The sequence below is a fragment of the Streptomyces sp. cmx-18-6 genome (assembly GCF_046548915.1).
GTDB lineage: Bacteria > Actinomycetota > Actinomycetes > Streptomycetales > Streptomycetaceae > Streptomyces.
The window spans coordinates 451,362-507,342 of the sequence record NZ_JAEBEP010000001.1 but is presented as its reverse complement, the minus strand read 5'-3'; the positions used below and the strand labels follow the sequence as shown (position 1 = coordinate 507,342).

The 55,981-nt window shown below is 72.0% G+C and carries 50 protein-coding genes and 3 tRNA genes (2 of these 53 only partly in view); 29 read left to right on the top strand and 24 right to left on the bottom strand.

The annotated features are described in order from the left end of the window. Positions 1-116 carry the beginning of a helix-turn-helix transcriptional regulator gene (locus ACLJPL_RS02320; protein WP_411078940.1) on the bottom strand. Its footprint begins 859 nt before the window's first position, so only the first 116 of its 975 coding nucleotides appear in the window; its start codon is at positions 114-116; the stop codon falls past the left edge of the window. A 548-nt stretch (positions 117-664) separates the two neighbouring features. Between ACLJPL_RS02320 and ACLJPL_RS02315 the strand changes: the two genes are divergently transcribed. Then, the gene (locus ACLJPL_RS02315; protein WP_411078939.1) at positions 665-937 is read left to right on the top strand and encodes a hypothetical protein; all 273 of its coding nucleotides are present in this window, start codon (positions 665-667) and stop codon (positions 935-937) included. Positions 938-1,170: 233 nt separating this feature from the next. Here ACLJPL_RS02315 and ACLJPL_RS02310 read toward each other — a convergent pair whose 3' ends face one another. Continuing rightward, positions 1,171-1,416: a hypothetical protein gene (locus tag ACLJPL_RS02310; RefSeq protein ID WP_411078938.1), complete on the bottom strand. Its 246-nt coding sequence runs from the start codon at positions 1,414-1,416 to the stop codon at positions 1,171-1,173. 666 nt (positions 1,417-2,082) lie between these two features. Here ACLJPL_RS02310 and ACLJPL_RS02305 point away from each other — a divergent pair. Next, entirely contained in the window at positions 2,083-2,439 is a 357-nt protein-coding gene (locus tag ACLJPL_RS02305) for a phage holin family protein (RefSeq protein ID WP_411078937.1), read from the top strand. 49 nt (positions 2,440-2,488) lie between these two features. Continuing rightward, positions 2,489-3,637 carry a tRNA dihydrouridine synthase DusB gene (gene dusB, locus ACLJPL_RS02300; protein ID WP_411078936.1) on the top strand — a complete coding sequence of 383 codons (1,149 nt, stop codon included), beginning with the start codon at positions 2,489-2,491 and terminating at the stop codon, positions 3,635-3,637. A 143-nt stretch (positions 3,638-3,780) separates the two neighbouring features. Here dusB and ACLJPL_RS02295 read toward each other — a convergent pair whose 3' ends face one another. Beyond that, positions 3,781-4,536 carry a GntR family transcriptional regulator gene (locus ACLJPL_RS02295; RefSeq protein WP_411078935.1) on the bottom strand — a complete coding sequence of 252 codons (756 nt, stop codon included), beginning with the start codon at positions 4,534-4,536 and terminating at the stop codon, positions 3,781-3,783. Positions 4,537-4,804: 268 nt separating this feature from the next. On the opposite strand from ACLJPL_RS02295, the gene ACLJPL_RS02290 reads away from it, so the two are divergent. From ACLJPL_RS02290 to ACLJPL_RS02255, 8 genes are all read left to right on the top strand, one after another. Next, positions 4,805-5,983 carry an ABC transporter substrate-binding protein gene (locus ACLJPL_RS02290; protein ID WP_411078934.1) on the top strand — a complete coding sequence of 393 codons (1,179 nt, stop codon included), beginning with the start codon at positions 4,805-4,807 and terminating at the stop codon, positions 5,981-5,983. Beyond that, entirely contained in the window at positions 5,983-6,954 is a 972-nt protein-coding gene (locus tag ACLJPL_RS02285; protein ID WP_411078933.1) for an ABC transporter permease, read from the top strand. The genes ACLJPL_RS02290 and ACLJPL_RS02285 overlap by 1 nt, the downstream gene beginning before the upstream one ends. Further along, positions 6,942-7,910, top strand: a complete 969-nt coding sequence (locus tag ACLJPL_RS02280; RefSeq protein WP_411078932.1) for an ABC transporter permease — start codon at positions 6,942-6,944, stop codon at positions 7,908-7,910. Before ACLJPL_RS02285 ends, ACLJPL_RS02280 begins: the two co-directional genes overlap by 13 nt. Before the next feature lie 6 nt (positions 7,911-7,916). After that, positions 7,917-9,092, top strand: a complete 1,176-nt coding sequence (locus ACLJPL_RS02275; RefSeq protein ID WP_411078931.1) for an ABC transporter ATP-binding protein — start codon at positions 7,917-7,919, stop codon at positions 9,090-9,092. A 50-nt stretch (positions 9,093-9,142) separates the two neighbouring features. Then, the gene (locus ACLJPL_RS02270) at positions 9,143-9,784 is read left to right on the top strand and encodes an HAD family hydrolase (protein WP_411079444.1); all 642 of its coding nucleotides are present in this window, start codon (positions 9,143-9,145) and stop codon (positions 9,782-9,784) included. Positions 9,785-10,165: 381 nt separating this feature from the next. Continuing rightward, positions 10,166-12,877, top strand: a complete 2,712-nt coding sequence (gene ppdK, locus ACLJPL_RS02265; RefSeq protein WP_411078930.1) for a pyruvate, phosphate dikinase — start codon at positions 10,166-10,168, stop codon at positions 12,875-12,877. A gap of 588 nt (positions 12,878-13,465) precedes the next feature. Beyond that, on the top strand, positions 13,466-14,545 hold the full coding sequence (locus ACLJPL_RS02260) for an ArsR/SmtB family transcription factor (RefSeq protein ID WP_411078929.1): 1,080 nt from the start codon (positions 13,466-13,468) through the stop codon (positions 14,543-14,545). A gap of 137 nt (positions 14,546-14,682) precedes the next feature. Beyond that, positions 14,683-15,093 (top strand): VOC family protein, encoded by a 411-nt coding sequence (locus tag ACLJPL_RS02255; RefSeq protein WP_411078928.1) that lies wholly within the window; start codon positions 14,683-14,685, stop codon positions 15,091-15,093. 142 nt (positions 15,094-15,235) lie between these two features. Here the strand turns inward: ACLJPL_RS02255 and ACLJPL_RS02250 are convergent, their stop codons facing one another. The 4 genes from ACLJPL_RS02250 to ACLJPL_RS02235 form a co-directional block, all read right to left on the bottom strand. Next, positions 15,236-16,402, bottom strand: a complete 1,167-nt coding sequence (locus ACLJPL_RS02250; protein ID WP_411078927.1) for an alkaline phosphatase PhoX — start codon at positions 16,400-16,402, stop codon at positions 15,236-15,238. A 259-nt stretch (positions 16,403-16,661) separates the two neighbouring features. After that, positions 16,662-17,021 carry a nitrite reductase small subunit NirD gene (gene nirD / locus ACLJPL_RS02245; protein ID WP_411078926.1) on the bottom strand — a complete coding sequence of 120 codons (360 nt, stop codon included), beginning with the start codon at positions 17,019-17,021 and terminating at the stop codon, positions 16,662-16,664. Further along, on the bottom strand, positions 17,021-19,591 hold the full coding sequence (gene nirB / locus ACLJPL_RS02240; RefSeq protein WP_411078925.1) for a nitrite reductase large subunit NirB: 2,571 nt from the start codon (positions 19,589-19,591) through the stop codon (positions 17,021-17,023). Before nirB ends, nirD begins: the two co-directional genes overlap by 1 nt. 1 nt (position 19,592) lies before the next feature. Then, positions 19,593-20,840: an NAD(P)/FAD-dependent oxidoreductase gene (locus ACLJPL_RS02235; protein ID WP_411078924.1), complete on the bottom strand. Its 1,248-nt coding sequence runs from the start codon at positions 20,838-20,840 to the stop codon at positions 19,593-19,595. A 152-nt stretch (positions 20,841-20,992) separates the two neighbouring features. Between ACLJPL_RS02235 and ACLJPL_RS02230 the strand changes: the two genes are divergently transcribed. Next, positions 20,993-21,784, top strand: a complete 792-nt coding sequence (locus ACLJPL_RS02230; RefSeq protein WP_411078923.1) for a TSUP family transporter — start codon at positions 20,993-20,995, stop codon at positions 21,782-21,784. 45 nt (positions 21,785-21,829) lie between these two features. On the opposite strand, the gene ACLJPL_RS02225 is transcribed toward ACLJPL_RS02230, so the two are convergent. The 4 genes from ACLJPL_RS02225 to ACLJPL_RS02210 all read right to left on the bottom strand — a co-directional run bounded on the left by ACLJPL_RS02225 (position 21,830) and on the right by ACLJPL_RS02210 (position 25,194). Continuing rightward, the gene (locus tag ACLJPL_RS02225) at positions 21,830-22,462 is read right to left on the bottom strand and encodes a class F sortase (protein ID WP_411078922.1); all 633 of its coding nucleotides are present in this window, start codon (positions 22,460-22,462) and stop codon (positions 21,830-21,832) included. Positions 22,463-22,784: 322 nt separating this feature from the next. Then, complete coding sequence (locus ACLJPL_RS02220) at positions 22,785-23,327, bottom strand: hypothetical protein (RefSeq protein ID WP_411078921.1); 543 nt, start codon at positions 23,325-23,327, stop codon at positions 22,785-22,787. Between the two features lie 405 nt (positions 23,328-23,732). After that, positions 23,733-24,194: a DUF5990 family protein gene (locus tag ACLJPL_RS02215; RefSeq protein WP_411078920.1), complete on the bottom strand. Its 462-nt coding sequence runs from the start codon at positions 24,192-24,194 to the stop codon at positions 23,733-23,735. 163 nt (positions 24,195-24,357) lie between these two features. Further along, the gene (locus ACLJPL_RS02210; protein WP_411078919.1) at positions 24,358-25,194 is read right to left on the bottom strand and encodes an aminotransferase class IV; all 837 of its coding nucleotides are present in this window, start codon (positions 25,192-25,194) and stop codon (positions 24,358-24,360) included. 380 nt (positions 25,195-25,574) lie between these two features. Between ACLJPL_RS02210 and ACLJPL_RS02205 the strand changes: the two genes are divergently transcribed. The 5 genes from ACLJPL_RS02205 to ACLJPL_RS02185 all read left to right on the top strand — a co-directional run bounded on the left by ACLJPL_RS02205 (position 25,575) and on the right by ACLJPL_RS02185 (position 30,751). Then, positions 25,575-26,414 (top strand): ABC transporter ATP-binding protein, encoded by an 840-nt coding sequence (locus tag ACLJPL_RS02205; RefSeq protein ID WP_411078918.1) that lies wholly within the window; start codon positions 25,575-25,577, stop codon positions 26,412-26,414. Further along, positions 26,411-28,918, top strand: coding sequence for an FtsX-like permease family protein (locus ACLJPL_RS02200; protein ID WP_411078917.1), 2,508 nt, complete (start codon positions 26,411-26,413; stop codon positions 28,916-28,918). The genes ACLJPL_RS02205 and ACLJPL_RS02200 overlap by 4 nt, the downstream gene beginning before the upstream one ends. Positions 28,919-29,148: 230 nt before the next feature. Beyond that, the gene (locus ACLJPL_RS02195) at positions 29,149-29,769 is read left to right on the top strand and encodes an NADPH-dependent FMN reductase (RefSeq protein WP_411078916.1); all 621 of its coding nucleotides are present in this window, start codon (positions 29,149-29,151) and stop codon (positions 29,767-29,769) included. A gap of 80 nt (positions 29,770-29,849) precedes the next feature. Next, the gene (cutA, locus tag ACLJPL_RS02190) at positions 29,850-30,191 is read left to right on the top strand and encodes a divalent-cation tolerance protein CutA (RefSeq protein WP_411078915.1); all 342 of its coding nucleotides are present in this window, start codon (positions 29,850-29,852) and stop codon (positions 30,189-30,191) included. Between the two features lie 8 nt (positions 30,192-30,199). Further along, complete coding sequence (locus ACLJPL_RS02185) at positions 30,200-30,751, top strand: gamma-glutamylcyclotransferase family protein (protein ID WP_411078914.1); 552 nt, start codon at positions 30,200-30,202, stop codon at positions 30,749-30,751. Here ACLJPL_RS02185 and ACLJPL_RS02180 read toward each other — a convergent pair. After that, on the bottom strand, positions 30,714-32,795 hold the full coding sequence (locus ACLJPL_RS02180) for a molybdopterin oxidoreductase family protein (protein WP_411078913.1): 2,082 nt from the start codon (positions 32,793-32,795) through the stop codon (positions 30,714-30,716). The genes ACLJPL_RS02185 and ACLJPL_RS02180 overlap by 38 nt on opposite strands. Positions 32,796-33,038: 243 nt before the next feature. After that, a complete protein-coding gene (locus ACLJPL_RS02175) occupies positions 33,039-33,818 on the bottom strand; it encodes a vancomycin high temperature exclusion protein (RefSeq protein WP_411079443.1) in 780 nt (259 codons plus the stop codon). 219 nt (positions 33,819-34,037) lie between these two features. On the opposite strand from ACLJPL_RS02175, the gene ACLJPL_RS02170 reads away from it, so the two are divergent. The 4 genes from ACLJPL_RS02170 to ACLJPL_RS02155 all read left to right on the top strand — a co-directional run bounded on the left by ACLJPL_RS02170 (position 34,038) and on the right by ACLJPL_RS02155 (position 38,336). Continuing rightward, positions 34,038-34,865: a sirohydrochlorin chelatase gene (locus ACLJPL_RS02170; RefSeq protein ID WP_411078912.1), complete on the top strand. Its 828-nt coding sequence runs from the start codon at positions 34,038-34,040 to the stop codon at positions 34,863-34,865. Between the two features lie 54 nt (positions 34,866-34,919). Beyond that, positions 34,920-36,299, top strand: a complete 1,380-nt coding sequence (locus tag ACLJPL_RS02165; RefSeq protein WP_411078911.1) for a deoxyguanosinetriphosphate triphosphohydrolase — start codon at positions 34,920-34,922, stop codon at positions 36,297-36,299. Positions 36,300-36,435: 136 nt separating this feature from the next. After that, entirely contained in the window at positions 36,436-37,695 is a 1,260-nt protein-coding gene (locus ACLJPL_RS02160) for an NAD(P)/FAD-dependent oxidoreductase (RefSeq protein WP_411078910.1), read from the top strand. Positions 37,696-37,874: 179 nt separating this feature from the next. Then, complete coding sequence (locus ACLJPL_RS02155) at positions 37,875-38,336, top strand: hypothetical protein (RefSeq protein ID WP_411078909.1); 462 nt, start codon at positions 37,875-37,877, stop codon at positions 38,334-38,336. A gap of 96 nt (positions 38,337-38,432) precedes the next feature. On the opposite strand, the gene ACLJPL_RS02150 is transcribed toward ACLJPL_RS02155, so the two are convergent. Continuing rightward, a complete protein-coding gene (locus ACLJPL_RS02150; RefSeq protein ID WP_411078908.1) occupies positions 38,433-38,966 on the bottom strand; it encodes a hypothetical protein in 534 nt (177 codons plus the stop codon). Between the two features lie 113 nt (positions 38,967-39,079). Here ACLJPL_RS02150 and dnaG point away from each other — a divergent pair, with 113 nt between their 5' ends. Then, positions 39,080-41,008, top strand: coding sequence for a DNA primase (dnaG, locus tag ACLJPL_RS02145; RefSeq protein ID WP_411078907.1), 1,929 nt, complete (start codon positions 39,080-39,082; stop codon positions 41,006-41,008). Positions 41,009-41,271: 263 nt separating this feature from the next. Beyond that, positions 41,272-42,447: an RNA polymerase sigma factor gene (locus tag ACLJPL_RS02140; protein ID WP_411078906.1), complete on the top strand. Its 1,176-nt coding sequence runs from the start codon at positions 41,272-41,274 to the stop codon at positions 42,445-42,447. 60 nt (positions 42,448-42,507) lie between these two features. Here the strand turns inward: ACLJPL_RS02140 and ACLJPL_RS02135 are convergent, their stop codons facing one another. From ACLJPL_RS02135 to ACLJPL_RS02120, 4 genes are all read right to left on the bottom strand, one after another. Further along, positions 42,508-44,436, bottom strand: a complete 1,929-nt coding sequence (locus ACLJPL_RS02135; protein WP_411078905.1) for an ABC transporter ATP-binding protein — start codon at positions 44,434-44,436, stop codon at positions 42,508-42,510. Continuing rightward, a complete protein-coding gene (locus ACLJPL_RS02130) occupies positions 44,436-46,169 on the bottom strand; it encodes an ABC transporter ATP-binding protein (protein WP_411078904.1) in 1,734 nt (577 codons plus the stop codon). Before ACLJPL_RS02130 ends, ACLJPL_RS02135 begins: the two co-directional genes overlap by 1 nt. Before the next feature lie 230 nt (positions 46,170-46,399). Beyond that, a complete protein-coding gene (locus ACLJPL_RS02125) occupies positions 46,400-47,854 on the bottom strand; it encodes an FGGY family carbohydrate kinase (RefSeq protein ID WP_411078903.1) in 1,455 nt (484 codons plus the stop codon). A gap of 169 nt (positions 47,855-48,023) precedes the next feature. Beyond that, a complete protein-coding gene (locus ACLJPL_RS02120; RefSeq protein ID WP_411079442.1) occupies positions 48,024-48,326 on the bottom strand; it encodes a YtxH domain-containing protein in 303 nt (100 codons plus the stop codon). Positions 48,327-48,508: 182 nt separating this feature from the next. Between ACLJPL_RS02120 and ACLJPL_RS02115 the strand changes: the two genes are divergently transcribed. From ACLJPL_RS02115 to ACLJPL_RS02105, 3 genes are all read left to right on the top strand, one after another. Next, positions 48,509-48,581, top strand: a tRNA-Asn gene (locus ACLJPL_RS02115). Between the two features lie 5 nt (positions 48,582-48,586). Next, positions 48,587-48,659 (top strand) — tRNA-Asn (locus ACLJPL_RS02110). A gap of 234 nt (positions 48,660-48,893) precedes the next feature. After that, positions 48,894-48,970: transfer RNA gene (locus ACLJPL_RS02105), tRNA-Ile, on the top strand. A 284-nt stretch (positions 48,971-49,254) separates the two neighbouring features. Here ACLJPL_RS02105 and ACLJPL_RS02100 read toward each other — a convergent pair. From ACLJPL_RS02100 to ACLJPL_RS02090, 3 genes are read right to left on the bottom strand one after another with little or no spacing between them, the layout of a single operon-like run. Beyond that, the gene (locus ACLJPL_RS02100) at positions 49,255-50,112 is read right to left on the bottom strand and encodes a helix-turn-helix domain-containing protein (RefSeq protein ID WP_411078902.1); all 858 of its coding nucleotides are present in this window, start codon (positions 50,110-50,112) and stop codon (positions 49,255-49,257) included. 18 nt (positions 50,113-50,130) lie between these two features. Continuing rightward, positions 50,131-50,655 (bottom strand): DUF6879 family protein, encoded by a 525-nt coding sequence (locus ACLJPL_RS02095; RefSeq protein ID WP_411078901.1) that lies wholly within the window; start codon positions 50,653-50,655, stop codon positions 50,131-50,133. After that, entirely contained in the window at positions 50,627-50,887 is a 261-nt protein-coding gene (locus ACLJPL_RS02090; protein WP_411078900.1) for a hypothetical protein, read from the bottom strand. The genes ACLJPL_RS02095 and ACLJPL_RS02090 overlap by 29 nt, the downstream gene beginning before the upstream one ends. 573 nt (positions 50,888-51,460) lie before the next feature. On the opposite strand from ACLJPL_RS02090, the gene ACLJPL_RS02085 reads away from it, so the two are divergent. Further along, on the top strand, positions 51,461-51,940 hold the full coding sequence (locus ACLJPL_RS02085) for a glycine-rich domain-containing protein (RefSeq protein WP_411078899.1): 480 nt from the start codon (positions 51,461-51,463) through the stop codon (positions 51,938-51,940). 22 nt (positions 51,941-51,962) lie between these two features. Then, positions 51,963-52,100 carry a hypothetical protein gene (locus ACLJPL_RS02080; RefSeq protein ID WP_411078898.1) on the top strand — a complete coding sequence of 46 codons (138 nt, stop codon included), beginning with the start codon at positions 51,963-51,965 and terminating at the stop codon, positions 52,098-52,100. 601 nt (positions 52,101-52,701) lie between these two features. Here the strand turns inward: ACLJPL_RS02080 and ACLJPL_RS02075 are convergent. The 3 genes from ACLJPL_RS02075 to ACLJPL_RS02065 are packed head-to-tail and all read right to left on the bottom strand — an operon-like array spanning position 52,702 to position 55,006. Further along, entirely contained in the window at positions 52,702-53,361 is a 660-nt protein-coding gene (locus tag ACLJPL_RS02075) for a TetR family transcriptional regulator (RefSeq protein WP_411078897.1), read from the bottom strand. Beyond that, positions 53,355-54,383: an NAD-dependent epimerase/dehydratase family protein gene (locus tag ACLJPL_RS02070; protein ID WP_411078896.1), complete on the bottom strand. Its 1,029-nt coding sequence runs from the start codon at positions 54,381-54,383 to the stop codon at positions 53,355-53,357. The genes ACLJPL_RS02075 and ACLJPL_RS02070 overlap by 7 nt, the downstream gene beginning before the upstream one ends. Further along, positions 54,380-55,006 carry a ScbR family autoregulator-binding transcription factor gene (locus ACLJPL_RS02065; RefSeq protein WP_411078895.1) on the bottom strand — a complete coding sequence of 209 codons (627 nt, stop codon included), beginning with the start codon at positions 55,004-55,006 and terminating at the stop codon, positions 54,380-54,382. The genes ACLJPL_RS02070 and ACLJPL_RS02065 overlap by 4 nt, the downstream gene beginning before the upstream one ends. A gap of 256 nt (positions 55,007-55,262) precedes the next feature. Between ACLJPL_RS02065 and ACLJPL_RS02060 the strand changes: the two genes are divergently transcribed. Beyond that, a protein-coding gene (locus tag ACLJPL_RS02060; protein ID WP_411078894.1) for a ScbA/BarX family gamma-butyrolactone biosynthesis protein crosses the window boundary here: on the top strand, positions 55,263-55,981 show its 5' portion. 229 nt of this gene lie beyond the right edge of the window; 719 of the gene's 948 nt are visible here — the first part of the coding sequence; the start codon lies at positions 55,263-55,265; its stop codon lies beyond the right edge, outside the window.

Here is a 55,981-nt window from a genome sequence, read left to right as displayed (position 1 = left end):
ACGTCGCGCAGCACGGTACGGGTGGACACCTCCAGCTCGCGCGCCAGCGCGGTGGCGGACATCCGGCCGCGCTGGCGCAGCAGCAGAACCAGGGAGACCAGTCGATCGGCACGCATGCGAAGACCCTAGGGCGTGTCCGGCAGACGGGGCGTCGCGGCCGTCCGAGAGGCTCAAGGAACAGGGGCCGGCCTTCGTCGACTTCGCAGGTCAGCCCGGCGGGCACCGCTGATTGAACGCATTCAAAACGTGTGGCAGGCTGGCTTCGGGCTTTCGCCGGGCTCTCGTTGCGGACCTCGCCCGCAGGGTGCGCGATCGGCACTTCCAGCACTTCCAGCACTTCCGGCACTTCCGGCACTTCCAGCACTTTCGAACGGGCGGGTGGGGCATGGGCTTTACGGGGGAGACCTCCGCCCGATTCGACCGTCGCGGGCCGTCCGCGACGGCGCCGGGGGGCGGGACGCGCCGCTCGGCCGGTAGTTCCTTCCGGCGTGCGGCCGTGGTTCTCGGATGTCTGGTCCTCGCGTGCACGTCGTGTGCCGGGGCGGGTGACGAAGAGACCGTGATCCGGCAGGCCGAGTTGGTCGGAGACTGGGGCAATGCCCGCGGAGCCGGCCTCCGGGTGTCGGATGATCATGACTTTTCGGCCAGCGGAATCAGCCATGCCGTGCCCGACCATCCGTGCCGGACGGACCTGTCCGGCACATGGAAGTTCTGGGTGCGGGAGGGCGCGTCGACGACCCTGGTGGCGTCGGAGTCGGCGGTCGAGGGAGCGTCCTTCGTCCTGGCGGCGGACGTCGACGGTCCGGCCGGGGAGTGCGACCTCCAGGCCCGGGTCCAACGCGACGATCGAGGCTTCGGCCTCTGCCTCGCCGTGGACCCCGACCATTCCTGCGCCGCGGGCGAGCTCCTGCGCAAGGAGCCGACCCGCCCTCGGTAGACCGTGCCGACACCACGGGCCGACGCCGTGGCCCCGGTCGGCGGACGGCCGCGGGGGCCCGTGCCGCGGTCGTCCGCGCAGGCCGTCCAGGCGGTGCGAATGCCGGGCGTCGCGGCTGGTCAGGGCTTCGTACAGCGGAAGGGGAGCGCGACCGAGGCCCCGGAGCCGACGTCACGAATGAGCTTTCGGTGACGGCTCCGGGGCCTCGGTGCTCAGCTGCGAGCGGCTGGCGGTTACGGCCGGGTCAGCGCCCAGACCGAGCCGGCGGATCCGCCGAAGTGCACGGCCTTGCAGTAGTACTCCGGCCCCGCCGCGTTAGCGGCCGCGTTACAGGACTTGGCCCCCTTGGCCGTGTACGAATACCACCGCACGACGGTCTCGGCGGAAGCCGTTCCGGCCGTCAGGGCCAGCACCGCGGTGGCGCCGACAGCGGCTGTGCTCACACGCGCCGCGGCGCGCTTCAGCGTGGATGTCTTCATGAAAATCCCCGTCCGTGATCAATTTGAGTGGTGATCGTGTCACGTGCCGAGCTTGCGGAAATAGGCGTGATCTGGCCAAAGCAGAGAACTTGAGCCATGTGCCGAAAGGCTGGGCGCGGCAGGAGGACAATGAGTCTTTTTCATCCTGTTGTAGGGCGCACCGCAGCCGCCGCGAACGCGGTGCGCTACTGGTCATGCCTCTTCGGTATCCAGCCGCTCGGCGGATCGGACCGAATAATCGGGCAGTTTTGAACGGCGGTCTCCTCACCGTTGTCGACGGTGGTGCCGTGCTTGTACCAGGAACTCCGACTTTGCCTCGACATTGCCCTGGGGCAACTGTTTTGCCGTGCCCGGGCAGGAAAAGGCTCAGAGGCCCTGGACGGACGTTTCGGCCGGTGGATGTCCCCGTGCCGTGCCCAGGTCCTTCACGCAACGCTGACAAGTTCTCGACCAGACCTGCGCGAATGAGCCAGAACGAGCCGACGTCTTCGCCCCGTGTACCCCGAAACGTCCCCCTTCCCGGGCATCACTTTCCTTGTGGCAACTGTTCGGAGCGGCTGTGGAGGGGTAGACCGAAAAGCGCCCCTGTCGACCATTGCTTCTCGCGCCCGAACGCATGAACGTTCAAGGTCGGGCAAAGAAGCGCATGACGCTACGGGGGGAAACATGGAACAGGACGAACGGCGGTCGAGACCCGACCTCTGCGGAATCGAGCGCACCACTCACTGGGCCGGCGTCCTGCTGTGTTACGCCCACGCGGTCGCCATGCTCCTCACCGCCGCCGTGGCCTTCATCGAGCCGGCAGCCGCCTGGTGGTCCGTCGCCTGGGTCGCCGCCTGGGTGCTGACCGGCGTCCTGCTGATCGTCTGGGCCCTCCTGCGCGCCGGCCAGAAGCGCCGGCTGCGGCGGACCGGCCGGCCCTGCGGTCCCTGCGAGCCGGGGGATCCCGGTGATCCCCGCGACCCCGGCGACCCCTGCGGTTCGCCCGCCGAGGGAGCCGAGGGCTACGGCCGGGCCGCGTGATCACCACGGTGCACGCGGCCACTCCTCCCGCGTACGCGACAATGGAGCAATGACCACGCTCGCCCCCGCCCTCCCCCAGCTCCGCATCGGCCCGCACACCGTGCGGCCGCCGGTGGTGCTCGCGCCCATGGCCGGCATCACCAACGCCCCGTTCCGGACGCTGTGCCGGGAGTTCTCCGGGGGCAAGGGGCTGTTCGTCAGCGAGATGATCACCACGCGGGCGCTGGTCGAGCGCAACGAGAAGACCATGCAGCTCATCCACTTCGACGCGACCGAGACACCGCGCTCGATCCAGCTGTACGGCGTCGACCCGGTCACCGTGGGCAAGGCCGTCCGCATGATCGTCGACGAGGGCCTGGCCGACCACATCGACCTGAACTTCGGCTGCCCGGTCCCCAAGGTCACCCGCAAGGGCGGCGGCTCCGCGCTCCCGTACAAGCGGCCCCTGCTGCGGGCCATCCTCAGGGAGGCCGTCTCGGGCGCGGGGGACCTCCCCGTCACCATCAAGATGCGCAAGGGCATCGATGACGACCACCTCACCTTCCTCGACGCGGGCCGCATCGCCGTGGAGGAGGGGGTGACGGCTGTCGCCCTGCACGGGCGCACCACCGCCCAGCACTACGGCGGCACCGCCGACTGGGACGCCATCGCCCGGCTGAAGGAGCACGTCCCGGAGATCCCGGTGCTCGGCAACGGCGACATCTGGTGCGCCGACGACGCCCTGCGCATGATGCGGGAGACCGGCTGCGACGGCGTCGTCGTCGGGCGCGGGTGCCTGGGACGGCCCTGGCTCTTCGCGGACCTGGTGAACGCCATGGAGGGCAGCGCGACCCGGCACGCGCCCACCCTGCGCGAGGTCGCGGACGTCATGGTGCGCCACGCGACGCTGCTGGGGGAGTGGATCGGCGACGAGGCCCGGGGCGTGATCGACTTCCGTAAGCACGTGGCCTGGTATCTGAAGGGCTTCGCGGTCGGCTCCGAGATGCGCAAGAAGCTGGCCGTCACCTCCTCGCTGGAGGAACTGGGCGGTCAGCTGCACGAGCTGGACCTCGACCAGCCCTGGCCGGAGGGTGCGGACGGACCGCGCGGGCGGACCTCGGGCAACAACCGGGTCGTCCTGCCGGACGGCTGGCTCAAGGACCCGTACGACTGCTCGGGCGTCGGCGCCGACGCGGAGCTGGACACCTCCGGCGGCTGAGCCCGTACGAGCCGGTACGGAGGCGGCCGAGCCGGTACGCGCCGGTCGAGCCGGTACGGAGGTGGCTGAGCCCGTACGAGCCGTCGAGCCGGTACGGAGGTGGCTGAGCCCGTACGCGCCGGTCGAGCCGGTACGCCCAGGGCTCAGCCGCCCACGTCCGGGCCCGCCCTCCGCTCCAGCGGGGCCGCGGCCGCCGAGTTCATCACGTTGAAGACGACGCTGCCCGCCCGGTAGCGGTCGTCCGTCCACTCGATGGCCCGGCCCGCCGCCGTGTACGTCAGGTGGCGCTGGCGCAGCAGCGGGCTGGCCCGGCGCACCCGCAGCAGCCGGGCGTCCTCGCTGCCCGCCGCGACCGCGTCGATCAGGTGCTCGCCGTAGTGCGCGACGATGTCCGCCCGCTCCGCGATGCTGTCCATGATCGAGACGCAGTCCTCCGGCAGCGCCAGGACGGCCGGGGCCACCCAGCCCGCGTACACGGTCCGCTCCACCATCACCGGCTCGCCGTCGAGCCACCGCAGCCGCAGCACGTACAGCACGTCGCTGCCCGGCTTGGCGTCCAGCCGCTCCGCCTCCTCGTCGGTCGCGGTCCGCGTGGCGCGGGTCAGGATGCGGCTGGAGACCTCGCACCCCATCGCCTGCGCCCACTGCGCGAAGCTGTTGAGCTGCTGGAAGCTCTGGCGGCGCTCCTGGCGCAGGACGACCCGCCGGGCCCCCTGCCGGGAGCCGATCAGCCCCTCGGACGCGAGGAGCGCCACCGCCTGGCGGACCGTGCCGCGCGAGACGGACCAGCGGGTCGCGAGGTCGCTCTCGGACGGCAGCCGGGAGCCGAGCGGGTGGACGCCGGTGCGGATGGCGTGCCGCAGCGACTCGGCGATCTCCCGATAGCGCGAATGGCTCACGCGTCCCCCTCGGCCGGCTGATACGGATCGATGGCTGTGTACAGGTCCGCTCGTCGGTGACGGTCCTGCCGCTCACTCTAGCGCCGGCGCAGAGCATTTCGATGCGAGGTCGTTATCTACCACAACCGCTGGATAGTGGGCTTTCCTCTTCCTGCCCTCTTGCGGCAGTAGACATGGGACGTTAACTTCCCGGACACCTGGCCCGGGCGAACTGGTGCCAGCTTGTATGAACAAGTGGCCCTCACGCTTCGCTTCTGGGAGACCTACCGTGCGCAGAGCCCGACCCCGCCCCCGTATCCGCGCCAACAGCCGCGCCGTTGCCGCCCTCGCCCTCTCCACCGCCGTTCTCACCGCCCTCACCGCCTGCGGCGCCGCGCCCGAGGAGAAGGCCGCGACCGGCGTGAACGGGGTCAAGTCCACCGAGGCCACCTCGGTCGCCGACTTCGGCGGGCTGGAGAAGCTGGTCGCCGCCGCCGAGAAGGAGGGCGAGCTGAACGTGATCGCCCTGCCGCCGGACTGGGCGAACTACGGCGAGATCATCAAGAGCTTCCAGGCCAAGTACAAGGTCAAGATCAAGAGCGAGAACCCGGACGGGTCCAGCTCCGACGAGATAGCCGCCGTCAAGTCCCGCAAGGGCCAGAAGCGCGCCCCCGACGTCCTCGACCTCGGCATCGCCTTCGCCCGCAGCGGAGCGGCCGAGAACCTCTTCGCCCCGTACAAGGTCACCTCCTGGGACAAGATCCCCGACAGCCAGAAGGACGCGGACGGCCGCTGGTACAACGACTACGGCGGCTATGTCTCCATCGGCTGCGACGCCGCCCGGATCAAGAACTGCCCCGAGACCTTCGCGGACCTGCTGAAGCCCGAGTACAAGGGCAAGGTCGCCCTCAACGGCAACCCGACCAAGTCCGGCTCCGCGTTCGGCGGCGTGTACGCGGCGTCCCTGGCCAACAAGGGCTCGTTCGGGGACATCCAGCCCGGCATCGACTTCTTCGGCAAGCTGAAGAAGAGCGGCAATTTCATCCCCGTCGAGTCCACCCCGGCGACCGTCGAGAAGGGCGAGACGCCGATCAGCATCGACTGGGACTACCTCAACGCCGGGTACGCCGACCAGTTCAAGGGCAAGGGCGTCGACTGGCAGGTCTCCGTGCCGAGCGACGGCGTGTACGCCCAGTTCTACTCGCAGGCCATCAACAAGGACGCCCCGCACCCGGCCGCCGCCCGCCTGTGGATGGAGTACCTGTACAGCACCGAGGGCCAGAACCTCTGGCTGAAGGGGTACGCCCGCCCGGTGCTGCTGCCCGCCATGACCGAGGACGGCACCGCCGACAAGACCTTCGTCACCAAGCTGCCCGAGGTCGAGGGCACCCCGGCCTTCCCCTCCTCCGAGGAGCTCGACCAGGCCAACGCCACGCTCTCCGAGAACTGGGACAAGGCCGTCTCCTGATGACTTCCGCCCACCCGTCCGCCGCCCCGGGACCCGGGGCGGCCCCCGCCGCAGGCCAAGAAGCCCCAGGCCGACAAGCCCCAGGCCGGAGGGCCACCGGCCGGAAAGGCGGCCGCCGTGCCGGTCGCCGCCGGCCGCCCCGCGCCTGGCTCGGCGCGCTCCCGCTGCTCGTCTTCGCCGGGCTCTGCTTCGGACTGCCCGCCGGGGCCCTGCTGTACGGGGCCATCACCCGTACCGACCCGGTCGCCGGCACCACCGAGTTCACCGGCGAGCACCTGCGACGCTCGCTCCAGGGGCCCTACCTCAACTCCCTCACCGGCAGTGTCGAACTCTCCGCGCTCACCGCCGCCATCGCCACCGTGTGCGGCGTGCTGATCGCCCAGGCCGTCGTCACCTCCCGGCGCGGCGCGCTGCGCGGGGCCGTGCTCACCGCCTCCGGGGTGCTCGCCAACTTCGGCGGCATCCCGCTGGCCTTCGCCTTCGTCGCCACCCTCGGGATCTCCGGGGTGGTCACGCAGCTCGGGCACCTGGACGCGCTCGGCTGGAACCTCTACTCCTTCACCGGACTCACCGTCATCTACCTCTACTTCCTCATCCCGCTCATGGTGATCGTCGTCGTCCCCGCGCTGGACGGGCTGCGCCCCCAGTGGCGCGAGGCCGCCCGCAACAACGGGGCCACCGCCTGGCAGTTCTGGCGGTACGTCGGACTCCCGGTGCTCGCGCCCTCGCTGCTCGGCGGGTTCGTCCTCCTCTTCGGCAGCGCCTTCGCCGCGCACGCCACGGCCGCCGCCCTCGTCGGCGGCTCCGTACCGCTGGTCACCCTGAAGATCGCCGACGCGCTCTCCGGGAACGTCCTGGTCGGCCAGGAGAACGTGGCGCTGGCGCTGAGCCTCGACATGATCGTGATCGCCGCACTGGTGATGGCGGTCTATCTGCCCCTCCAGCGACGGAGCTCCCGATGGCTGCACTGACCACCGTCCCGGCCGCTCCCGCTTCGGCCCCGGCGAAGGCGGCCCGCCGCCCGCGCCCCCGCTACTGGCGCGGAGCCGTACTCGCCGTCGCCGGGCTGTACTTCGTCACCCCGCTGCTCTCCTCGTTCGTCTTCACGGTCCACGTGCCGAACCAGGGCCTCACCTTCGAGGCGTACAGCGGGATCCTGTCGGCGGACGGCTTCACCGAGAGCCTGTTCCTCTCGCTCTCCCTCGCCGCCGCCACGATCGCCCTGGCCCTGCTGCTCGTCGTGCCCGCGCTCGTCGCGGTGCGGCTCGGGCCGCCCCGGCTGCGGGCCGTCGTCGAGATCGTCTGCATGATGCCGCTGGTGGTGCCGCCGATCGCCCTGGTCACCGGGATCGCGACCGTGCTGCGCTGGGGGCCCGACCACTTCTCCCGCACCCCGCTCTACCAGACCTTCCTGGCCGTGCAGAACGAGTCGTTCCCCGTCGTGCTGGTCCTCGCCTACACCGTGCTGGCGCTGCCGTTCGTGCACCGCTCGCTGGACGCGGGGCTGCGCGCCGTCGACGTCCCCACGCTGGTGGAGGCGGCCCGCAACTGCGGGGCGAGCCGGACGCAGGTGCTCCTGCGGGTCATCCTGCCGAACCTGCGCTCGTCGCTCGCCGGGGCCTCCTTCCTCACCCTGGCGCTGGTGCTGGGCGAGTACACGGTCGCCTCGCTGCTGGGGTTCCGGCCCTTCGCGGTGTGGATCGTCACCGTCTCCGGGGCCGAGGCCCGGATGTCGGTCGCCGTCTCCCTGCTGTCCCTGCTCATCACCTGGGCCCTGCTGCTCGTCCTCTCGCGCGCCGGAACCGCCTCGCCCGCCTCCGCCGCCGTCCCGGCCGGACCCACCGCCGCGGCGCCGGCCGCCGGAGCCCCGGCCGCCTCCGCCACCGGCCCGGCCGCCGCCCCCACCCCCGTACCCGGCAAGGAGTAGCCACCCATGTCAGCCCTGCCAGCCCCGCCCACCGCCACCACCGGCCGTCCCGAGCCGGTGCGCACAGCGGGCGTCCCAGCCTCCGCCGCCGGAGCCCGGGTGGAGTTCCGCGCCCTGCGCCGGGCGTTCGGCCCCACCGTGGCGCTCGACGGACTCGACCTCACCGCCGAACCCGGCGAACTCCTCGCCCTGCTGGGCCCCTCCGGCTGCGGCAAGACCACCGCGCTGCGGGTCCTCGCCGGGTTCGAGCAGCCCGACTCCGGCGAGGTCCTGGTCGACGGCGAGGACATCACCCCGGTCCCCGCCAACCGGCGCGACGCCGGCATGGTCTTCCAGTCCTACAGCCTCTTCCCGCACCTCAACGCCCGCGACAACGTGGCCTTCGGCCCCCGGATGCGGGGCGTGGCCACCGCCGAACGGCACGCCGGCGCGAACGAGCTCCTCGAACTCGTCGGGCTGCCCGCCCACGGCGACCGCTACCCGCACCAGATGTCCGGCGGCCAGCAGCAGCGCGTCGCCCTGGCCCGCGCGCTGGCCCTGCGCCCCCGGGTCCTGCTCCTGGACGAACCGCTCTCGGCGCTCGACGCCAAGGTCCGGCTCACCCTGCGCGAGGAGATCCGCCGCCTCCAGCTGGCGCTGGGCATCACCACGATCTTCGTCACCCACGACCAGGAGGAGGCCCTGTCCATGGCCGACCGGGTCGCCGTCCTCAACGCGGGCCGCCTGGAGCAGTGCGCGCCGCCGGCCGAGCTGTACGAGCGCCCCGCCACCCCGTTCGTCGCCGAGTTCGTCGGCACCATGAACCGGGTGCCGGGCCGGCTGACCGGGGACGGCTCGGTGGAGGTCGCGGGCGGCACGCTCCCGGTCGACGGCGAGATCCCGGCGGGCCGGGGCGCGGTCGACGTGCTCGTGCGGCCCGAGAGCATCGGCGTCACCGCCGACCCGGACGGCACGGCCACGGTCGTCTCCGCCGCCTTCCTCGGCTCGGTCACCCGGGTCCTCCTCGACCTCCCGGACGGCGTCGCGGTCAAGGCCGACCTGCCGTCGCGGGACGCCACCGCACTGGCTCCCGGGGTACGGGCACGGGTCACCCCGGTCCGTCGCCCGGTGCTCGTCGTACCCGTACGGGAGACGACGGCACCCGATGCCACGCACGCCGACGACCACCGGGCGGAGGCGTGAGGACCACCCCCGCCGCTCCCGCTCCCGCCCCCGCCGCCGTCCTCTTCGACATGGACGGCACCCTGGTCGACACCGAGGTGCTCTGGTGGGAGACGGCCCGCGAGGTCGCGGCCGGACTCGGCCACCGGCTGAGCGACGCGGACGCCCCGGAGGTCGTCGGCCGCGCCGTCGCCGACACCGCCGCTCATCTGATCGGGGTGACGGGGGGCGACTCCGCGACCCTGCCCGCCACCGCCGCCGAGCTGACCGACTCCTTCTTCCGGAAGGTCGACGCGGGCGCGCCGCTGCGGCCCGGGGCCGCAGCGCTGCTGGCCTCGCTGGAGGGCGCCGGGGTGCCGTTCGCCCTGGTCAGCGCCTCGCCCCGGAGTGTGGTGGACGCGGTGGTGGCGGGGTCGCTGGCCGGGGTGGACTTCGCCTTCACGCTGTCGGCCGACGACACCGTACGGACCAAGCCGCATCCGGACCCGTACCGGGCGGCGGCCGAGCGGTTCGCCGCCGATCCCGCCGCCTGCGTGGCGGTGGAGGACTCCCCGGACGGCACCGCGTCCGCCGACGCGGCGGGGTGCGCGGTGCTGGTGGTGCCCTCGCTGCTGCCGGTGGCCCCCGGGCGGGGGCGGACGTTCGCCCGTAGCCTGGAAGAGGTGGATCTCGGGGTGCTGAGCGACTGCCTGAGCCGTCCTGAGCTGCCCTGAGCCGTCCGAATCCTGAAATCCAGGGTCCGAAACCAGCGTGATTCGCGCCACCCTTGATCGGGGGTGCGCTCAGATGAGCGTTATGGCGGTGGCTGCACTTCTGGAAGACCTGGCACTCAGTGCCACGTAACAGCCTTCGGGAAGTGTACTCAGGTGCGGAACAGTCCGCTCATATGAGAGTCGAGGGTCAAGAATCGGCCATGATGCCTTCAGGATCCGAACGAAGGCCCGCAGCCCGCCCGCCGAAGCGGAGCTTTAGATCTGCTGGCGGACGGGTGGTTGCGGCCGCATGACGACCAAGTGGACGTACCCATACACCTTCGATCTGGGTATGTTCCTGGCCGTCAGGGCAGCCACCGCGTCCTCGAGGAGTCGAGACCCGTGTCGGAAAACAAAGATCCCCAGAAGTTCGTCTACGACTTCACCGAGGGCAACAAGGATCTGAAGGATCTTCTGGGCGGCAAGGGCGCCAACCTCGCCGAGATGACCAACCTCGGGTTGCCCGTCCCTCCGGGCTTCACCATCACCACCGAGGCGTGCAAGGTCTACCTGGAGAGCGGTGACGCCCCCAAGGAGCTGCGGGACGAGGTGAGTGCGCACCTCGCGGCGCTGGAGGAGCGCATGGGCAAGCGGCTCGGCCAGGCGGACGACCCGCTGCTGGTCTCCGTACGCTCCGGCGCGAAGTTCTCCATGCCCGGCATGATGGACACGGTCCTCAACATCGGCCTCTCCGACGCCTCGGTCGCCGGTCTCGCCACCCAGTCCGGCGACGAGCGCTTCGCGTGGGACTCCTACCGCCGGCTCATCCAGATGTTCGGCAAGACCGTCCTGGGCGTCGACGGCGACCTCTTCGAAGAGGCCCTGGAGGACGCCAAGGCGGCCAAGAAGGTCAGCGTCGACACCGACCTGGCCGCGGGCGACCTCAAGAAGCTCGTCAAGCAGTTCAAGAAGATCGTCCAGGACCGGGCCGGACGCGAGTTCCCGCAGGACGCCCGGGAGCAGATGGACCTGGCCATAAACGCGGTCTTCGACTCGTGGAACACCGACCGGGCCAAGCTCTACCGCCGCCAGGAGCGCATCCCCGGCGACCTCGGCACGGCCGTCAACGTCTGTTCGATGGTCTTCGGCAACCTCGGCCCCGACTCCGGCACGGGCGTCGCCTTCACCCGCGACCCGGCCAGCGGCCACCAGGGCGTCTACGGCGACTACCTCCAGAACGCGCAGGGCGAGGACGTCGTCGCCGGTATCCGCAACACGGTGCCGCTCGCCGATCTGGAGTCGATCGACAAGAAGTCGTACGACCAGCTCATGCAGATCATGGAGACGCTGGAGAACCACTACAAGGATCTCTGCGACATCGAGTTCACCATCGAGCGCGGCCAGCTCTGGATGCTCCAGACCCGGGTCGGCAAGCGCACCGCGGGCGCGGCCTTCCGGATCGCCACCCAGCTCGTGGACCAGGGCCTGATCGACGAGGCCGAGGCCCTCCAGCGGGTCAACGGCGCGCAGCTCGCGCAGCTGATGTTCCCGCGCTTCGACGAGGAGGCCGCCACCGAGCTGCTGGGCCGGGGCATCGCCGCCTCGCCGGGCGCGGCGGTCGGCAAGGCCGTCTTCGACTCGTACACCGCGATCAAGTGGTCCCGCTCCGGCGAGAAGGTCATCCTGATCCGCCGCGAGACCAACCCCGACGACCTCGAAGGCATGATCGCCGCCGAGGGCATCCTCACCTCGCGCGGCGGCAAGACCTCGCACGCGGCGGTCGTGGCGCGCGGCATGGGCAAGACCTGCGTCTGCGGCGCGGAGGACCTGGAGGTCGACACCAAGCGCCGCCGGATGACGGTCGGCGGCAAGGTGATCGAGGAGGGCGACCTCGTCTCGATCGACGGCTCCACCGGCAAGGTCTACCTGGGCGAGGTGCCCGTCGTGCCGTCGCCGGTCGTCGAGTACTTCGAGGGCCGGATGCACGCCGGGGCCGACGACGCGGACGAGCTGGTCGCCGCCGTGCACCGGATCATGGCGTACGCGGACCGGGTGCGCCGGCTGCGGGTGCGGGCCAACGCGGACAACGCCGAGGACGCGCTGCGGGCCCGCCGCTTCGGGGCCCAGGGCATCGGGCTGTGCCGCACCGAGCACATGTTCCTCGGTGAGCGCCGCGAGATGGTCGAGAAGCTGATCCTGGCGGACACCGACGACGAGCGCGAGAGCGCGCTGGCCGCCCTCCTGCCGCTCCAGAAGGCCGACTTCATCGAGCTGTTCGAGTCGATGGACGGGCTGCCCGTCACCGTACGGCTGCTCGACCCGCCGCTGCACGAGTTCCTGCCCGACATCACCGAGCTGTCGGTGCGCGTCGCGCTCGCGGAGTCCCGCAAGGACGCCAACGAGAACGACCTCCGCCTCCTCCAGGCGGTCCACAAGCTGCACGAGCAGAACCCGATGCTGGGCCTGCGCGGAGTGCGCCTCGGGCTCGTCATCCCCGGCCTGTTCGCCATGCAGGTGCGGGCCATCGCGGAGGCGGCCGCCCAGCGCAAGAACGCCAAGGGCGACCCGCGCCCCGAGGTCATGATCCCGCTCGTCGGCACGGTCCAGGAGCTGGAGATCGTCCGCGAGGAGGCCGACCGGGTCATCGCGGAGGTCCAGGCGGCCACCGGCACCGACCTCAAGCTGACCATCGGCACCATGATCGAGCTGCCGCGCGCCGCGCTGACGGCGGGCCAGATCGCGGAGGCCGCCCAGTTCTTCTCGTTCGGCACCAACGACCTGACCCAGACGGTGTGGGGCTTCTCCCGCGACGACGTGGAAGCCTCGTTCTTCACCGCGTACCTGGAGAAGGGCATCTTCGGGGTCTCCCCGTTCGAGACGATCGACAAGGACGGCGTCGGCGCGCTGGTGCGCAGCGCCGTGGCGGCCGGCCGGGCCACCCGCCCGGACCTCAAGCTCGGCGTCTGCGGCGAGCACGGCGGCGACCCGGAGTCGGTGCACTTCTTCCATGAGGTGGGCCTCGACTACGTCTCCTGCTCGCCCTTCCGCATCCCGGTGGCGCGCCTGGAAGCGGGCCGGGCGGCGGCGCAGTCGCGGGGAAGCGACAGCCGCTGAGTGCGGTTCGTGAGACCAACTCCGGGGATTTAAAAGGGAATTGGATCGGATCCCTCACCGGTCCGCCACCCTGGCCGGATCCCCGGAACGCCGAGAAGCGGCGGCGCCCTGTGCGGGGGCGCCGCCGCTTCGTCTTGCCCGCGGAATATGTGCCGTCCATCGCCCCGGGGCGGAATGAGGGCTACCGGTTTGTGCCGGTGTACGGAATGCGGGCAGTGGATGTGTCGTAGCGCACATTGCTTCGTTTAATGCGCAAAGAAATTCAGGGGGCTCTCCGGTGGATTCTGACGGCTCTCCGGTGGACCGGGGTGCGGTCCATGGATCCCCACCCATGGACCGCACCCGGCTTACCCCCGTCGGGTACGGAGCCGCACCGTCGCCCACCGCCGCCGAACACACAAAGCCCCCCACGGCCTTCACGTGCTCATCCGGTGGGCACCGGATGCGTACCCGACGTCGTACAGCTTTTCGGCTGAAGCGGAACGGGGCGAGGCGTTTCACTTCTGGCCGAAACCCCGTGGTGACCTCCTGTGACGCTCCGCATACCCTTTGGTGGGGGCAATTGCGGATGCAACAGGTGGGGGAGTAGTGCTGCGTATCCATGTGTCCAGGCTGGACCTTTCGCGGGTGCGGATGGCCACGAGGCCGGACGCGTTGTGGGAAACGATTCTCAGTTTCCACCGGCTCCGCGACCGGCGTGCTTCGACCGTGTTCGGGAAATGGCGCACGGAAGCGCGAGCCCGGTTGAACGGTGAAGCACAACTGCTCGCGGCCGTCGTTCCGCCCCGGGGCTATTTCCCGGATTTCCTGACGCCCTCGCAGGAAGGCGGCGACCCTTTCGGGCTGGACGTCGGGATAGAGGCCCTGCGCGACACCCCCGCCGACCGCATACGCCACGAGCTGGACCTCCTGGCGGCCGGACGACGCCGGCAGCGCGGCGGACGGCCCGGGGAGGGGAGGGGAGCCCTCGGCGGACATGCGGCGGGCGGCGGCGGGCGCACGGCGGGCGACGGCGGGCGGCTGACGGCCGCGCTGACCGCCGCGCTCTCGGAGGGCCGCGCCGAACCCCTCGCCCGGCTGATCGGGGCCCTGCGCGGCTACCACCACGCCGCCGTGGAGCCGTACTGGCCGCACATCCGGGCCAGCGTCGAGGCCGACCGTGCCGTGCGGGGCCGCGCGCTGCTGGACGGCGGGGCGGACGGGCTGCTGGCCACGCTGCCGCCGATGATCCGGTGGCGCGCACCCGTGCTGGAGGCGGACTACCCCGTCGACCGCGACCTCCACCTCGACGGGCGCGGGCTGCTGCTCCAGCCCTCGTTCTTCTGCCGGGGCACCCCCGTCGTCTACCGCGACCCGGCGCTCCCGCCCGTGCTCGTCTACCCGGTGACCCACTCCGGCGCGCCGGAGTTCGCGGAGCCGGGGCCCTGGCTCGGCCGGCTCGTCGGCCACACCCGCTCGGCCGTGCTCCAGTCCATCGGCACCGGCTGCACGACCAGCGAGCTCGCCCGCCGGGCCGGGGTCTCGATGGCCTCCGCGAGCCAGCACGCCTCCGTCCTGCGCGAGGCGGGCCTCGTCCTCACCCTGCGGCACGGCAGCTCGGTCCTGCACACGCTGACCCCGCTGGGCGGCTCCCTGCTCCGGGGCGGCGCCCCGCTCGCGCTGTCCTGAAAGAGCCGGTGGCAGCCGGCGGGAATTCGTCCTCCGTATGGCGATGAGTTCCGGGCGTCCCCGCTGTCTAACCCTTCGAAAGCGTCGGACGGGACCACCGCGGCGCACACGACGGGACAGAGGAAGAGGCGACGACCATGGCTCAGATGATCTTTGTGAACCTGCCGGTGAAGGACCTGGAGACCACGAAGGACTTCTTCGGGAAGCTCGGCTTCTCGACCAACCCCCAGTTCAGCGACGACAGGGCCGCCTGTCTGGTCATCAGCGACACGATCTTCGCCATGCTGCTGACCGAGCCGCGCTTCAAGGAGTTCACCGCGAAGGACATCGCGGACGCCTCGAGGACGACCGAGGTCATCCTCGCGCTCAGCGCCGACAGCCGCGAGAAGGTCGACGAACTCGTCGACGCGGCGCTGGCGGCCGGCGGGTCCCCGGCGGGCGAGACGCAGGACCTGGGCTTCATGTACGGCCGCTCCTTCCAGGACCCCGACCACCACATCTGGGAGGTCATCTGGATGGACGCGGCCGCCGCCGGGGCCCAGGGCTGAACCAGGGGACGTACGGCCAGGACTGAATCCGGGGTCCTGCGACCGGGACCGAACCCGGGGTCTACGACCAGGACCGAACCCGGGGGCGTACGGCCGGGGCCGGTACGGGCGACCGCACCGGCCCGGGGGCGTACGCGGGCCGTCAGCCGCGGAACGGCCCCGTGACCTCGTAGGTGATGCCGCCGGACGAACTCCCGCTGGTGCCGCGCTGCGAGGAGAAGTACAGCCGCTTGCCGTCCGGCGAGAACGCGGGGCCGGTGATCTCCGAGGAGGACTGGCCGGTGATCCGCAGGAACGGGGCCACCGTGTCGTTCGGCGTGATCAGGCAGATCTCCATGTTTCCGCCGTCCTCCGCCACGTAGAGGTCGCCGGAGCCGGCCCGGGTGACGTTGTCGACGCCGGTCAATGGGGCCGCGCCGCCCGTCACCAGGGAGTCGTCGTACGTCAGCGAGATCGACGAGGTGGTCGCGTCGTACGCCCACACCCGGTTGTCGCCCTTGGTGGTGAACCAGCAGGTGCCCGCCGCGTAGAAGCAGCCCTCGCCGCCGTTGAAGACCTTGGCGCCGGAGACCTGGTGGCGGGTCTGGGTGGAGGACGCGGCCGGGTCCGGCACGTTCGCCCAGGTCACCGGGCCGGAGGTGCCCGTGCCCGCCACCAGGACCTGGAGGGTGCCGCTCGACAGGTTGCCCCAGGCGGCGGGCCGGAAGCGGTAGAAGCGGCCGTCGCTCTCGTCCTCGGTGAGATAGATGTAGCCGTGGTCGGGGTCGGCCGCGGCCGCCTCGTGCTTGAACCGCCCCAGCGCGGGCCGCCGCACGGACGCGTTCACGCCCCAGGGGTCGGTCTCGTAGACGTACCCCCGGGTGACCTCCTCGCAGGAGAGCCAGGTCTGCCACGGGGTGGAGCCGCCCGCGCAGTTGTTGTTCGTGCCGGAGAGGATCCGGTACGCGGACGTCACCGTGCCCGAGGAGTTGAACCGCACGGCGCTCGCCCCGCCGCCGCTGCCCGAGGAGACCTCGGCGTTGGACACGTAGATCCAGCCCGAGCCGTCCGCGTACGTCGCCCCGCCGTCCGGGGCGCTGTGCCACCGGTAGGAGGTGCCCGACACGGTCTGCCCGGAGCGCGCGATGACGCGGCTGGTGAAACCGCTCGGCAGCTGGATGCCGTTGCCGTTGGCCGCCTGGAGTGCGCCGTACGGGCCGGGGGCCGGCTGGGCGGGGCCCGCGAAGGCGGCGCCCCGCCACAGGGTGCCGCCGAAGGCCGCCGCCGAGCTGCCGACCACGGCGGTGCGCAAGAAGGTCCGACGTTCCACGATCACTCCACGGATGAGTGAGGCCCGCCGCTCCGGACGGACCGGCGGGTGGCGCGTCAGGACTGTAGGAGTACGCAGTTGACGCCTCGTCAACACGCGGTGAACGGCGGGTGGCTGGGTCCGGGCCGGGACTGCTCCACCCGCACCGGCCGGGTACCGCTCCACCCGCACCGGCCGGGTACCGCTCCACTCGCACCGAGCCGGGGGCTACTCCACCCGCACCGAGCCGGGGACTAATCCACCCGCACCGGGCCGGGGACTAATCCACCCGCACCGGATACACCGGCACCGCGACCTCCTCGTCGTCCAGGCAGGCTCCCGTGGCCAGGTCGAAGCGCTGCTTCAGCAGCGGCGAGGCCACGAACGGCCGCCCGCCCGCCGAGCCGAGCAGCCCGCGCGCGAGGACGTACGCCCCGGTGAACGGGTCCCGGTTGCCGATCGCGTGCACCGCCCCGGCCCGGTCCATGAACAGGGCCGCCTGCCCGCCGTCCGGCAGCAGCACTGCCACCCCGCGCCCGGGGGTCAGCAGGGCCCGGTCGCAGACCGTCAGCCAGCCCTCCCCGTGCGCGACCCGGACGACGGTGGCGGTGGCGGTGGTGTTCAGCGTGTCGACGGTCATCAGGAGGCGGTCCCCTCCAGGGTGCGGACGGCCAGGACGGGCCCGGCCAGCAACTCCAGATCGGGCTTGACCTGATCCCGCTCGGGCACGAACTTCACCGCCGGGTCCGGGACTTCGGGCGCGTTGACGAAGGTCACGAACCGCCGGAGGCGTTCCGGGTCGTTGATGGTCTCGGCCCACTCGTCGCGGTAGCCGGCCACATGGTCGGCCATCAGCCGTTCCAGCTCGTCGCAGAGCCCCAGCGAGTCGTGGACGACGACGTCCCGTACGTGCTCCAGGCCGCCTTCGATCCGCTCCAGCCAGGCCGAGGTGCGCTCCAGGCGGTCCGCCGTACGGATGTAGAACATCAGGAACCGGTCGATGAGCCGCACCAGTTCGGCGTCCGAGAGGTCCTGCGCCAGCAGGTCGGCGTGGCGCGGGGTCGCCCCGCCGTTGCCCCCGACGTAGAGATTCCAGCCGCCCGCCGTGGCGATGATCCCGAAGTCCTTGCCCCGGGCCTCCGCGCACTCCCGGGCGCAGCCGGAGACCGCCGATTTCAGTTTGTGCGGGGCGCGCAGTCCCCGGTAGCGGAGCTCCAGGTCGATGGCCATCCGTACGGAGTCCTGCACGCCGTAGCGGCACCAGGTCTGCCCCACACAGGACTTGACCGTGCGCAACGACTTCCCGTAGGCGTGCCCGGACTCGAAGCCCGCGTCCACCAGGCGCGCCCAGATGAGGGGGAGTTGGTCGACCCGTGCGCCGAAGAGGTCGATGCGCTGGCCGCCGGTGATCTTCGTGTAGAGGCCGAAGTCGCGGGCCACCTCACCGATCACGATGAGCCTGTCCGGGGTGATCTCGCCGCCGGGGATGCGCGGGACCACCGAATAGGAGCCGTTGCGCTGGAGGTTGGCGAGGAAGTGGTCGTTGGTGTCCTGGAGGGCGGCCTGCTCCCCGTCCAGGACGTAGCCGCTGGCGCCCACGGTCGGGGCGAGCGAGGCGATGACCGAGCCGACCGTCGGTTTGCAGACCTCGCAGCCCTCCCCGCCGCGCGCCTCCTGGCGGCCGTGCGAGTCGAGCAGGGCGGTGAAGGAGGTGAGGCCCAGGGTCCGGACGATCTCGTACAACTCGGCCCGGCTGTGGGCGAAGCAGCCGCACAGGCCGGTGTCCTGGCGCTGCGGCAGCAACTGCCCGATCACCTTGACGCAACTGCCGCAGCCCGTCCCCGCCCGGGTGCACTTCTTCACCTCGGGCAGCGTGGTGTGCTCGCGGATCGCGCCCTTGGTCACGTTGTGGCAGGAGCAGATGACGGCGTCGTCCGGCAGCGCGGACGGCCCCAGCGCCACCGGCCCGCCCGCCCCGGCCGGCAGCACCAACTGCTCCGGCGCGACCGGCAGGACGCTCCCCGTCATCGGCCGCAGGGTCCCGTAGCTCTCCGCGTCCCCCACCAGCACCCCGCCCAGCAGCGTGCCGTCCGTGCCGACGACCAGCTTCTTGTAGACGCCGGAGCGGGAGTCGGAGTACACCACGTCCAGCGCGCCGTCCGCCGCCCCGTGCGCGTCACCGAACGAGGCCACGTCCACCCCGAGCAGCTTCAGCTTGGTCGACAGGTCCGCCCCGGTGAACTCGCCCTGCTCGCCCGCGAGTACGGCCGCCACCGCCTCCGCCATCTCGTACCCCGGGGCCACCAGACCGTAGACCCGCCCGTCCGACGCGAGCGCGCACTCCCCGATCGCGAACACCGCCGGGTCCGAGGTCCGGCACTCCGCGTCGACCGCGATCCCGCCGCGCTCCCCGACCACCAGCCCGCACTCCCGGGCCAGTCGGTCGCGCGGACGCACCCCGGCCGAGAAGACGACGAGATCGGTGGCGAGCGAGGAACCGTCCGAGAGGGCCATCCCCGTCACCGCCCCGCCCTCATCGACGGTGACCTCCTGCGTACCGACCCCGGTGTGGACGGTCAGCCCCATCCCCTCGATCGTCCGCAGCAGCGCCGCGCCCCCGCCCTCGTCCACCTGGACCGGCATCAACCGGGGCGCGAACTCCACGACATGGGTGCGCAGCCCGAGCCCCTTGAGCGCCCCGGCCGCCTCAAGACCGAGCAGCCCGCCCCCGACCACCGCACCGGTCCCGGACCCCTTCGCGTACTCCTCGATCGCGAGCAGGTCCTCGATCGTCCGGTACACGAAACAGCCCCGGGCGTCCTTCCCCGGCACCGGCGGAACGAAGGGGTAGCTGCCCGTCGCCAGCACCAGCGTGTCGTACGGGAACACCGCCCCCGACCGCGCGGTCACCGTCCGGGCCGTGCGGTCGACGTGCTCGGCCGGGTCGCCCACGTACAGCTCGAAGCCGTGCCGCTCCATGAACCCCGGCTCCAGCAGGGAGAGTTCGTCGGGGCTCTGCCCGGCGAAGTACGAGGTGAGCCGCACCCGGTCGTAGGCGGGCCGGGGCTCCTCGCCGAGCACGACGACCCGGGCGCGCCCGGCGGCCGGGGTCAGCCCGCGCGCGGCCAGGGACTCCAGGAAGCGCTGGCCGACCATGCCGTGCCCGACGAGCACGAGGGCAGGGGTGTTCGGGGTGGTGGTTTCCGGCATCTCAGTGGCCTCCGTCGTCGGTGAGCAGGTGGAGCAGGGACAGGGCGGCGGGCAGCGGTTCGTCGTCCTGCCAGGTGCGGGCGAGGCTCCCGACCGCGCCGAGGTCGCCCAGGAGCACCCCGCCGGCCAGCCGCCCGTCGCGCACGACGACCGTGCGGTACGCGCCCCGGGTGGCGTCGGCCAGCCGGATCACGTCGTCGCCGGGCCGCGGGCGGGCCTCCCCGAAGGCGGCGAGGTCGAGCGCTTCGAGGGGCCCCGGCGAGTTGAAGGATTCGGCTGAGGGGGAGCGCAGGGTGAGCCGGGTCAGGGCCCGGGTGCCCTCGTAGCGGGCGGGCCGCCCGGCCAGCGACTCGGCCAGCACGTCGGCCTGTTCCAGCGCGGGACCGGCCAGCCCGTAGAGCGTGGAGCGGTGCTCGGCGCAGTCGCCGAGGGCGTGGATGTACGGGTCCGAGGTGCGCAGTTCGTCATCCACCACGATCCCCCTGCGGACCTCCAGGCCGGCTGCCCGGGCCAGCCCGGTGCGGGGCCGCACCCCGCAGGCCAGCACCGTGAGGTCGGCGGCGAGTTCATAGCCGTCGGCGAGCTGGACGGCCCGTACGGCTCCGGCTGTGCCGGTCGTCCCGCCGGTGCGGCGCAGCCCGCGCACCCGGCACTCGGTGTGCACCTCCACCCCGAGCGCCTCAAGGTGGACGCGCAGCAGGGCGGCCGCCTCCGGGTCGAGCTGGCGCTCCATGAGGTGCTCGCCCTGCTGGGCCAGGACCACCCGCGCACCGCACTCCGCGAGCGCCCGGGCCGCCGACACCCCGAGGAGCCCGCCGCCGATGACGACCGCCCGCACTCCGGGGCGTACGGCGGCGCGCAGGGCCAGGGCGTCGTCGAGCGTGCGGAAGGGGTGCACACCGTCCGGCAGGGTGTCCCCGAGCCCGCGCAGCGGCGGCAGCACCGGGTTCGAGCCGGTGGCCAGGACCAGCCGCCCGTAGTGCAGGACGCTGCCGTCGTCGCAGTGGACCAGCCGGTCGGCCCGGTCGATCCGGACCGCCCGCACCCCGCGCCGCACCTCGACGGCCGGCAGGGCGACCACCTCCGGGGCATACCGCCCGGCCAGCACATCGGCCAGCAGCACCCGGTTGTAGGGGGCGTGCCGCTCCTCCCCGACGACGGTGACCCCGGGCACCCGCGCGGCGAGCCGGGCCCCGGCCATCCCCGCGCCGATCACGACGACGGGCGCGGCGTTCTCGGTCTTCCTCATGGCCACGAGCGTGCGGGCCGGGTGTTACCCGGCCGCATCCCGCCGGTTTCCCGGGCGGAACCGTGCGCTCAGCGCGGGGCGGCGGGCGGTGTGAGGAGCGCGGCGAGGGCCCTGGAGGGGGCGTGCCCGAGCGTGAGGTTAGTGTCAAGGACATGCCCGACATCAGCCTCACCACCTTGATCCTCCTCTGCCTGGCCGCGGCCGCCGCGGGCTGGATCGACGCGGTGGTGGGAGGCGGCGGGCTGCTGCTCCTGCCCGCGTTGCTGCTGGGCCTGCCGAACGTGTCGGCGGCCCATGTCCTCGGCACCAACAAGGCCGTCGCGATCGTCGGCACGTCGGGGGCCGCGATCACCTATGTGCGCAGAGCCCCGGTACGGGTGGGGCTGGCGGTACGGGTGGGGCTGATGGCGCTCGCCGGGTCGATGGCCGGGGCCTTCTTCGCCGCCGGGATCAGCAGCGAGGTGCTGCGCCCGGTGATCATGGTGGCGCTGCTCGGGGTCGCGGCCTTCGTGCTGCTGCGCCCGTCCTTCGGCACGGCACAGGCGGGCGACACCGACGCCCGGCCGGTCACCCGGGCCCGGGTCGTCACCGCGATCGTCCTCGTCGGCGGCGGGATCGGCTTCTACGACGGGCTGTTCGGACCGGGTACCGGCACCTTCCTGGTGCTGGCCCTCACCGCCGTCCTCCATCTGGACCTGGTCACGGCCTCCGCCACCGCGAAGATCGTCAACGTGTGCACGAACGCGGGGGCGCTGGCGATGTTCGCGTACCAGGGCACGGTCCTGTGGCAACTGGCCGCGCTGATGGCCCTCTTCAACCTGGCGGGCGCGATGGTCGGGGCCCGGATGGCGCTGAGCCGGGGGAGCGGCTTCGTCCGGGCGGTGCTGCTGACGGTGGTGTTCTCGCTGGTGGCGAAGCTGGGTTACGACCAGTGGACGGCGTAGGGGCCGGCCGCGACCGGCGGACGGCCCGGGCGCGGACTTCCGGGCTCACCGCACGTCGGTGAGATGGGCGTAGGCGACCACGTTGCCCTGGTAGCCGGTCTCCTTGGAGAACCCGCCGCCGCAGGTGATCAGCCGCAGCGAGGCGTGCGGGGAGTCGCCGTAGACGCGCTGGTCGGGGAAGTCCTCGTTGTCGTACACCTCGATGGCGTCGATCGAGAAGACCGCCGTACGCCCGTCCTCGCGGACGACCTCCACGCGGGTGCCCTTGGTCAGCGCGCCGAGGGCGTAGAAGACGGAGGGCCCCTCGGCGTTGTCGACGTGCCCGGCGACGATCGCGGTGCCCCGGGCTCCGGGCGCGACCCCGCCCGCGTACCAGCCCGCGAGGTTGCGGTCCTCGTCCGGCGGCACGTCGAGGCTGCCGTCCCGGCCGAGCCCCAGCCGCGTCATCGGCGCGTCCACGTCGATGCTCGGGATGCGGATGCGGACCGGGTCGGCGGGGCGCAGCGGTGCGGCGACCGGTGAGCCGGGCTGGAGCTGGGGCCCGGCGGCGAACGCCTGGGCGCTGGAGGGCTGCGGCGGGATCAGCTGGTCGCCGGAGCCGTTCTGGATGAGCCAGATGCCGCACAGCACGGCGATGCCCACCAGCCAGCCCTTGGCCTTCTGCGCGCTCTGGGACACGTCGTCGTCCTCGTAAGCCTGGTGCGTCGTGGATGCGTCTTGTGGGGTGCGTCTCGGACCGGAGGCGGTGGACCGAGAGCGGTGGATCGAGGGCGGTGGACCGAGGGCAAGGGACCGAAGACGATGAACCGAAGGCGATGGATCGAAGGCGGGCCGGGCGCGCTCGGGGACGCGCCCGGCCCGGTCGGTGGGGGAGCGGCGGGGCTCCCCGGTGAGCCTCCTCGGGGCAGGGCCCTCGGGGCAGGGCCCCAGGCTCGGCTGCCCTCGGTGGACTCGGATCGGCTGGGCTCAGTTGCCCTCGATGGGCCCGGTCCGGCTGGGCTCAGCTGCCCTCGGTGGGCCCGGTCCGGCGGCGCAGCAGCCACAGACCGCCGACCGCCGCCGTGCCGATCACGCCGACGCCCAGGGCGACCTGAGTGGAGTTCGGCTCGACGCTGCCGCCGACCCCGGTCCGCACATGGCCGGACGGGCGGTGGTGGTCGGGCTTGTCGTGCTTGCCGCCGCCGATCACCTTGAGGTCCCCGACCGCGTCCTTGCCGTTGTCGCAGGAGACGACGATCTCGTAGACGCCGGGCCGGGTGTCGTGGGGCACGGTGAACTGGCCGACCACGACCTCCTTGTGCGTGCCGGGACGGACCTCGAAGTCCCCGGCGTCCAGGGAGTTCGCGTCACCGAAGCCGGAGCCCTTGGGGCCGCAGGCGGTGGTGTTGACGGTGACCTTGGCGCCGGGGGCGGCGGTCGCGGGGGTGATCTCCAGCCGGCCGAAGTCGCCTGCGTACGCGGACGGGGCGGCGGTGAGACCGAGCGCTATGACGGTGACCGCGGCAGAGGCGGTACCGGTCACGAGGCGGGCAGGACTGCGCATGGGGGATCCTTCGGGCAGACGGCGCGAGCGGTTGTGTCCTGCCTCCGACCTAACGGGCGGCCGACACCGTGTGCCTTCTGACGCCAGGTCAGCTTTCACCCGTACGGACCGGCGCGGCACCCTTGCCGCCGGGGATCGCCGCAGGTCATGGCGGTGCGACTGGGCCGTTCGGTCCGTACCGCCGGGCCGGGTGCCGATCGGGTGAGGGGCGCGGCGGTAGCGTGATATACGTCACATGTATGGGCCTGTGGATCCCGGGCACACGCAAGGAATCCCCCCACGGGACGGATTTCCGCCCCCCACGGCACCCGCCCCCACCCGGCCCACCCCCCCTGGGCCCGGTGGGGGCGGTGTCACGTCCGGCTCCCGGCTCCCGTCCTGTGGGTCATGGGCTGTGGGCCGGGGTCACTCGCCGCCGGTGGCGCTCCAGGTGATCAGCGGCGGACGCACCCGGGCGCACAGCGGCTGCCCCTTGGCGTCGGTCAGCCCCAGCCGTCCGGTGAGGCGCCCGGACCGCGCGGCGGCTTCGAGGACGTCGGGATCGATGTCGCCGAACATCAGCTTGGCGCGCCGGAACATGGAGAAGACCCCGGCGTCGTCCACCGTCCCCCACGACAGATAGACGAACCGCCCGCCCAGCCGGTTCTGGATGTACGGCCCCGACACCTCCACCCCGTCCGCCGTGTCCTTCGCCGTGCACTCCAGGGTCCAGGAGGCGGAAGGAGCGTCCCCGGGATGCAGGCCGAGCAGCTCGTCGGGCCGGTCCTTGCGCTGGACGCCGACGTGGATGTTCTCGAACCCGGGAAAGTCGGAGTCCGGCCCGCAACTGCGGCCGGGGAGTGCGGAAGCCTCGATATGGATCTGCATGGCCCCATGGTCGGTCACGGCGACAGGGCGGGGCGGGGCGGGTCGAGCGGGGCAGGGTCGGGCGGGGAGGGGAGAGGCCAGGCGAGGAGGGGTGGAGTGAGTCCGCAGGCCACGGCAGGCCACGGCGGGGCCGGGCTGGGTGGGCGCGGGTGCGCGGGCCGTGTCAGAGGGTGTCCGCCGGCGCACTCCCGTACGCGGCCTCCAGTCGCCCCATCAGCCCCTCCATCACCTCTTCCAGCGCCTCGTCGTCGCCCGCGAACTCCACGTCGTCGATCCGCCGGACCGGCGCGATCCCCTGCGAGTTGCAGATGAACGCGCCCCGGTAGTCCCTCAGCCCGTCCAGGGTCACCGCCCGCCGGACGGACGGCTCCCCGGCCTCCGCGAGACCGCGCTCCAGCAGCGCCATGGTGACGCCCATGAGGGCGGGGGCGTCCGGCCACACCACCGAAGTCCCGTCCCAGAAACCGATGTTGGTGATCGCCCCCTCGGTCACCACCCCGCCCGGCCCGGTCAGCAGAGCCTCATCGAACCCGGCCCGCGCGGCCAGTATCCCGTAGTAGGTCTGCCCGAACTCGCCCGGCCGCTTGATGTGCGCCACGGCACGGGCGTACGGCACCGACATCAGGCTCCGGGCCCCGGACGCCATCACGGCGGCCTCGCGGACGGTGACCATGACCCGCGTACGGCTCTCCCCCGGCGGCAGGAGCCCCTGCACCCGCACGGAGGCGTCCCGCAGCCCGGCGCTGTCCAGGGCGCGCAGGATCAGCTCCCGCACCAGGCTGCCGTCCAGGGGCAGGTGAAACAACTCCTCGTTCGCGCCCGCCAGCCGATCGAGGTGCAACCCGAGCCCGCGCACCGCCCGGTCCCGGACCTGCATGGCGGTGAAGTGCCCGAACCCGAAGAGAGCGGGAACGCGCAGGTCGTCGGCGGTGGCGGGGTGGCCGTCCATCTCGACATGGGGGAGGGGAAGGGCGGATGCGCTGAGCGGGCGATTCGTCATACGGCAACCGTAGGCGGGGGAGGGCCTCACCCTCCTCGCATCGCAGGGTGAAAGAGATCTTCACTGGCTGTGCTCTTCGGCCAAGCCCGCAAGTGCCGCAGGGCTTCTCGCCGGGATTCGTGCGTCTTGTGCGTCAGGAATCAGCCAAAGATCAAGGCGGGCTACGAGTCGATGACGCAGGCGGATACGTTCGGCGTCGGTTCGACTGCGGTGCTGGGAGGGCGCTTTCGCGTCTTCCTGCTGCTCCGTGCCTCTGACTCGTTTCACGAGAGGGACCCGACTCCCTTGCGCGGAAAGAGAGTCAGCGATGAAGCGGAACCCGATGGGGGCGGCCGGGCAACCGGCCGCCCCCATTCGCGTATGAGAGGAACATGCGTCGCATGAGCAAGAACGTGGCGATCGTCGCCACCCGGGTGGGCAAGACGTTTCCCATGGGCAAGCAGACCGTGACGGCCTTGCGGGACGTATCCCTGTCCGTTCCCGCCGGTACGTTGACGGCTCTGACCGGACCCAGCGGTTCCGGCAAGAGCACGCTGCTCCACCTCATCGCGGGCCTGGAACGCGTCGACTCCGGCACGCTCGACGTCCTGGGGAGCGGGCTCCACGCGTGCGGCTCGGCCGAGTTGGCGGCGCTGCGGCTGCGGGAGATCGGGTTCGTCCACCAGGACTTCAGCCTCCTGGCCGACCTGACGCTGATCGAGAACGTGCGCCTCCCGCTCGAAGCCCTGGGCACCGCCCGCAGCGACGCGACCGCGGCGGCGCGCGAGGCGATGGGCCGCGTGGGCCTGGCAGGGCTGGAGGAGCGGTTCCCCGCCGAGGTCTCCGGCGGGCAGCAGCAGCGGGCCGCCATCGCCCGCGCCATCGTCGGGAACCGGACACTCGTCCTGGCGGACGAGCCCACGGGTTCGCTCGACTCCACGACGGGGGCGGAGATCATGGGCGTGCTGGCCCAGCTCCGCGACGAGGGCGTCACCGTCGTCCTCAGCACCCACAACCCGGCCAACCTCTCCCATGCCGACCGGGTCGCCGTCCTGCACGACGGCACGCTCGTCTCCTTCGACACCGCCGAAGCCACCGACTCCGTCGAAGCCGAAGCCGAAGCCGAAGCCGAAGCCACCGACTCCGCCGAAGTCGCCCCCATCCCCGAAACCCGAGCCGCCCCCACCGCCCAAGCCGTCAGCGCCGACGCCGCCAGCACCCCCGAGGCAGGCACGGCATGAGAACGTACGTGCACCTGGTCGGCAGACGCACCGTCGTCGGCCGGGGCGGTCGGCGCATCGGGCTCCTCGTCCTGCTGGCCCTCCCGGTCCTGCTCGCCACCCTCGCCGCCGGGGTGTTCGCCTCGGCCGCCCCCTCCGCCGAACAGCGGGCCGTCGGCGCCATGGGCCGGGCCGACGGACTCGTCAGCCACGCGGACCCCGAAGTGACGGCCGAGCTCGCTCAGGAGCTGCGGCGGCAGGCGCCGGGCATCACCACGCTCGCCATCGACGCCAACAGCGAGTTCCCCGTGTGGGCGAAAGACCGCACGATCGCCGTGCACTACGCCGACACCGACTGGTCATCGCCCTTGGCGCGCGGCCGGCACCGGCTGCTGGAGGGCCGGTTCCCTTCGGAGCTCGGGGAGATCGCGGTCAGCCGGGCCCTCGCCGAGGACCACGGGCTGAGCCCGGGCGACAGCCTGCCCTGCCGCTGGAAGCGCGACGCGCCCGCGCGGATCGTCGGCCTGATCGAGAGCCCGCAGTCCCACGCCTCCTACGACTACCTCGCCGCCCCCGGCCAACTGCGGGCCTGGCTGAAGACCGGGGGCGACACCGTCAATGTGCTGTCCTCGCACCACGGGCTGCTCCTCGCGGGCGACGCCGAGCAGATGGGCGTGGCCCAGAGCGTCGTCGGCGAGAAGAACATGTGGCTCGTGACCAGGGAGGGCTTCGTCGCCTCCCGGACGATGATCGAACGCGAACCCGCGCTGCTCCTCGCCCCCGGGATCGTCGTGCTCGGAGTCATCGCGGCCGGGGCGTTCGCCCTGCGGATGCGGCGCACCCGCGCCGAGTTCGCGCTCCTCGCCGGCCTCGGCGTACCGGACCGCGACCTGCGCCACGCCGCCGTCGCCGGGGCCGTGTCGGCCGGCCTGATCGCGGTCCCGGCCGGGTGGGCCGCCGGAAGTCTGCTCGCCCTCGCCGTACGCCCGGTGCTGCCCCAGGTCACCGACAAGGACATCGCCCCCTACGACCCGCTCCTCGCCGGGGGGCTCCTCACCGTGGTGCTGTCCGTGGCCGTGGCGGCCCTGGCCGCCGTACTGACATCGCGCCATCCAGCAGGGCTCCCCGCCCGTGAGCGGGCCCGCGCCACGCCCCGCGCCGGCAAGCGGGCCCGGCTCCGGGCTCCGGTGCTGTGCGGCCTCGCCGCACTCGGCGTCGCCGTCGCGGTCGCCTTCCAGGACGACGAGATGATCTCCGCCGCAGCGGCCGTGACGGCGATCGTGTTCCTGGCCGCCGCCGCGCTCAGCCGTATCGGAGACGTACTGCGCGCCCTGGCCCGGTGGGCCGACCGCACGCTCAGCGCGCGGATCGCCCTGCGCGCGTTCGCCCGCGACCCGCGCCGGCCCGTCGCGGCGATCGTGATCGGGTCCGTCGCCCTGGCCCTCACCATCGGCATCCTGGGCACCCTGTCCAGCCTCTCCGCCCGGGAACGCGCCACCTATGTCGGCAGCCGACACCTCAACCAGGTGGAGGCGCTGTTGTTCGCCGGGAGCGACCCCGGCACGGTCGAGAAGAGCCTCGCCACGGCCTTCCCCGAGGGGACCCCGATCGTCCGGGGTTCGTACCCGGTCGACGAGAAGATCCTCGCCGCCTCCACCACCCCCGCCCTCACCCCCTCCTGGAGGGTCGCCTGGATGGCGGGCGGGGGATACGAGGACTGGGCGCAGACGCTCGAAGTCGTCGACGACGAGAAGGCGTTCACGGTCCTCACCGGCCGCACCTGGTCCTCCCGGGAGCGCGAGGCCCTCCAGGACGGCCGCATCCTGGTCCTGGCCCCCGAGTACATCAAGGGCGACCGCGTCATCCTCTCCAGGCCGACGTCCCTGTCCGGCGAAGAGCCCGAGATGCGGCGCGAGTTGAGGGGGGCCGTCCTCTCCGACCCCGTCGACGCCACCACCCGTACCCGCGCCTCCGCCTACATCACCAGCGGGGCCGCACGCGCGCTCGGCGCGACGATCGTGGACTACTCGATCATCGCCTCCCCCGCCGTCCTCGCCCCCGACACGGAGGAACGGCTGGTCAAGGCCCTCGAACCGGTCGACGTCGTGATGTCGGACGTCCGCATCGAGACCGGCCCCGAAGCCACCCCGTCCTCCCTCTGGTACCTCATGCTCGGCCTCGCCCTCGCCACGGTCGTCACCGTCCTCGGCATCACCATCACCTCCTCCGCCACCGAACTGCGCCCCGACCTGGTACGCCTGCACCGCATCGGCCTGTCCCCGGGCACCCTGCGCCGCATCGTCGTCTGGCAGTCGCTCACCATCGCCGCCCTCGCGGCGCTCCTGGGCACCGCGGCGGGCTGGGGTCTGACCGCCGCCCGCAACTGGCCCGGGGACATCCCCGTCGTCATGGACTGGACAGCCGTCTCCATCGTCCTGGCCCTGACCCTCGTCCTCGCCGCCGGCTACGGGGCGCTCGCCACCCCACGCCGTATCGGCAACACCCTCAACCGCACCGAAACCTGACGCGACCGCCCCCCCCCCGAGCGCTCCTCCCGCCTTGCTCGCGTGCGAGGCCGGGGGAGCACGGGGTCGGGGAGCGCACGGCCGTCGTACGCGCCACGGGTTCCGGGCCGGTGCCATGCTTCCCGGGCCGTCGTACGCGCCACCGTTTCCCGGGCCGTCGTACGCGCCCCCGTTTCTCTGCCGGGCGTCGACTTGACCTCAACCGAACTTGAGGCTGAATGCTCAACGCCATGGACACCACATCTGGACCTGCCTCCGCGCCCACGACGTCCCCCGCCCCTCTCAAGGTCGCCGTCATCCTCGGCAGCAATCGGGAAGGCCGCTTCGGCCCGATCGTCGTCGACTGGTTCCTCAAGCGGGCGGCCCGCTACGAGGGCATCGAGACCGACCTCGTCGACGTCGCGACCGCCGACCTCCCCGTTGCCCTCTCCTTCAGCCCCGCCCCCGACGACGCGGCCCGCGTCGAGGCGGTCTCGGCGCGGCTGGCCGCGGCCGACGCTTTCGTCGTCGTCACGCCCGAGTACAACCACTCCTTCCCCGCCCCGCTGAAGAACCTCATCGACTGGCACCGGGCCGAGTGGCAGGCCAAACCCGTCGCCTTCGTCAGTTACGGCGGCAGGTCCGGCGGGCTGCGGGCCGTCGAGCAGCTGCGCCAGGTCTTCGCCGAACTGCACACCGTCTCCGTCCGCGACGCCGTCTCCTTCCACAACGCCGGCGTCCTCTTCGACGACGCGGGCGACCACCGCGACCCGGCGGAGGCCGACGCCGCGGCCAAGGAACTCCTGGACCAGCTGGTGTGGTGGGGCAACGCCCTGCGCAACGCCCGAAACGCGCATCCGTACGGCGCCTGACCTTCTCCGGGCCGACAATCGGTGCAGGGCAGGGGCCCGCCGTCCGGGCGGGAGCCCGCCGTACTCGGAGGAGACCGACGATGACAGCGCCGCCGGCATGGCTGACCGTACTGACCACGACCGACAGCGAGGAGAAGGCCCACGAGCTGGCGCAGGGGGCGGTGGAGGCCCGGCTGGCGGCCTGTGCGCAGATCTCCGCCCCCGTCACCTCCGTCTACCGGTGGCAGAACGCCATCGAGAGCTCCCAGGAGTGGCAAGTGCTGTTCAAGACGGCGGCCGAGCGCTACGACGAGCTGGAGGAGTACCTCCAGGAGGCGCACGACTACGACACCCCGGAGATCATCGCCGTCCCCGTCGTCCGCGGCAGCGCCCGATACCTCGGGTGGGTCACGGCGGAGACGGCCCCCGCAGCCGCCCTGTGACGGCGGCCATGAGCACCCCGGACCCCGGGCCCCCGCCCACGGGCGAGCTGCCGTTCTTCGTGTACGGGACGCTGCTGCCCGGCGAACCCAACCACGACCTGTTCCTCCGGGGCCGTACGTCGGGGGAGCGGGCGGCCGTCCTGCCCCGGGCCCTCCTCTACGACGGCCCCGGCTACCCGTACGCCATCGACGGCCACGGCCGCGTCCACGGCACCCTGCTCACCGCCGCGCCCGGGGTGTACGGGGAACTGCTCGGGCTCCTGGACCACCTGGAGGAGTACCTCGGGCCCGGCCACCCACGCAACCTGTACGAGCGGGTCGTCCGCGAGGTCGAGCTGCCGGGGGAGAGGACGCCCGGAGAGAAGGAAGCGGAGGAAGCGAAGGAAGCGAAGGAAGCGAAGGAAGCGAAGGAAGCGCTGGAACCAGGGGAAGGGCCCGTCCGCGCCTGGGTCTACCTCGCCGCGGCCGCCGTCACCCGTTCCCTGCGGACCAGCGGCAGCGTCATCGCCGAGGGCCGGTGGGTCACCGGACGGCCTCCAGGCGGACCGCGCACGCCTTGAACTCCGGCATCCGCGACACCGGGTCGAGCGCCGGGTTGGTCAGCGTGTTGGCCCGGCCCTCACCCGGCCAGTGGAACGGCATGAACACGGTGTCCGCCCGGATCGCCCCGGTGATCCGGGCCGGCGCCACCGCCCGCCCGCGCCGGGACACCACCGCGACGAGCTCGCCCTCCGCCACCCCGATCCGTGCCGCGAGGCGCGGGTGCAGCTCCACGAAGGGGCCGGGGGCCGCCGTGTTCAGCTCGTCGACCCGGCGGGTCTGGGCCCCCGACTGGTACTGCGCCACCACCCGCCCGGTCGTCAGCACCACCGGATACTCCCGGTCCGTCTCCTCGGCCGCCGCCCGGTGCACCACGGGCACGAAGGCGGCCCGCCCGTCCTCCGTCGCGAACCGGTCCAGGAAGAGCCGGGGCGTGCCCGGATGGTCCGCGTCCGGGCAGGGCCAGAACACCCCGTCCTCGGCCGCGATCCGCTCGTAGGTGATGCCCGCGTAGTCGGCCGCACCGCCCGCCGAGGCCCGCCGCAACTCGTCGAAGACCTCCGCGGGGTCGGCGGGAAACCCCTTGCCGTGACCCAGCAGCCCCGCGAGCCCGTGCAGCACCTCCAGATCGCTGCGCACCCCCTCGGGCGGGTCGAGCGCCCGCCGCCGCAGCAGCACCCGGCCCTCCAGGTTGGTCGTGGTCCCGCTCTCCTCCGCCCACTGGGTCACCGGCAGCACCACGTCCGCCAGCTCCGCCGTCTCGGAGAGGACGACGTCCGCCACCGCCAGGAAGTCCAGCGACGCCAGCCGCCGTTCCACGTGCGAGGCGTGCGGGGCGGAGACCACCGGGTTCGAGCCCATCACCAGCAGCGCCCGCACGTCCTGGCCGAGCGCGTCCAGCAGCTCGTACGCGCTGCGCCCCGGCCCCGGCAGGCTGTCGGGGTCCACGCCCCACACCCCCGCGACATGGCGGCGGGCGGCCGGGTCGGTCAGCTTGCGGTAGCCGGGCAGCTGGTCCGCCTTCTGGCCGTGCTCCCGGCCGCCCTGCCCGTTGCCCTGCCCGGTCAGACACCCGTACCCGGAGAACGGGCGGCCCGCCCGGCCCGTGGCCAGGCAGAAGTTGATCCACGCCCCCACGGTGTCGGTCCCCTTGGCCTGCTGCTCGGGCCCCCGGGCGGTCAGCACCATCCCGCTCTCCGCCCCGCAGAACAGCTCCACCGCCTCGCGCAGCCGCGCCACCGGCACCCCGCAGATCCCCTCCACCAGCTCCGGCCAGTGCGCCATCGCCCCGGCCCGCGCCGCCTCCCAGCCCCGGGTGCGGGCGCGCACGAACTCCTCGTCCACCCGCCCCTGTGCCACCACCAGGTGCAACAGGCCGAGCGCCAGGGCCAGATCGGTGCCGGGACGGGGGGCCAGATGCAGGTCCGCCTGCTCGGCGGTGCGGGTGCGGCGCGGGTCGACGACGATCAACCGGCCCCCGTTCTCCCGCAGCTCGGTCAGATACCGCAGCGCGGGCGGCATCGTCTCGGCGAGGTTCGACCCGACCAGGATCACGCACCCGGAGCGCGGAATGTCCTCCAGCGGGAACGGCATGCCCCGGTCGAGCCCGAACGCCCGCTGATGGGCCGCCGCCGCCGACGACATGCAGAAGCGGCCGTTGTAGTCGATCTGCGAGGTCCCGAGCACCACCCGGGCGAACTTCCCGAGCGCGTACGCCTTCTCGTTGGTCAGCCCGCCCCCGCCGAACACCCCCACCGCGTCCGCGCCGTGCGCCGCCCGCACCCCGCCGAGCCCCTCGGCGATCCGCCCCAGCGCCTCGTCCCAGCCCGCCTCCTCCAACGGGCCGCCGGGCCGCCTGCGTACCAGCGGGGAGGCCGGCCGGACCCCGGCGCGCAGCACGGCGGGCGCGGTCCGGCCCTTGCCGCACAACGCGCCCCGGTTGACGGGGAATCCGGTGCGCTCCACCACCTCGGCCACCTCCGGACCGGCGACCGGGCGCAGGGTCATCCCGCACTGGAGGGCGCAGTACGGGCAGTGGGTGGGCGTATCGGTACCGGTGGTCATGCGGCCCAGCCTGCGAGAGCGGTATTACGGGGACGGGGGCACCCGGTTACGCCACCGAAACGCCCGCCTCAGCCGCCCGCCCGGGACACTGTGAGATCCGGGCGCACGGCTTCCGGCGCACGGCTTCCGGCGCAGGGCCTCCGGCGCAGGGCTTCCGGCACAGGGCCTCCGGCGCACGGCTTCCGGCGCACGGCCTCCGCCCTCCGGCGCACGCCCCCGCCCCCCAACCCCCGGCCCCTCGGCTCACCGTGCCGCCGAGGCCAGCGCCTCCGTCACCCCCGCTTCCTCGGGCCCCAGGAAGTGCGGGTCGGGCCGGAGCACGGCGTCCAGGGCCGCCTTGCCCGACGCGGCGAGCTCGCGGGCCCCGCCGTAGTACCAGGTCGAGTCGCGCGGCTCGTCGACCCCGACTCCGTACGCGTCGATCCCGGCGGACCGGCACAGCGTGACCGCGCGGTGGATGTGGAAGCCCTGGCTGACCAGCACCGCGCGGTCGACCCCGAATATCCTCTTGGCCCGCACACAGGAGTCCCAGGAGTCGAACCCGGCGTAGTCGCTGACGATCCGGCCGTCCGGCACTCCGCGCTCGGTGAGGTACGTGCGCATCGCGTCCGGCTCGTCGTACTCCACCCGGCTGTTGTCCCCGGTGACCAGGACGACCTTCACCTTCCCGGTCCGGTACAGCTCGGCCGCCGCGTCCAGGCGGTGGGCCAGGTACGGGGTCGGCCTGCCGTTCCACAGCCCGGCGCCGAACACCACGGCGACCTCGCGGGCCGGGGCGTCGGCCGTGGTCCCCACCCGGGAGTCCGCGCCCACGCGCATCCAGGTCGCGGGCAGCAGCGCCAGCACGCAGAGGGCCATCAGACCCTGCACGGCGAGCCGTCGGGCCCGGCGGGAGCGCGGCAGCCGGGGCGCGGAGAGCCGGGGCAGCCGCAACCACGGTCTGCGTCTCCTCGCGCCGGCCTCCGAGGCATCCGACGCCTCGGACACCACCGGCGTCCCCGACGCCCGCCCCACCCCTCGCATCCCTCGCATCCCTCGCACGGGAGCCCCCCTCGCTGTTCGTTCTGTCGTTCGGTCCCATCTGACCTGACGAACGAAACGCCCGAAAGGTTCGCTGACCGGGCAGAACGGGTGCGGGCCCCCGGCCTCCGCACACCGCCCGCCCCGGCCCCGTGAGACGGCGGAAAACCTCCGTGACCCTCACGCAACGGCCCGGCAACCTCCGCCCGGCACCATCGGTCCATGCACCGCACCCGGCCCCCCGCCGTCGCAGGCGGCCCACCCTCCCCGTACGACCCCGCCACCGCGCCCGACCCCGTCCCGCGCACCCCGCCCACCCTGCTCGCCGTCGCCCACGGCAGCCGCGACCCGCAGGCCCTGCGGACCGTCCTCGCGCTCCTGGACCGGGTCCGCGACCTGCGCCCCGGCCTCGACGTCCGCCTCGGGCACATCGAGCTGAACCCGCCGCTGCTCCCGGACACCCTGGACGGTCTGCGCGGGGCCGACGCCGTGCTCGTGCCGCTGCTCCTGGGGCGCGGCCACCACGTCAAGCACGACCTGCCCGCCGCGGCGGCGGCCGCCCCTTCCGTACGCACCCGGATCGCCGCACCCCTCGGGCCGCACCCGCTGCTGGTGGAGGCGCTGTACGGGCGGCTCGTGGAGGCGGGCTGGGGGCCGGCCGACCAGGGGAGCCGCAGCGCGGCCGTGGTGCTCGCGGCCGCCGGGTCCCGCGACCCCGACTCGGCCCAGGACACCCGGCGCACGGCCCGGATGCTCGCCGAGCGCCTCGGCGGGGCGGCCGTGATCCCCGCGTACGCCTCCGCCGCCACCCCCACCGTCCCCGCCGCGCTGCGCGCGCTGGCCGCCCGGGGCCGCCACCGTACGTTCGTCGCCTCCTACTTCACCGCGCCCGGCCGCTTCGCGAGCGCCGCGGCGGCGGCCGCACCGCGCACCGCCGCCGTTCCGCTCGGCGCGCACCCCGCGATGGCCCGGCTCCTGCTCCACCGCTACGACCAGGCACTGTCGGCGACCGCACCCGCGGACGCCGTGAGGTTGCTCGCTTCCGCCTGACGACCGGGCCCGCTCACGACATGTTTGTCGGTCCCGGTCGCTACTGTCGGAACCATGGACGGCACACAGGGCGTACGCGGGGCAGATCAGACACACGACACACACGGCGCACACGACACGTACAGCACGCACAGCACGCACGGTGAGCGGGGCACAGGCAGCAGCTACGGGCCGGGCGACACCGAGCGCTTCGACACCGAGGAGGACAAGCGCCCCGGCCGCACCGCCTTCCAGCGCGACCGGGCCCGGGTGCTGCACTCCGCCGCGCTGCGCAGGCTCGCCGGGAAGACCCAGGTGGTGACGCCCGGCACCCGTTCGCTCGTCTGGGACGCCAGCCCCCGCACCCGGCTCACCCACTCCCTGGAGTGCGCGCAGGTCGGCCGCGAGCTCGGCGCGGTCCTCGGCTGCGACCCGGACCTGGTGGAGACGGCGTGCCTGGCCCACGACATGGGGCATCCGCCGTTCGGCCACAACGGCGAGCAGGCGCTCAACGACTTCGCGTCCGACTGCGGCGGCTTCGAGGGCAACGCCCAGTCGCTGCGGCTGCTGACCCGCCTGGAGCCGAAGCGGTTCGTCCGCGACCCGCGCACCGGCGAGCTGGTCAGCGTCGGCCTCAACCTGACCCGGGCCGCCCTGGACGCCGCCACCAAGTACCCCTGGCCGCGCGGCGCGCACCCCACCGACCCGCACTCGGTGAAGTTCGGGGTGTACGCCGACGACCTGCCGGTCTTCGCCTGGGCGCGCAAGGGCGCGCCCGAGGACCGCACCTGCTTCGAGGCCCAGGTGATGGACTGGTCCGACGACGTGGCGTACTCCGTGCACGACTTCGAGGACGGGCTGCACGCCGGACACATCGACCCCAACTGCCTCTACGCCGAGCCGGAGCGCCAGGCGATCTGGGCCGTCGCCATCGGCCGGTACGTCCCCGCCGACACCGACCCGCAGGAGCTGGCGGAGGCGCTGGACCGGCTGATCGACCAGGAGTGGTGGCCGCACGGCTACGACGGCTCCGCCGTGGCCCAGGCCCGCCTGAAGGACGCCACCAGCCAGCTCATCGGCCGGTTCTGCACCGAGGCCGAGATCGCCACCCGCGAGGTGTACGGTCCCGGCCGCCTCACCCGGTACGGGGCGGAGCTCGTCGTCCCGCGCACGGTCCGCAACGAGTGCGCGGTCCTCAAGGCGGTCGCCGACCGCTACGTGATGCAGCGCGCCGAGCAGGAGACCCTCCGCGCCGACCAGCGCGTCGTCATCGCCGAACTGGCCGCCGCGCTCACCGCCCGCGCCCCCGAGGGCCTGGAACCGCACTTCCGGGCGCTGTTCGACCAGGCGGACGACGACCACACCCGTAAGCGCGTCCTGATCGACCAGATCGCCGCCCTGACCGACGCCTCCGCACGATCCCTGCACGCCGCGCTCACCGCCCGCCGTGGCTGAGGGGCAGACTGGAGAGGACCGGAGAAATGACCACTGGGTGTGACCTCCGTGGGGCACACCCTCTTTCGCCATCACGCTGCGTGCGGGACGCTCGCAGCCGGGGGCGCCGCGCAGCACAGCACTGAGGAGGCATCAAGTGGTCGACGCACATCGGACGTTCGTCATCGTCGGAGCGGGACTCGCAGGGGCGAAGGCGGCCGAGACACTGCGCGCGGAAGGGTTCACCGGCCGGGTGATCCTCGTCGGGGACGAGCGGGACCACCCCTATGAACGGCCGCCGCTCTCCAAGGGCTACCTGGGCGGCAAGGAGGAACGCGACAGCGTCTTCGTGCACGAGCCCCACTGGTACGCGGGCGCCGACGTCGAGCTGCACCTCGGGCAGCCCGTCACGGCGCTCGACCGGTACGCGAAGACCGTGCAGCTCGGCGACAACACCGTCATCCACTACGACAAGCTGCTCCTGGCCACCGGCTCCGAACCGCGCCGCCTCGACGTCCCCGGCACCGACCTGGTGGGCGTCCACCACCTGCGCCGCCTCGCCCACGCCGACCGGCTGCGCAACGTGCTGGCCGCCCTCGGCCGCGACAACGGCCACCTGGTGATCGCCGGAGGCGGCTGGATCGGCCTGGAGGTCGCCGCCGCCGCCCGGGGATACGGGGCCGAGGTCACCGTCGTCGAGCCGGAGGCCACCCCGCTGCACCAGGTCATCGGCCCGGAGCTCGGCCAGATCTTCACCGAACTGCACAGCTCGCACGGCGTCCGCTTCCACTTCGGGGCCCGCCTCACCGAGATCGTCGGCCAGGACGGCATGGTGCTGGCCGCCCGCACCGACGACGGCGAGGAGCACCCCGCCCACGACGTGCTGGCCGCGATCGGCGCGGCCCCGCGCTCCGCGCTGGCCGAGGCCGCGGGCCTGGAGACGGCCGAGCGGGCGCACGGCGGCGGCATCGCCGTGGACGCCTCGCTGCGCACCTCCGACCCGCACATCTACGCCGCCGGGGACGTCGCCGCCGTCGCCCACCCGCTGCTCGGCGCCCGGCTGCGGGTCGAGCACTGGGCCAACGCGCTGAACAGCGGACCGGCCGCCGCCCGCGCGATGCTCGGCCAGGACGTGACGTACGACCGGGTGCCGTACTTCTTCTCCGACCAGTACGACCTGGGCCTGGAGTACTCCGGCTGGGCCCCGCCCGGCAGCTACGACGAGGTGATCATCCGGGGCGACGCGGGGAAGCGGGAGTTCATCGCGTTCTGGCTCAAGGACCGCCGGGTCCTGGCCGGGATGAACGTCAACGTGTGGGACGTCACGGAGACCATCCAGGAGATCGTCCGGGCCCGCCAGCAGCACGACCCGGACGCCCTCGCCGACCCGTCGGCGCCGCTGGACTCCCTGCTCTGACGCCCTCTCCGGGGGCGCGGGACCGCTGCTCGCGCCCCCGGAGAGCGTGCTCCGCGGCGACAAGGACGCCCTCTTAAGATCGCAGGTCGAGGAAAGTAAGAATTCTCCTTGCTCCAACTTGCGATTTTACTTTAGAGTTGACGCATCGTCATTCGGCGATCCTAGGGAGGGGCCGATCCATGACCACCGTGATCGAGCAGGACGAGACCGAATCCCCGCAGTTCTCCACCTGGCAGGAGCTCGACGAAGCCGTGCGCGACAACGGCGGCGTTCTTCGTGTCGCCATGTGGGCGCTGCGGGACATCAGCGGCTATCAGCGACTGAAGGTCCGGGTCCTGGAGTACATCCAGAGCGAGCTGGCGAACGTCGGGCTCGCGCAGCTGCCCCCGGAGCTGCCCGGCGATCAGAACAAGTACGTCGTCCTGTACAAGGCGGGCTCCCACGCGGCGGCGGTCATCGACGCCGTCCGCACCGGCACGAGCACCGAGGCCGCCGAGGCGGCCCTGCGCCGTCTGAACACGTCCGACGCCGCGCACACCGGCAACAGGGACAAGGCCAAGCTCTCCGAGGTGGCGGACAGGGTCGACGAGCTGGAGGACCTGCTGGAGGGGTTCCGGTCCGCTCTCGCCGACACCCGGTAGCCCCTCCCGGACATCGCTCGGCGATCATCGGCGGACCGCCGGCCGACCCCGCGACGATCCCCGGAATCCGTTCGTCAGGATGACGGGGATCCCGGCTCACCGCCGCGCGACTCCCACCCCCTCCAGCTCGGCCAGCCGGGCCAGGACGCGCCGGGGGAGCTCCGTGGCGGTGAGCCGGAACGGGCTCCAGCGGTCCTTCGAGTCGGGCTTCATCGACGCCGAGAACCGGAAGAGCCCCCTGCTGTTGGGCTCGGTCACCATCTCGCCGAACGCACCGCTCGGTATCAGCCAAGCCGTCATGATCGCCCCCGGCTCGACGTCCACGGCGACGAACAGCATGTCCAGGTCGGTGCGCGGCTGGAACGTCTGCGACCGCACGAAGGCCATCAGCCTGCCCTGCTGGAACTGCGTTCCCGTGGACATACGGGCCTTCACCTGCACGGCCAGCGTCGCGGAGCTTCCGCGCCGGTGGAATACGAGGTCCACCCCCTCGTCGTCCACGAGTGAGGTGGAGACGTTCAGCTCACCGCCCGTGGCGAGGATGCAGGAGGCAGCTACCAGGTACTCCGCCGCCTTCCCCATGCGTCCGGCGGCCGGGCTCTTGTCCACATAGTCCGCGTCATCGCTCATGGCGGGAATCTACCGAGCGCACCGCCCGCCGCACCGGCTTTCCGCCGGCCGCTCCCGGCCTCCTGAGCCCGGGGGCGGAGCCGGTTGTCCGAGTCCACCCGTAGACTTCACCCGTGGCAGGCAGGATCAATGACGACGACGTGAAAGCGGTCCGGGACGCGGTCCCGATCGACTCCGTCGTGTCCGAATACCTCCAGCTGCGCAACGCGGGCGGCGGAAACCTCAAGGGTCTCTGCCCCTTCCACGACGAGAAGTCCCCCTCCTTCCAGGTCAGTCCCGCCAAGGGCCTGTTCCACTGCTTCGGCTGCCAGGAGGGCGGCGACACCATCGCGTTCGTGATGAAGATCGACCACCTCTCCTTCTCGGAGACGGTCGAGCGCCTCGCCGCCAAGGCGGGCATCACCCTGCGGTACGAGGAGGGCGGCTACAACCCCTCCCACCAGCGCGGCGAGCGCATCCGGCTGATCGAGGCCCACCAGGCCGCCGCCGAGTTCTACGTACGCGCGCTGGAGAGCCCCGAGGCCGAGATCGGCCGGAAGTTCCTCGCCGAGCGCGGCTTCGACCAGGACGCCGCGACCCACTTCCGCGTCGGCTACAGCCCGGCCGGCTGGGATCACCTCACCCGCTATCTGCGCGGCAAGGGCTTCAGCGACAAGGAGCTGATCACCTCCGGCCTCTCCCAGGACGGCCGGCGCGGCCCCATCGACCGCTTCCGCGGCCGGCTGATGTGGCCGATCAGCGACACCGCGGGCGAGATCGTCGGCTTCGGCGCGCGCAAGCTGCGCGACGACGACAACGGCCCGAAGTACCTGAACACCCCCGAGACCCCCGTCTACAAGAAGTCCCAGGTGCTGTACGGCATCGACCTGGCCAAGAAGGACATCGCCAAGGCCAGCCGCGCCGTCGTCGTCGAGGGCTACACCGACGTCATGGCCTGCCACCTCGCCGGGGTCACCACCGCCATCGCCACCTGCGGCACCGCCTTCGGCAACGACCACATCAAGATCCTGCGCCGCCTCCTCATGGACAACGGCAGCGCCCGCGTGATCTTCACCTTCGACGGCGACTCGGCCGGTCAGAAGGCGGCCCTGCGCGCCTTCGAGGACGACCAGAAGTTCGCCGCCGAGACCTACATCGCCATCGCCCCGGACGGCATGGACCCCTGCGACCTGCGCCTGGCCAAGGGCGACGACTCCGTCCGCGACCTGGTCGAGCCGCGCACCCCGCTCTTCGAGTTCGCGCTGCGCCAGATCGTCGGCCGCTACGACCTGGAGACCCCGGCCGGCCGCGCGGCCGCGCTCGACGAGGCCGCCGCCGTCGTCGCCAAGATCAAGACCAGCAGCGTGCAGCGCGAGGTGGCCGTCCAGCTCGCCGGGCTCGTCGGCATCCTCGACCAAGAGTTCGTCGTCCGCCGCGTCGCCCAGCTCGCCCGCTGGGCCCGGGACAAGGGCGGCGACGGACGCGGCGGCCGGGGACCGGGCGGACCGCCGCCCCAGGACCGGCGCGGCGGCGCACCCCAGCAGGCCGTCCGGGCCCCCACCGCCCCCTCCGGCCCCGCGCTCCACCTCCGCAGCCCCGCCCACCGCACGGAGCGCGAGCTGCTCAAGCTGGCCCTCCAGAAGCCCGCCCTGGTCTCCCCGGCCTTCGACGCGTACGGCGTGGACGAGTTCACCGCCCCGCCCTACGCGGCCGTGCGCCAGTGCATCGCGGAGGCGGGCGGCGCCGAGCGCGGCCTCGGCGACGACCGCGAGTATCTGGTCGCAGTGATGGACGCGGCCCCCGACAACACCGTGCGCTCCCTCGTCACCGAGCTCGCCGTCGAGGTCTTCATCGGCAAGACGATCGACGAGGCGTACGCGGGCGAGCACCTGGTCAAGGTCCGGCTGCGCGCCGTCGACCGCCGGATCAACGACGTACAGGGCAGCCTCGCCCGCCTCGGCAGCCATGTCGCGCCCGACGATCTGGCCGCCGCGCAGAACGAGGTCTGGGTGCTCCAGCAGTACGCGCAGCTGCTCCAGGCCAAGGGCGCCGACGCGCTCTGAGCGCCGCGCCCACCGAGCCCTGAGCCCCGCGCCCACCGAGCTCCGGGGGCCCGCCCACCGAGCCGGGAGCAGTAATCGGCCGGTGACCGACCGGAACCAGAAAGTCCCCGCACGCCCCTCGTGGCAACCCTGTGCCGTGCCCCACACTGGGGCTGCCAGAGTCATCGGAGCGCGACCGGTCGACAGGACACCCCCTAGGACGACACGGCCCGGCGCGGACCTCCATCCCGTCATCCGGCAGCGATCACCTGGAGGTCGCCCCCGTGCAGACCCGGACCGTGACGACCACGACCGAGCACATGTCGGCGACCGAGCGCATGCCGACGAGCGAGCACATATCGGCGATCCCCGTGCAGAACCGGGCCGTCCACCACCCGGAGGGCCGGCCGGAAAACCCCCCGGAGACCGCGGCGGCCCGCCCGCCCGCGAGCGCACCCGAGGCAGTCCCGAGCGCACCCGAGGCAGTCATGGAGGAAGCGGAGCACGTCCCCGAACCCCGCGAGGCGCGCAGCCGGGCGGACAACGGCGGCCCCACCTCCGACCTCTTCCGGCAGTATCTGCGGGAGATCGGCCGCATCCCGCTGCTCACCGCCGCCGAGGAGGTCGAGCTGGCCCGCCGCGTCGAGGCCGGGCTCTTCGCGGAGGAGCGCCTCGCGAACACCCCGGACCTGGACTCCCGGCTCGCCGGCGACCTGGACCGGCTGGTGGTCATGGGCCGCACCGCCAAGCGCCGGCTCATCGAGGCCAACCTCCGCCTGGTCGTCTCCGTCGCCAAGCGGTACGTGGGGCGCGGGCTGACCATGCTCGACCTGGTCCAGGAGGGGAACCTCGGGCTGATCCGGGCGGTGGAGAAGTTCGACTACGCCCGGGGCTACAAGTTCTCCACGTACGCGACCTGGTGGATCCGCCAGGCCATGTCCCGCGCCCTGGCCGACCAGGCCCGCACCATCCGCGTCCCGGTCCACGTCGTGGAGCTGATCAACCGCGTGGTCCGCGTCCAGCGCCGGATGCTCCAGGAGCGGGGGTACGAGCCGACCGCCGAGGAGGTCGCCGGCCAGCTCGACCTGACCCCGGAGCGGGTCACCGAAGTCCTGCGCCTGGCCCAGGAGCCCGTCTCCCTCCACGCCCCCGTGGGCGAGGAGGACGACGTCTCCTTCGGCGACCTCATCGAGGACGGCGACGCCGCCTCACCGGTCGAGTCCGCCGCCTTCCTGCTGCTGCGCCAGCACCTGGAAGCGGTGCTCTCCACGCTCGGGGAGCGCGAACGCAAGGTCGTACAACTGCGGTACGGCCTGGACGACGGGCGGCCCCGCACCCTGGAGGAGATCGGCCGGATCTTCGGCGTGACGCGCGAGCGCATCCGCCAGATCGAGTCCAAGACCCTCAGCAGGCTGCGGGACCACGCCTTCGCCGACCAACTCCGCGGCTACCTCGACTGATCCGCCGAGACCGACCGGCCGAGGCGGCCGGCGCCGCGCCCGACAGCCGACGCCCCGGCCTCAGTCCACCTCCGCCAGCGCCTGGGCGAACTGGGCCGCGTACAACCGGGCATACGCGCCCCCGGCCGCCAACAGCTCCTCATGCGTGCCCTGTTCGACGATCGAACCGCTCTCCATGACCAGGATCACGTCCGCGTCCCGGATCGTGGAGAGCCGGTGCGCGATCACGAACGACGTACGCCCATGGGCCAGGCGCGCCATCGCCTTCTGGATCAGCACCTCGGTCCGCGTGTCCACCGAGCTGGTCGCCTCGTCCAGGACCAGGATCACCGGATCGGAGAGGAACGCCCGTGCGATGGTGATGAGTTGCTTCTCGCCCGCGCTGACCCCGGAGCCCTCGTCGTCGATCACCGAGTCGTACCCGTCGGGCAGCGTCCGGATGAACCGGTCCGCGTGCGCCGCCCGTGCCGCCTCCTCGATCTCTTCCCGGGTGACCTCGCGCGCAGCGCCGTACGCGATGTTCTCCGCGATGGAACCGCCGAACAGCCAGGTGTCCTGGAGCACCATGCCGATCCGCGACCGCAGATCGTCCCGGCTCATCCGCGCCACGTCGACCCCGTCGAGCGCGATCCGCCCGCCGGTCACCTCGTAGAACCGCATCAAGAGGTTGACCAGCGTCGTCTTGCCCGCGCCGGTCGGGCCGACGATCGCGACCGTCTGCCCCGGCTCCACGCTCAGCGACAGCTCCTCGATCAGCGGCTTCTCCGCCTCGTACCGGAACGACACCTTCTCCAGCGACACCCGCCCCAGCAGCTCCTTCGGAAGCTCACCGCGCTCCGGGTCCGGCCCCTGCTCCTCGGCGTCCAGCAGTTCGAAGACCCGCTCGGCCGACGCGATCCCGGACTGCACCAGGTTCGCCATCGAGGCCACCTGCGTCAGCGGCATCGAGAACTGCCGGGAGTACTGGATGAACGCCTGTACGTCACCGATCGACAGGGTGCCCGAAGCGACCCGCAACCCGCCGACGACGGCCACCAGCACGTAGTTGATGTTGGAGATGAAGAACATCAGCGGCTGCATGAGCCCGCTGGCGAACTGCGCCTTGAACCCGGCCTCGTACAGCGCGTCGTTCTGCTCGGCGAAGTCCCGCGCGGACTCCTCCTGCCGCCCGAAGACCTTCACCAGGGTGTGCCCGGTGTACATCTCCTCGATATGGGCGTTGAGCTTCCCCGTCACCCGCCACTGCCGCACGAACTGCGGCTGCGAACGCTTGCCGACCTGCGTCGCCACGACCACCGACAGCGGGATCGTCACCAGCGCGACCAGGGCCAGCAGCGGCGAGATCCAGACCATCATGATCAGCACGCCGATGATGGTCAGCAGGGAGTTGATGAGCTGCCCCATCGTCTGCTGGAGCGTCTGCGAGATGTTGTCGATGTCATTGGTCGCCCGGCTCAGCACCTCACCGCGCTTGGCCCGGTCGAAGTACGACAGCGGCAGCCGCGCCAGCTTCGTCTGGAGGTCCTCCCGCAGCTGGAAGACGATCCGGTTGATCACCCGGATCGACAGCCGCGTCGCCGCCAGCATCAGCAGCCCGGCCCCGAGGTAGATCACCAGCGCCAGCAGCAGGACGCCGCCCACCGCGCCGAAGTCGATGCCCTCGCCCGGGGTGAAGTCCACCCCCGAGAGCATGTCGGCCATCGAGCCGTCGCCCTCCTGGCGCAGCCTCTCGATCGCCTCCGCCTTCGTGGCGCCGTCCGGCATCCGCCGGCCGACCACCCCCGCGAAGATCAGGTCGGTCGCCCTGCCGAGGATCTTCGGCCCGGCCACCGCCAGCCCCACGCTGACCGTCACCGTGCCCAGCATCAGATACAGCGACGCCTTCTCCCGGCCGAACCGCTTCAGCAGCCGCTTGCCGGACCCCTTGAAGTCCATCGACCGCTCGGTGGGCGCGCCCCCGGCCATCATCCGTCCGCCCGGACCGGCCATTACGCGGCCTCCGCTTCCGTCAGCTGGGAGAGCACGATCTCCCGGTACGTTTCATTGCCGTCCATCAGCTCGTGATGGGTGCCGCTGCCCACGACCCGCCCCTCGTCCAGCACCAGGATCCGGTCCGCGTCGCGGATGGTGGAGACCCGCTGCGCCACGATCACCACGGTCGCCCCGGCGGTCTCGCGGGCCAGCGCCGCCCGCAGCGCGGCGTCCGTCGCGTAGTCGAGCGCCGAGAACGAGTCGTCGAAGAGGTAGATCTCCGGCCGCTGCACCAGCGTCCGGGCGATGGCGAGCCGCTGCCGCTGACCGCCCGACACATTGGTGCCGCCCTGCGAGACCGGCGCGTCGAGCCCGTGCTCGAGGCCCTCCACGAACCCCTTGGCCTGCGCCACCTCCAGCGCGTGCCACAGCTCATCGTCGCTCGCGTCGGGATTCCCGTACCGCAGGTTCGTCGCGACCGTCCCCGAGAAGAGGTACGGCCTCTGCGGCACCAGGCTCACCGTCTTCGCCAGCAGCACCGGATCGAGCGTCCGCACGTCCTCGCCGTCGACCAGCACCTCGCCGTCCGTCACATCGAACAGCCGGGGTACGAGACCGAGCAGCGTGGACTTCCCGCTGCCGGTCGACCCGATGATCGCGGTGGTCTCCCCGGGGCGGGCCACCAGATCGACCGCCCGCAGCACCGGCTCCTCGGCGCCCGGGTAGCGGAACTCCGCACCGCGCACCTCCAGATGCCCGTGCCGCCGCAGCTCGGTGACGGGGGAGACGGGCGGCACGACACTCGACTCGGTGCCGAGCACCTCCTCGATACGCTCGGCGCACACCTCGGCGCGCGGCACCATCATGAACATGAAGGTGGCCATCATCACCGCCATCACGATCTGCATCAGATAGGCGAGGAACGCGGTCAGCGCCCCGATCTGCATCCCGCCGCCGTCGATCCGGTGCGCGCCGAACCACACCACCGCGACGGACGACAGGTTGACCACCGTCATCACGGTCGGGAACATCAGCGCCATCAGCCGCCCGGTCGCCACCGAGACGTCGGTGAGCTCGGTGTTGGCGCCCCGGAACCGCTTCTCCTCGTACCCGTCGCGGACGAAGGCCCGGATCACCCGGTTGCCGGTGATCTGCTCGCGCAGCACCCGGTTCACCGTGTCCAGCCGCTCCTGCATCGTCCGGAACAGCGGCCGCATCCTCTTCACGATCAGGACCACCGACGTGCCGAGCACCGGCACCACCGCCAGCAGCACCGCCGACAGCGGGACGTCCTGCCCGAGCGCCATGACGATGCCGCCGACGCACATGATCGGGGCCGACACCATCAGCGTGAACGACATCAGCACCAGCATCTGGACCTGCTGGACGTCGTTGGTGGTCCGGGTGATCAGCGACGGCGCCCCGAACCGCCCGAGCTCCCGCGCCGAGAACGACTGCACCCGGTCGAAGACGGCCGCCCGCACGTCCCGCCCGAGCGCGGACGCGGTCCGGGCCCCGTAGAAGACGGCCCCCACGTTGCAGAGGACCTGCACCACGCTGACGGCGATCATGAGACCGCCGAACTCCAGGATGTAGCCGGTATCGCCCTTCACGACACCGTTGTCAATGATGTCCGCATTGAGGCTGGGCAGATACAGGCTGGCGCAGGTCTGGAGCAGCTGGAGGAGGACCACCAGCGCGATGGGTTTCTTGTACGGGCCCAGGTGGGCCCGCAGGAGTTTTATGAGCACGCGTATCTCTCGGAGTCGGCGTAGGGCAGAGGCCGACCCAGTTTCGCGTACGCCGTACTCCGAGGGCGAACCGTTTTCACCAAACTCAGGTCAAGGCTGGAGGACCGGTCCGGGCGGGCACGCGGGGAGGGGCGTACGCCGGAGACACCCCGGGGTCACTCCGCCTGCCGGCCCCGCGCGCCCCGCATCCGAGGGGTGGCCCCGGGTGCGTGCCGGACACCTCCAACCGGCTACTCCGCCTGCCGGCCCCCGTCGAAGGCCCCGGGGTGGATCTGATCCCGGGTCGCCGCGTACTGCTGCCGCACCGCCCCGCCGACCGGCAGCTCGTCGCCCGGCTCCAGCACCTGGGCGGCCGCGCCCTGCCAGGCCGGGGGAGTGCGCGGGTCGAGCGCGCCCTGCGACACCCCGAGGGCCCACGCCGCCTGCCGGGCCGCGCCGATCGCCGCGTACTGGGCGGGCTGCGGTACGACGACCTGGGTGCCGAACACCGCCGGGGCCAGCGCCTGCACGGCCGGCAGCTCGGCGGCGGCCCCCAGCAGGAAGACCCGCCGCACCTCCACGCCCCGCCCGCGCAGTACGTCGAGGGCGTCGGCCAGCGAGCACAGCATCCCCTCGAACGCGGCCCGGGCCAGGTGCTCCGGCTTCATCGACTCGCGCCGCAGCCCGCTCAGGGTCCCCGCGGTGTGCGGCAACTGCGGGGTGCGCTCGCCCTCCAGGTACGGCAGCAGCACCAGCCCGGACGCACCCGGCGTGGACTTCAGCGCCAGGGCCGACAGCTCCTCCAGCCCGTCCACGCCGAGCATCTCGGCGGTGCCGCGCAGGGCCCGTACGGCATTGGAGGTGTGCACCACCGGAAGGTGCATCCCGGTGGCGTCGGCGAACGAGGTGATCATCCCGCTCGGGTCGGCCAGCGCCTCGTGGTGCACGGCCATCACGGACCCGGAGGCCCCCAGCGACACCACCGCGTCGCCCACCGCGACCCCGAGCCCGAAGGCCGCGGCCATGATCTCGCCGGTCCCCGCGGAGATGAGCAGCCCCTCGGGCGTGGTCCCGGCGGAGTCGGCGGGACCGAGCACCTCGGGCAGCGCGGCGGAATGCCCGAGCGCGAGCTCCACCAGATCGGGCCGGTAGGCGGCGGACCCGGCCGACCAGTATCCGGTGCCCGAGGCCGCGCCCCGGTCCGTGGTCCGCCGGGCGGGCCGGCCCAGCAACTGCCACACGAGCCAGTCGTGCGGCTGCATGACGGCGGCGACCTGCTGGGCGTTCTCCGGCTCGGTCCGCGCCAGCCAGCGCAGCTTCGCCACGGGCTGCGCGGCCTGCGGCACGGCCCCGACCGCCTCGGCCCAGGACTGCCGCCCGCCCAGCGCGTCGACCAGATCGGCCGCGGCGACCTGCGCCCGCCGGTCGTTGCCGAGCAGGGCGGGACGCACCAGGTTGCCCTGCCGGTCCAGCGGCACCAGCCCGTGCTGCTGGGCGGAGACGCCGATGGCCTGCACCCCTTCGAGCAGCCCGCCGGAGGCCGCCTCACCGAGGGAGAGCAGCCAGACCTGCGGATCGACCTCGGACGCCTTGGCCTCGACCGGATGCGCGGCATACCCCTGCCGCAGCACGGCGCCGGTGTCCGTGTCGCAGACGACGATGTGAGTGAAGGCGGAAGAACTGTCCAGCCCCGCGACTATGCCCATACGCAGATTCTGCCGCACCGCGCGACTTTCCCGTAACCGCCGCCGCCCGCGGCCGACGCGCGTGGGGCCCCGCCACCGGGCACAGGGCTCGGGGACGGGGCCCCACGTCAGGCGTCGAACGCCAGGCGGTCGGACGCCGGATACGGATCAGTCAAGGATCAGTGAGGGGTCAGGTATTGGTGGTACCCCAGTCGTCCTCGCCGTTCTGGCTGCTGCGGTCCCGCAGCGACCGGACGCGCTCGGCCACGGAGGCGGGCACCTTGTCCCCCACCTTGTCGCTCACCGAGTGGTACGCCTTGCCGGCGATGTCCCGGCCGCTGTGCGCGGCGCTCTCGGCGGCATTGCGCACGGCGGGATTCTCCGTGAACTGCCGGGCCGACTTCTTCAACTGCTCGTAACGCTCGCGCCCGGATCGCGTGCCGAGCACGTAACCGAGGGCCACTCCGGCGATGAACGTGAGCCGGTACCGCATGGCTGCCACCCTTCCTACGCTTGGTGCGACGTGTGCAGCCCGCCTACCCGCGAGCACCCGAGATCACCCCGGGCGATACCGATTGGCGGAGCACCCCCCTGCTTGCGCTAATGTATGTGTCGCAGCGAACGCGCGCCGCCCGGCAGCCGCCAGGCAGGTACGATTTCGAAGCAAAGCAGCAATCCCCTGTAGCTCAATTGGCAGAGCAGCCGGCTGTTAACCGGCAGGTTACTGGTTCGAGTCCAGTCGGGGGAGCGCGATCCCCTGTAGCTCAATTGGCAGAGCATTCGGCTGTTAACCGGAGGGTTACTGGTTCGAGTCCAGTCGGGGGAGCCGAACGAAAGAGGGCCCTTCGGGGTCCTCTTTCGCGTGCCCGTCCGGGACCCCTCCGGGAGGCGCGGAGGACCCCGGAAGGACACTTTCGGGTCTCCTTGATTCCACCTGCAACCGGGCAGCACGCAGCGCCGTCCTCAAGATCAGGCGAAGTCGACCATCCGAAGCGAGAGATCGTATGACCGGCTATGCTGCGGCAGACGGTGCGCACACTTGTACGCGCCACGCCGAGACGGGGCGGTAGCTCAGCCGGTTAGAGCAGCGGACTCATAATCCGTCGGCCGTGGGTTCGAGTCCCACCCGCCCCACCACTGCGGTGACTGGCAGGAACGTTCCTACCAGCATCGAAGCGCCCCAACTGGTTGAGACCAGGGTGGGGCGCTTCGGCGTTTCAGGGTCTGCGTGAGCGGTGCGTGAGCGGCCGTGTCGGGAACCCCCGAACGGCGGGCGCAGGGAACGAGCGACTCGGCCTTCCTCCGGCCTTGCCCGCCGCGATCCGGTCGGATCTGAAAGTCCACTGCATCCCCTGAGCTGGGGTGTTGCAACGACCACTAGAACGGATGTTCGCAGTGGGGGCCTTTCGTCATGCCCGTGGTCAGTCGAGAGCGTCGATGGCCTTCACGATGAGGGCCCGCGCCGAAGGGCCGTACACCGCCGTCCGACGGAGTTCCTCGAACGCCTTCACGTACAGATCTACTTCGGAGGGCTGGGTGATGTTGACCTGGGCTGATAGCAGTTCGACCGAGACGAAGTCGTCGTCGTACACGTGAAAAATCTCCAGGGGCCACATACCCTGCTCTCTGCTGACGGACGAGGGGATGATCCCCAGGGAGACGGTCGGGAGGCCACCAACGCTCAGTAGGTGGCCAAGCTGCGCCGCCATGGCGTCCGCGTCTCCGACCCGGTAGTTGAGAGCGGCCTCCTCAATCAGGAAGACGAACACCCGCCCCGGTTCGCGGATGATGCGGGACCGCTCAACCCGGGCCGCTCCGGCCTCTGCACCGTCGTTGACCGGGATCCCCCGGAACTGGCCGATGGAGGAGAGCAGTGCGGAGGCGTACCCCTCAGCCTGGAGCAGGCCAGGGACCAGCGTCGGCGAGTAGACGCGGAACAGCTGGGTGGACCTGTAGAAGTCCACCCAGCTGTCCTGGAGTTGCTTGAGCCCGGCCCGCACTTGGTGCCGCCACTCCTGGTACATGGACTCCGCGTTGAGGGACTGGGTCATCAGGTCGGATGCCTGGTCCTCGGCGCCGCACGCTGCCGTCCACCGGGTGATGTCCGAGGCGGACGGTGCGGTGCGGGCGTTCTCGATGCGGGACGTCTTGGCGTGGTGCCAGCCGCACTCAGAGGCCAGCCGCACCACGGTGAGGCCGGCCCCTTTGCGCAAGTCACGCAGGCGGCGCGCAACGTTCTCACGCGCGACCTGAGCTGATGACGAAGGGGAGATGGGCACGGGCGGTATGTGTTCCTGTCAGGTGATCTTGTAGTGCTCGTGGGGTGTTGCTCGGTCCCACACGGCCCGGAAGGCATCGGCGCACAGCTTGGCTGCGGCCGGGTCGTCGGTGATCTCTTCACCGAGCGACGAGCCGTCCCCCGAGAAATGGTTCCAGTGAACCCACTGGTCGTCGAAGAGCCAGAAGTCGTTGCCAGGCAGGGCGATATCGGAGGCGCGACGGCGGGGCAGCCACCGCACCTGTTCGCCGGCGGCGACGTTCGTGAAGGTCCCGTCGTAGAGGAATCGGGTGTACTCGCTGACCGGCTCGGAGACGATGCGAGCCCGCTTGACGGACGCGCCACGCTGGGTGGTGTCCTGGATCAGGTCGAGCCAGGGGCGCCACCATGACTCGCGGTCTGCCGGATCGTGCCGGAAGCCGCCCCGCCACTGAGCGAACGGGCCTTCCTCGTAGTCGACGGCGTAGCTGTCTCGCATCTCCAGGTGGACTGCGGTGGTGCACCTGGAGATCAGGTCATCGAAGGTCGGCACGCTCGAGGGCATCGCACGCCTTCCTGATCATGTCGGCCATCCTGGCGGGGATGCGGATGACTGCCTCGTCGTCGGGGATGCCGACCGCGTGGCCGGGCACGGTGAAGGCCGCGCACTCGGCTTCGAGGGCTCGCCCCGGCTTCCAGCCCTGGAAGACCAGCTCCCTGTTCTCGGTGTCGACCCACACGGTGGGGCTCTGCTTGTCCCCCGTCTTGGGGTCGATCCCAATGAACTGTAGCGACATGCTGACCTCCGATATCGGGGTGTGCAGTTCTGTGCATCAGAGTTGATGCCTGGCTTCACCCTGGTCAAGGGGGCAATCCGGCCGATTACTCGTCAGGACGACGCCGTGCGCACAGTTCTGCACATGGGTGGTGTGCGTGCACGGGGCGTCCCTACAGTCAGCGGTATTCCTCACCGACTGCGACGGGGGGCCTACCCGTGATGACGATCAAGGTGTACGAGGTGAACCGCGACGGGGTCACCCGCGTGATCCGTCCGGAGGCCGCAGTGGTCCCCCTCGAACAGCCCGAGGCCACGCACCAGTTCCCCGCCTGCGAGTGCCCGGGGTGCACGGGTGCAGACCGGTGAAGGCCACCGCGTCGGCCGGGGGCACCGCCTACCGCACGCTCATCGGGCACACCGTGACCTGTGCAGCATGCCGCGCAGGTGTTTCCGGCCCGACAGCCGCACGCCTGGGCGGCACCTGGCGCAAGACCCGAAGGTGACCCGACCCCACAGACTCCCGCCCGGCTGCGCATTCCCTGGAAGGACCGCGGCCGGGCGGGCGATCCCCAACCGACAGAAGGAGATCACCATGAGCGTAGGCCAGTTACCCGTCGTCGCCCGAGGGCTCATCCCCGACGAGCGGTTCGCCAGCTGCCGGGGCACCGTCATGGACGCCAACCCCGACATGTCCCAGGAGATGGCCGGCCGGATCGTCGAGGAGGCGCTGAAGTTCGTGGCCGCCTGCTCCCGCAACCCCGGCGTCGGCCTCGCCCCGTCCAGGATCGTGGACGATGGGTGGCACGCCTTGCTCCTGCACACCGCGGTGTACGCCGAACTGTGCGAGGAGCTGGGCGAGAACTTTGTCCACCACTTCCCCGGATACGACCCGACGAACTACGACCCGGCCATCCTGGAGCGGACTCGGCAGGCCATCACCGACCTCGGGTACGTGCCGGACGTCGAGCTGTGGGGTGACCCGTCCGACGAGACCCTGGCGGCGGTCGCGGCGCAGTGCCAGCACGCCCCGGAGTGCACGATCCGGCCGATGCCGAAGCCGGAGTGGCCGTAGCCTTCCGGGCAGGAGGTGCCTCATGGCGAAGGAATGGACCGACCCGCGGTACGCGGACATGGTGGCCGCGTGGAAGGCCAGGCAGGAACCGGACTCACGTGACCCGGACGAGCCCCGGCCGGTACGGGGGTTCCTGATCCCCGCCGAGCCCGAGACGTAACGTGCCCAGATCGACCGCAGCCCCTGCCTCGCGCGGCAGGGGCTGCTCCTGTCACCATTGCCGTGCGCGACGGGGTGCGGGACAAGGGAGTCTGCGCAGGTCAGCCTACGTGCAGCCCATGGGATTGCGTGAGCGGTGCGTGAGCGGAGGCCCCGCAGGCTCTCCAGCGGAAACGTGAAACGGGGGTCGCCACTCCAAAGTGGCGGCCCCCGTTCATACGTTCAGACCATGATCCAGTGGACGCGCAGGGGACACGGGGACGGCTCAGTGGGCAGCACCGCCCTCAGCCGCCTTCTGTCGCCTGTTCGGAGTCCGGCGCGCGGTTCGTGCCACGGTGAAGCGCACGAGAGACACGGTGAAGCGCACGAGAGACTCGGTGAAGCCGCACGAGGGAGAAGTCCTTCCGCTGCTCCCCGTCAGTCCGCGGCGACGGCGCGCCGGACGGTTTCGCCACACCGACCTGCACGCGCCGGACGGTCATGACGGCGGGGCCCGGCGTCTTCTGGGGCCGGGCCCCGAGTTCACCGGTGTCGTCACCGAGACCGGGCCCCGGGTCCTGGTTCTCGCGCGCGGTGCGAGAGTCCGTGCCGTGAGCGTCGTACTACTGCTCGCGCGGCCCGTGCCGGTCTTCGTGCGGCGGCGCGTCACCGGGCGTTTCCGGTCGGTTCCCCTGCGTGGCGGACAGCACCCCGGGGATCCCGGCCGCGGCCAACGTCCATACCCGGCGCAGCTGTTCCAGTACGACCGCCTCCGGGTGGCCGGCGCGGGCGGCCGCCTCGACGCCCGACACCACGTACAGCACCAGGAGTTCGAGCCCCTCGTGGTCGAACTCCCCGGGCCGCTCCGCCCGGGCCCGGTCCAGGAGGTCCCGCAGGATCGGGAGCCAGGATCTCTGCCAGGGTACGAGCGTGGCGTCGGCACAGTCCCGGGACAGGCGGGCGGCCGCGCGTACGCAGACGTCGCACGCCAGCAGACGGGCGAGCGTCCGGGTCAGTTCGACCACCTGGGCGAGCGGGGGAGCGGTCGCCGTCCCCGTACCGCGGCGCAGCGCGATGCGGGTCTCCGAGGCGCCCGACATTCCCACGGCGTCGGCCAGGTCGTTCTTGGTGGGGAAGTGGAACGTGAGCGCGCCCAGGGTGACCCCGGCGGCCTTGCTGATCCGGGACAGCGCCGCCCCGGAGTATCCGTGACGGTCGAACTCGCCCGCCGCGGCCTGGATGAGCGTACGGCGCGTCTGCTCCGCCCGGCCCTGCCTCACCACTGAGCAGGCCCCCGAAGGGGCGGTACAGCAGGGGGTGTTGTGGCGGCCGGGGTGACGGGGTGGCTCGCCTTTCCGGGCGTCAGGTGAGCTCTGTACCACGGCGCGGCGCTCTCCAGACGGGCGAGCGGGCCCGGGCCTTCGGGGCAGCCGGCGAGCCGCCAGATCTCGTCGCTCCGGTACCAGTGATCGCGGGCCAGCAGCTCGAACTGCCGTTGCGTCACCCGTCCTTCGGCGTCACCGAACCGGCGCAGGCAGTCCTCCCAGGACCAGTCGTCCACGACGGCGGGAAGCACCCCGAGCGCCGCCAGCCGCACCATCAGATCGCGGTTGCGGACCGGGCGGGGGTCGCTCGCGTGGAAGACGCCGGGGAGCGCCCGGTGCGTGGTCGCCAGGGAGACGAGCAGGCGGGCCAGGTCCGACACGTCCACCACGGACAGCAGGGCGCGGCCGCCGTCCCAGTACGCGGGAACGCGCTCGGCCAGTTCGGCCAGGGCGGGGACGACCCAGCGGTCGCCGGATCCCAGGACGAGCCCGGGACGCAGCACGGTGCCGCCCGCGTCGATGACCGGGCTCTCGGCGGCGAGCCGGGTGCGGCTGGCCGCCGAGACGGGGGCGGGGGCGGTCTCGTTCACGGCGATGCCGTGGTGGGGGCCCGCGCCGTAGACGGCGGCGGTGGACAGGTGCAGGAGGCGTTCGACGCCGGCGCGCCGGGCCTCGTCGACGAGCGACCGGGTGCCGGTGAGGTTGACCGCCCGGCACTGGGCCTCGTCGCCCGTCACCCGCGCCGCGAGATGCATGAGGACGTCCACCCCGTCCAGCGCGCCGCGCAGCGAGGCGGGGTCTTCGAGGTCGACGGGCAGCCAGGAGACGCCGGGGACCTTTGCCCGTCCGGCGGGCGCGGTGCGCGTGAGCACCCGCACCGCGACGTCACGGCCGGGCCCGTCGCCGTCGCACAGCCGCCGCAGCACGGCCGAGCCGATGAAACCCGTCGCCCCGGTGAGGGCGATCACGCGAGCGCTCATGCGCTGTCCTGTCCGGTGGGTTGCGGGAGTCTGAGGTGGGCGATGACGTGCCCGGGTGCGAGCGCGGGCAGCAGACAGCGCCACATGCCGGCGATCCGGGCCGGCAGGTCGGCCCGGTTCGTCGACACCTGGGACATGATCTGCGTCCCGGTGTACGCGGCGACCAGCAACTGGGCGAAGGCCGCCTCGTCCACCCCGGGCAGCAGTTCTCCCCCGTCCCGCGCCACGAGCAGCTCCTCGCGGAAGCGCTCGGCCCACCACTCGTAGATCGCGTACTCCTCCAGGCCCGCCACCTCCTGCTCCACCGCGAGGCGCACCCCGGCGCGAAGCAGGGTGTTGTGCTGCATCTCCACAGCCAAGTACCCCGTCATGTCCAGGAGTTGCTGCAAATCGGTCCTGCCCTGCGGGAAGCGCAGGTCGACTGCCTGCTCCAGGATGACCGCACGCGCCAGGCCCTCCTTCGACTTGAAGTGGAAGTACACGGCGCCCGCCGTCAGGCCCGCGCGCTCCAGGATCCTGTTGATGCTCGCGCCGGCGTAGCCCGCTTCGTCGAACACCTCGGCCGCGGCCCGGAGCAGCACCTCGCGCGTGCGGATCGCCCGGACCTGCCTTGTCTGAGCCATGAGTCGTCCTCAACCTGATGAGCGGCATCCAAAAATAGAATGCTCTTCATCCTAAACGCCGGGCGGCGCTGCTCTCCACCTACACGGAAACCCCCTTCCAGGGACGCTTTTTGACGGTTTGTCAGGGAAGTTGGACGGGAAATCAGCGTTGTTCACCCACGATCCCTCGACAAGTAAAACGAATGACCTTTATGTTATCGATGTACTCCAGAATCGTACTGGGGTACGACAAGTCAGCGGTTAGGGGAGAACTGTCTTGCTGTCGATACTTGAGGACGACTGCTCATCCACACCGGTCGCCACCGTGCTCCAGGAGCAGACCCATAAGACCGATCCGGTCTCGGTGCTGCTGAAGTCCTGGCGCCGCAGAGGAAAGGACGCCTTCACGATCCACGCCCGGTGGCCCGCCGGCCATGGGTTCTACGCGCCCCGTCACGGAACGCACGACCCTTTACTGTGGTGCGAGACGGTGCGGCAGGTCCTGCCGTTCCTGTCGCACGCCGCCTACCGCGTCCCGATGGGCCATCAACTGCTGTGGCGGGACTTCACCTGGGAGCTGCGGGCCGAGAGCCTGGGGGCCGACAGCGCGCCCGCCGCCGTGGACCTGCACGTCACCTGCGAGGACGTGAAGTACCGCAAGGACCGGGCCTCCGCGCTGACCCTGTCCGTCGAGGCCGAACGCGACGGACGGCTCCTGGGCCGGGCCCGGACCGGCTTCACGATCCAGGACCGGGCCGTCTACGAGCGCCTGCGCGGCCCTTACGCCGGTGTGCTGAGCAGCGACCTCCACGACCGGCCCCTGCCGGCCCCCGCCGACCCGGCCCATGTCGGGCGCGGCGACGTCAAGGACGTGGTGCTCTCGCCCACCGGCGCTCCCCGCACCTGGGAGCTGCGGGCGGACACCACACACCCGTACTTCTTCGACCACGCCGTCGACCATGCGCCCGGGATGCTGCTGCTGGAGGCGGCGCGCCA

What these genes read in the sequence shown, in the direction of transcription:
- ACLJPL_RS02310 (WP_411078938.1), bottom strand. Translation starts at nt 1,416, where the DNA reads ATGAAGACATCCACGCTGAAGCGCGCCGCGGCGCGTGTGAGCACAGCC.
- ACLJPL_RS02305 (WP_411078937.1), top strand. Translation starts at nt 2,083, where the DNA reads ATGGAACAGGACGAACGGCGGTCGAGACCCGACCTCTGCGGAATCGAG.
- dusB (WP_411078936.1), top strand. Translation starts at nt 2,489, where the DNA reads ATGACCACGCTCGCCCCCGCCCTCCCCCAGCTCCGCATCGGCCCGCAC.
- ACLJPL_RS02285 (WP_411078933.1), top strand. Translation starts at nt 5,983, where the DNA reads ATGACTTCCGCCCACCCGTCCGCCGCCCCGGGACCCGGGGCGGCCCCC.
- ACLJPL_RS02280 (WP_411078932.1), top strand. Translation starts at nt 6,942, where the DNA reads ATGGCTGCACTGACCACCGTCCCGGCCGCTCCCGCTTCGGCCCCGGCG.
- ACLJPL_RS02275 (WP_411078931.1), top strand. Translation starts at nt 7,917, where the DNA reads ATGTCAGCCCTGCCAGCCCCGCCCACCGCCACCACCGGCCGTCCCGAG.
- ACLJPL_RS02270 (WP_411079444.1), top strand. Translation starts at nt 9,143, where the DNA reads ATGGACGGCACCCTGGTCGACACCGAGGTGCTCTGGTGGGAGACGGCC.
- ACLJPL_RS02255 (WP_411078928.1), top strand. Translation starts at nt 14,683, where the DNA reads ATGGCTCAGATGATCTTTGTGAACCTGCCGGTGAAGGACCTGGAGACC.
- nirD (WP_411078926.1), bottom strand. Translation starts at nt 17,021, where the DNA reads ATGACCGTCGACACGCTGAACACCACCGCCACCGCCACCGTCGTCCGG.
- nirB (WP_411078925.1), bottom strand. Translation starts at nt 19,591, where the DNA reads ATGCCGGAAACCACCACCCCGAACACCCCTGCCCTCGTGCTCGTCGGG.
- ACLJPL_RS02235 (WP_411078924.1), bottom strand. Translation starts at nt 20,840, where the DNA reads ATGAGGAAGACCGAGAACGCCGCGCCCGTCGTCGTGATCGGCGCGGGG.
- ACLJPL_RS02230 (WP_411078923.1), top strand. Translation starts at nt 20,993, where the DNA reads ATGCCCGACATCAGCCTCACCACCTTGATCCTCCTCTGCCTGGCCGCG.
- ACLJPL_RS02220 (WP_411078921.1), bottom strand. Translation starts at nt 23,327, where the DNA reads ATGCGCAGTCCTGCCCGCCTCGTGACCGGTACCGCCTCTGCCGCGGTC.
- ACLJPL_RS02215 (WP_411078920.1), bottom strand. Translation starts at nt 24,194, where the DNA reads ATGCAGATCCATATCGAGGCTTCCGCACTCCCCGGCCGCAGTTGCGGG.
- ACLJPL_RS02210 (WP_411078919.1), bottom strand. Translation starts at nt 25,194, where the DNA reads ATGACGAATCGCCCGCTCAGCGCATCCGCCCTTCCCCTCCCCCATGTC.
- ACLJPL_RS02205 (WP_411078918.1), top strand. Translation starts at nt 25,575, where the DNA reads ATGAGCAAGAACGTGGCGATCGTCGCCACCCGGGTGGGCAAGACGTTT.
- ACLJPL_RS02200 (WP_411078917.1), top strand. Translation starts at nt 26,411, where the DNA reads ATGAGAACGTACGTGCACCTGGTCGGCAGACGCACCGTCGTCGGCCGG.
- ACLJPL_RS02195 (WP_411078916.1), top strand. Translation starts at nt 29,149, where the DNA reads ATGGACACCACATCTGGACCTGCCTCCGCGCCCACGACGTCCCCCGCC.
- cutA (WP_411078915.1), top strand. Translation starts at nt 29,850, where the DNA reads ATGACAGCGCCGCCGGCATGGCTGACCGTACTGACCACGACCGACAGC.
- ACLJPL_RS02185 (WP_411078914.1), top strand. Translation starts at nt 30,200, where the DNA reads ATGAGCACCCCGGACCCCGGGCCCCCGCCCACGGGCGAGCTGCCGTTC.
- ACLJPL_RS02180 (WP_411078913.1), bottom strand. Translation starts at nt 32,795, where the DNA reads ATGACCACCGGTACCGATACGCCCACCCACTGCCCGTACTGCGCCCTC.
- ACLJPL_RS02175 (WP_411079443.1), bottom strand. Translation starts at nt 33,818, where the DNA reads ATGCGAGGGGTGGGGCGGGCGTCGGGGACGCCGGTGGTGTCCGAGGCG.
- ACLJPL_RS02170 (WP_411078912.1), top strand. Translation starts at nt 34,038, where the DNA reads ATGCACCGCACCCGGCCCCCCGCCGTCGCAGGCGGCCCACCCTCCCCG.
- ACLJPL_RS02165 (WP_411078911.1), top strand. Translation starts at nt 34,920, where the DNA reads ATGGACGGCACACAGGGCGTACGCGGGGCAGATCAGACACACGACACA.
- ACLJPL_RS02155 (WP_411078909.1), top strand. Translation starts at nt 37,875, where the DNA reads ATGACCACCGTGATCGAGCAGGACGAGACCGAATCCCCGCAGTTCTCC.
- ACLJPL_RS02150 (WP_411078908.1), bottom strand. Translation starts at nt 38,966, where the DNA reads ATGAGCGATGACGCGGACTATGTGGACAAGAGCCCGGCCGCCGGACGC.
- ACLJPL_RS02135 (WP_411078905.1), bottom strand. Translation starts at nt 44,436, where the DNA reads ATGGCCGGTCCGGGCGGACGGATGATGGCCGGGGGCGCGCCCACCGAG.
- ACLJPL_RS02125 (WP_411078903.1), bottom strand. Translation starts at nt 47,854, where the DNA reads ATGGGCATAGTCGCGGGGCTGGACAGTTCTTCCGCCTTCACTCACATC.
- ACLJPL_RS02120 (WP_411079442.1), bottom strand. Translation starts at nt 48,326, where the DNA reads ATGCGGTACCGGCTCACGTTCATCGCCGGAGTGGCCCTCGGTTACGTG.
- ACLJPL_RS02095 (WP_411078901.1), bottom strand. Translation starts at nt 50,655, where the DNA reads ATGCCCTCGAGCGTGCCGACCTTCGATGACCTGATCTCCAGGTGCACC.
- ACLJPL_RS02090 (WP_411078900.1), bottom strand. Translation starts at nt 50,887, where the DNA reads ATGTCGCTACAGTTCATTGGGATCGACCCCAAGACGGGGGACAAGCAG.
- ACLJPL_RS02085 (WP_411078899.1), top strand. Translation starts at nt 51,461, where the DNA reads ATGAGCGTAGGCCAGTTACCCGTCGTCGCCCGAGGGCTCATCCCCGAC.
- ACLJPL_RS02080 (WP_411078898.1), top strand. Translation starts at nt 51,963, where the DNA reads ATGGCGAAGGAATGGACCGACCCGCGGTACGCGGACATGGTGGCCGCG.
- ACLJPL_RS02070 (WP_411078896.1), bottom strand. Translation starts at nt 54,383, where the DNA reads ATGAGCGCTCGCGTGATCGCCCTCACCGGGGCGACGGGTTTCATCGGC.
- ACLJPL_RS02065 (WP_411078895.1), bottom strand. Translation starts at nt 55,006, where the DNA reads ATGGCTCAGACAAGGCAGGTCCGGGCGATCCGCACGCGCGAGGTGCTG.